The 57671-nt window shown below is 60.6% G+C and carries 53 protein-coding genes and 2 pseudogenes (2 of these 55 running past the window's edge); 34 read left to right on the top strand and 21 right to left on the bottom strand.

Annotated elements, in window-relative coordinates; genetic code table 11:
* Positions 1-541, bottom strand: the beginning of a protein-coding gene (gene lptF / locus AB4O36_RS01940) for an LPS export ABC transporter permease LptF (protein WP_460121189.1). It extends 578 nt beyond the left edge of the window; 541 of the gene's 1119 nt are visible here — the first part of the coding sequence; it begins with the start codon at positions 539-541; its stop codon lies beyond the left edge, outside the window.
* 400 nt (positions 542-941) lie between these two features.
* Between lptF and AB4O36_RS01935 the strand changes: the two genes are divergently transcribed.
* From AB4O36_RS01935 to rlmF, 5 genes are all read left to right on the top strand, one after another.
* Positions 942-2432: a leucyl aminopeptidase gene (locus AB4O36_RS01935; RefSeq protein ID WP_460140953.1), complete on the top strand. Its 1491-nt coding sequence runs from the start codon at positions 942-944 to the stop codon at positions 2430-2432.
* Positions 2433-2492: 60 nt separating this feature from the next.
* Entirely contained in the window at positions 2493-2921 is a 429-nt protein-coding gene (locus tag AB4O36_RS01930) for a DNA polymerase III subunit chi (RefSeq protein WP_460121185.1), read from the top strand.
* 8 nt (positions 2922-2929) lie between these two features.
* On the top strand, positions 2930-3310 hold the full coding sequence (locus AB4O36_RS01925; RefSeq protein ID WP_460121183.1) for a DNA polymerase III subunit chi: 381 nt from the start codon (positions 2930-2932) through the stop codon (positions 3308-3310).
* A gap of 144 nt (positions 3311-3454) precedes the next feature.
* Positions 3455-6301: a valine--tRNA ligase gene (locus tag AB4O36_RS01920; RefSeq protein WP_460121181.1), complete on the top strand. Its 2847-nt coding sequence runs from the start codon at positions 3455-3457 to the stop codon at positions 6299-6301.
* Positions 6302-6442: 141 nt separating this feature from the next.
* Positions 6443-7465 (top strand): 23S rRNA (adenine(1618)-N(6))-methyltransferase RlmF, encoded by a 1023-nt coding sequence (gene rlmF, locus AB4O36_RS01915; protein ID WP_460121179.1) that lies wholly within the window; start codon positions 6443-6445, stop codon positions 7463-7465.
* A 106-nt stretch (positions 7466-7571) separates the two neighbouring features.
* On the opposite strand, the gene AB4O36_RS01910 is transcribed toward rlmF, so the two are convergent.
* Positions 7572-7853 carry an HU family DNA-binding protein gene (locus AB4O36_RS01910; protein ID WP_192305202.1) on the bottom strand — a complete coding sequence of 94 codons (282 nt, stop codon included), beginning with the start codon at positions 7851-7853 and terminating at the stop codon, positions 7572-7574.
* Between the two features lie 394 nt (positions 7854-8247).
* Between AB4O36_RS01910 and yejK the strand changes: the two genes are divergently transcribed.
* The gene (gene yejK / locus AB4O36_RS01905) at positions 8248-9252 is read left to right on the top strand and encodes a nucleoid-associated protein YejK (RefSeq protein WP_460121176.1); all 1005 of its coding nucleotides are present in this window, start codon (positions 8248-8250) and stop codon (positions 9250-9252) included.
* A complete protein-coding gene (locus AB4O36_RS01900; protein WP_460140952.1) occupies positions 9252-9602 on the top strand; it encodes a glutaredoxin family protein in 351 nt (116 codons plus the stop codon). The genes yejK and AB4O36_RS01900 overlap by 1 nt, the downstream gene beginning before the upstream one ends.
* A 74-nt stretch (positions 9603-9676) precedes the next feature.
* Here the strand turns inward: AB4O36_RS01900 and AB4O36_RS01895 are convergent, their stop codons facing one another.
* The 5 genes from AB4O36_RS01895 to AB4O36_RS01875 all read right to left on the bottom strand — a co-directional run bounded on the left by AB4O36_RS01895 (position 9677) and on the right by AB4O36_RS01875 (position 13011).
* Positions 9677-10612 carry a glutathione S-transferase family protein gene (locus tag AB4O36_RS01895; protein ID WP_460121172.1) on the bottom strand — a complete coding sequence of 312 codons (936 nt, stop codon included), beginning with the start codon at positions 10610-10612 and terminating at the stop codon, positions 9677-9679.
* Positions 10613-10699: 87 nt separating this feature from the next.
* A complete protein-coding gene (locus AB4O36_RS01890) occupies positions 10700-11017 on the bottom strand; it encodes a GIY-YIG nuclease family protein (protein WP_460121170.1) in 318 nt (105 codons plus the stop codon).
* 39 nt (positions 11018-11056) lie between these two features.
* Entirely contained in the window at positions 11057-11527 is a 471-nt protein-coding gene (locus AB4O36_RS01885; protein ID WP_460121169.1) for a nuclear transport factor 2 family protein, read from the bottom strand.
* A gap of 104 nt (positions 11528-11631) precedes the next feature.
* A complete protein-coding gene (locus tag AB4O36_RS01880; protein ID WP_460121167.1) occupies positions 11632-12252 on the bottom strand; it encodes a DUF1120 domain-containing protein in 621 nt (206 codons plus the stop codon).
* 114 nt (positions 12253-12366) lie between these two features.
* Positions 12367-13011, bottom strand: coding sequence for a response regulator (locus AB4O36_RS01875; protein WP_460140951.1), 645 nt, complete (start codon positions 13009-13011; stop codon positions 12367-12369).
* A gap of 679 nt (positions 13012-13690) precedes the next feature.
* Here AB4O36_RS01875 and AB4O36_RS01870 point away from each other — a divergent pair.
* The 8 genes and pseudogenes from AB4O36_RS01870 (at position 13691) to AB4O36_RS01835 (ending at position 21588) form a co-directional block, all read left to right on the top strand.
* Positions 13691-14311: a DUF1120 domain-containing protein gene (locus tag AB4O36_RS01870; protein WP_460121163.1), complete on the top strand. Its 621-nt coding sequence runs from the start codon at positions 13691-13693 to the stop codon at positions 14309-14311.
* Positions 14312-14329: 18 nt separating this feature from the next.
* Complete coding sequence (locus AB4O36_RS01865) at positions 14330-14956, top strand: DUF1120 domain-containing protein (protein WP_460121161.1); 627 nt, start codon at positions 14330-14332, stop codon at positions 14954-14956.
* A 77-nt stretch (positions 14957-15033) separates the two neighbouring features.
* Positions 15034-15663 (top strand): DUF1120 domain-containing protein, encoded by a 630-nt coding sequence (locus tag AB4O36_RS01860; RefSeq protein ID WP_460121159.1) that lies wholly within the window; start codon positions 15034-15036, stop codon positions 15661-15663.
* 47 nt (positions 15664-15710) lie between these two features.
* Positions 15711-16421 (top strand): fimbria/pilus chaperone family protein, encoded by a 711-nt coding sequence (locus AB4O36_RS01855; RefSeq protein ID WP_460121157.1) that lies wholly within the window; start codon positions 15711-15713, stop codon positions 16419-16421.
* Between the two features lie 126 nt (positions 16422-16547).
* Positions 16548-19012: pseudogene (locus tag AB4O36_RS01850) on the top strand (fimbria/pilus outer membrane usher protein).
* 10 nt (positions 19013-19022) lie between these two features.
* Positions 19023-20165, top strand: coding sequence for a DUF1120 domain-containing protein (locus AB4O36_RS01845; RefSeq protein WP_460140950.1), 1143 nt, complete (start codon positions 19023-19025; stop codon positions 20163-20165).
* 80 nt (positions 20166-20245) lie between these two features.
* Positions 20246-20866: a DUF1120 domain-containing protein gene (locus tag AB4O36_RS01840; protein WP_460121154.1), complete on the top strand. Its 621-nt coding sequence runs from the start codon at positions 20246-20248 to the stop codon at positions 20864-20866.
* Positions 20867-20937: 71 nt separating this feature from the next.
* Positions 20938-21588: a DUF1120 domain-containing protein gene (locus AB4O36_RS01835; protein ID WP_460121152.1), complete on the top strand. Its 651-nt coding sequence runs from the start codon at positions 20938-20940 to the stop codon at positions 21586-21588.
* A gap of 1 nt (position 21589) precedes the next feature.
* Here the strand turns inward: AB4O36_RS01835 and AB4O36_RS01830 are convergent, their stop codons facing one another.
* Positions 21590-22897: a CynX/NimT family MFS transporter gene (locus AB4O36_RS01830; RefSeq protein WP_460140949.1), complete on the bottom strand. Its 1308-nt coding sequence runs from the start codon at positions 22895-22897 to the stop codon at positions 21590-21592.
* A complete protein-coding gene (locus AB4O36_RS01825) occupies positions 22887-23546 on the bottom strand; it encodes a FadR/GntR family transcriptional regulator (protein ID WP_460121149.1) in 660 nt (219 codons plus the stop codon). The genes AB4O36_RS01830 and AB4O36_RS01825 overlap by 11 nt, the downstream gene beginning before the upstream one ends.
* A 213-nt stretch (positions 23547-23759) precedes the next feature.
* On the opposite strand from AB4O36_RS01825, the gene AB4O36_RS01820 reads away from it, so the two are divergent.
* From AB4O36_RS01820 to AB4O36_RS01810, 3 genes are all read left to right on the top strand, one after another.
* On the top strand, positions 23760-25388 hold the full coding sequence (locus AB4O36_RS01820) for a S8 family peptidase (RefSeq protein WP_460140948.1): 1629 nt from the start codon (positions 23760-23762) through the stop codon (positions 25386-25388).
* A 179-nt stretch (positions 25389-25567) separates the two neighbouring features.
* Complete coding sequence (locus AB4O36_RS01815; protein WP_460140947.1) at positions 25568-25879, top strand: type II toxin-antitoxin system MqsR family toxin; 312 nt, start codon at positions 25568-25570, stop codon at positions 25877-25879.
* The gene (locus AB4O36_RS01810) at positions 25876-26358 is read left to right on the top strand and encodes a type II toxin-antitoxin system MqsA family antitoxin (protein WP_460121141.1); all 483 of its coding nucleotides are present in this window, start codon (positions 25876-25878) and stop codon (positions 26356-26358) included. The genes AB4O36_RS01815 and AB4O36_RS01810 overlap by 4 nt, the downstream gene beginning before the upstream one ends.
* A 185-nt stretch (positions 26359-26543) precedes the next feature.
* Here AB4O36_RS01810 and AB4O36_RS01805 read toward each other — a convergent pair whose 3' ends face one another.
* The 4 genes from AB4O36_RS01805 to AB4O36_RS01790 all read right to left on the bottom strand — a co-directional run bounded on the left by AB4O36_RS01805 (position 26544) and on the right by AB4O36_RS01790 (position 30722).
* The gene (locus AB4O36_RS01805; protein WP_003178331.1) at positions 26544-27308 is read right to left on the bottom strand and encodes an amino acid ABC transporter ATP-binding protein; all 765 of its coding nucleotides are present in this window, start codon (positions 27306-27308) and stop codon (positions 26544-26546) included.
* 27 nt (positions 27309-27335) lie between these two features.
* Positions 27336-28433: an amino acid ABC transporter permease gene (locus tag AB4O36_RS01800; protein WP_460121138.1), complete on the bottom strand. Its 1098-nt coding sequence runs from the start codon at positions 28431-28433 to the stop codon at positions 27336-27338.
* 10 nt (positions 28434-28443) lie between these two features.
* Positions 28444-29625 (bottom strand): amino acid ABC transporter permease, encoded by a 1182-nt coding sequence (locus AB4O36_RS01795; RefSeq protein ID WP_460121136.1) that lies wholly within the window; start codon positions 29623-29625, stop codon positions 28444-28446.
* Positions 29626-29690: 65 nt separating this feature from the next.
* On the bottom strand, positions 29691-30722 hold the full coding sequence (locus AB4O36_RS01790) for an amino acid ABC transporter substrate-binding protein (RefSeq protein WP_460121133.1): 1032 nt from the start codon (positions 30720-30722) through the stop codon (positions 29691-29693).
* Between the two features lie 468 nt (positions 30723-31190).
* On the opposite strand from AB4O36_RS01790, the gene AB4O36_RS01785 reads away from it, so the two are divergent.
* The 5 genes from AB4O36_RS01785 to AB4O36_RS01765 all read left to right on the top strand — a co-directional run bounded on the left by AB4O36_RS01785 (position 31191) and on the right by AB4O36_RS01765 (position 36496).
* Positions 31191-31847 (top strand): alpha/beta hydrolase, encoded by a 657-nt coding sequence (locus AB4O36_RS01785; RefSeq protein WP_460121131.1) that lies wholly within the window; start codon positions 31191-31193, stop codon positions 31845-31847.
* A gap of 88 nt (positions 31848-31935) precedes the next feature.
* Positions 31936-33423: an ATP-dependent RNA helicase RhlB gene (gene rhlB / locus AB4O36_RS01780; RefSeq protein WP_460140946.1), complete on the top strand. Its 1488-nt coding sequence runs from the start codon at positions 31936-31938 to the stop codon at positions 33421-33423.
* A gap of 123 nt (positions 33424-33546) precedes the next feature.
* Positions 33547-34500: an ornithine cyclodeaminase family protein gene (locus AB4O36_RS01775; protein WP_460140945.1), complete on the top strand. Its 954-nt coding sequence runs from the start codon at positions 33547-33549 to the stop codon at positions 34498-34500.
* 150 nt (positions 34501-34650) lie between these two features.
* Positions 34651-35778 (top strand): NAD(P)/FAD-dependent oxidoreductase, encoded by a 1128-nt coding sequence (locus tag AB4O36_RS01770; RefSeq protein WP_460140944.1) that lies wholly within the window; start codon positions 34651-34653, stop codon positions 35776-35778.
* 91 nt (positions 35779-35869) lie between these two features.
* Positions 35870-36496, top strand: coding sequence for a helix-turn-helix transcriptional regulator (locus AB4O36_RS01765; protein WP_460121122.1), 627 nt, complete (start codon positions 35870-35872; stop codon positions 36494-36496).
* Between the two features lie 124 nt (positions 36497-36620).
* Here AB4O36_RS01765 and hmpA read toward each other — a convergent pair whose 3' ends face one another.
* The gene (gene hmpA / locus AB4O36_RS01760; protein ID WP_460140943.1) at positions 36621-37802 is read right to left on the bottom strand and encodes an NO-inducible flavohemoprotein; all 1182 of its coding nucleotides are present in this window, start codon (positions 37800-37802) and stop codon (positions 36621-36623) included.
* A gap of 157 nt (positions 37803-37959) precedes the next feature.
* Between hmpA and norR the strand changes: the two genes are divergently transcribed.
* From norR to AB4O36_RS01735, 5 genes are all read left to right on the top strand, one after another.
* The gene (norR, locus tag AB4O36_RS01755; RefSeq protein ID WP_460140942.1) at positions 37960-39510 is read left to right on the top strand and encodes a nitric oxide reductase transcriptional regulator NorR; all 1551 of its coding nucleotides are present in this window, start codon (positions 37960-37962) and stop codon (positions 39508-39510) included.
* A 227-nt stretch (positions 39511-39737) separates the two neighbouring features.
* Positions 39738-40640, top strand: coding sequence for a chemotaxis protein CheW (locus AB4O36_RS01750; protein WP_460121115.1), 903 nt, complete (start codon positions 39738-39740; stop codon positions 40638-40640).
* 25 nt (positions 40641-40665) lie between these two features.
* The gene (locus tag AB4O36_RS01745; protein WP_460142101.1) at positions 40666-41124 is read left to right on the top strand and encodes a GNAT family N-acetyltransferase; all 459 of its coding nucleotides are present in this window, start codon (positions 40666-40668) and stop codon (positions 41122-41124) included.
* 229 nt (positions 41125-41353) lie between these two features.
* Positions 41354-41680, top strand: a complete 327-nt coding sequence (locus tag AB4O36_RS01740) for a hypothetical protein (protein WP_460121109.1) — start codon at positions 41354-41356, stop codon at positions 41678-41680.
* An 83-nt stretch (positions 41681-41763) separates the two neighbouring features.
* Complete coding sequence (locus tag AB4O36_RS01735; RefSeq protein ID WP_460140941.1) at positions 41764-42513, top strand: YkgJ family cysteine cluster protein; 750 nt, start codon at positions 41764-41766, stop codon at positions 42511-42513.
* On the opposite strand, the gene AB4O36_RS01730 is transcribed toward AB4O36_RS01735, so the two are convergent.
* The 3 genes and pseudogenes from AB4O36_RS01730 to AB4O36_RS01720 form a co-directional block, all read right to left on the bottom strand.
* Complete coding sequence (locus AB4O36_RS01730) at positions 42510-43565, bottom strand: methyl-accepting chemotaxis protein (protein ID WP_460126560.1); 1056 nt, start codon at positions 43563-43565, stop codon at positions 42510-42512. The two genes, AB4O36_RS01735 and AB4O36_RS01730, sit on opposite strands and share 4 nt — an antisense overlap.
* A 246-nt stretch (positions 43566-43811) precedes the next feature.
* A pseudogene (locus AB4O36_RS01725) lies at positions 43812-44093 on the bottom strand (PAS domain-containing protein); the annotation flags it as partial.
* Between the two features lie 120 nt (positions 44094-44213).
* Entirely contained in the window at positions 44214-44441 is a 228-nt protein-coding gene (locus tag AB4O36_RS01720) for a hypothetical protein (protein WP_460121104.1), read from the bottom strand.
* Between the two features lie 162 nt (positions 44442-44603).
* On the opposite strand from AB4O36_RS01720, the gene AB4O36_RS01715 reads away from it, so the two are divergent.
* The 6 genes from AB4O36_RS01715 to AB4O36_RS01690 all read left to right on the top strand — a co-directional run bounded on the left by AB4O36_RS01715 (position 44604) and on the right by AB4O36_RS01690 (position 53026).
* Positions 44604-45764 carry an efflux RND transporter periplasmic adaptor subunit gene (locus AB4O36_RS01715; RefSeq protein ID WP_460140940.1) on the top strand — a complete coding sequence of 387 codons (1161 nt, stop codon included), beginning with the start codon at positions 44604-44606 and terminating at the stop codon, positions 45762-45764.
* A complete protein-coding gene (locus tag AB4O36_RS01710; RefSeq protein WP_460140939.1) occupies positions 45761-48862 on the top strand; it encodes a multidrug efflux RND transporter permease subunit in 3102 nt (1033 codons plus the stop codon). The genes AB4O36_RS01715 and AB4O36_RS01710 overlap by 4 nt, the downstream gene beginning before the upstream one ends.
* A gap of 9 nt (positions 48863-48871) precedes the next feature.
* Entirely contained in the window at positions 48872-49555 is a 684-nt protein-coding gene (locus AB4O36_RS01705; protein WP_460121096.1) for a heavy metal response regulator transcription factor, read from the top strand.
* Positions 49539-50909 (top strand): heavy metal sensor histidine kinase, encoded by a 1371-nt coding sequence (locus AB4O36_RS01700; RefSeq protein ID WP_460121093.1) that lies wholly within the window; start codon positions 49539-49541, stop codon positions 50907-50909. Before AB4O36_RS01705 ends, AB4O36_RS01700 begins: the two co-directional genes overlap by 17 nt.
* A gap of 130 nt (positions 50910-51039) precedes the next feature.
* On the top strand, positions 51040-51264 hold the full coding sequence (locus AB4O36_RS01695; RefSeq protein ID WP_460142100.1) for a hypothetical protein: 225 nt from the start codon (positions 51040-51042) through the stop codon (positions 51262-51264).
* A gap of 277 nt (positions 51265-51541) precedes the next feature.
* The gene (locus AB4O36_RS01690; protein ID WP_460140938.1) at positions 51542-53026 is read left to right on the top strand and encodes a GGDEF domain-containing protein; all 1485 of its coding nucleotides are present in this window, start codon (positions 51542-51544) and stop codon (positions 53024-53026) included.
* Positions 53027-53241: 215 nt separating this feature from the next.
* On the opposite strand, the gene lpxC is transcribed toward AB4O36_RS01690, so the two are convergent.
* The 4 genes from lpxC to AB4O36_RS01670 all read right to left on the bottom strand — a co-directional run.
* Positions 53242-54153, bottom strand: coding sequence for a UDP-3-O-acyl-N-acetylglucosamine deacetylase (lpxC, locus tag AB4O36_RS01685; RefSeq protein ID WP_460121089.1), 912 nt, complete (start codon positions 54151-54153; stop codon positions 53242-53244).
* A gap of 112 nt (positions 54154-54265) precedes the next feature.
* Positions 54266-55459, bottom strand: coding sequence for a cell division protein FtsZ (gene ftsZ / locus AB4O36_RS01680; RefSeq protein ID WP_460121087.1), 1194 nt, complete (start codon positions 55457-55459; stop codon positions 54266-54268).
* 145 nt (positions 55460-55604) lie between these two features.
* On the bottom strand, positions 55605-56864 hold the full coding sequence (gene ftsA, locus AB4O36_RS01675) for a cell division protein FtsA (protein WP_460121085.1): 1260 nt from the start codon (positions 56862-56864) through the stop codon (positions 55605-55607).
* A gap of 14 nt (positions 56865-56878) precedes the next feature.
* Positions 56879-57671: the 3' portion of a cell division protein FtsQ/DivIB gene (locus AB4O36_RS01670; RefSeq protein WP_460121083.1), read on the bottom strand. 77 nt of this gene lie beyond the right edge of the window; only the last 793 of its 870 coding nucleotides appear in the window; the start codon falls outside the window, past its right edge — the gene reads right to left on this strand; its stop codon occupies positions 56879-56881.

Genomic DNA, 57671 nt, shown 5'->3' with positions numbered 1-57671 from the left:
GGTTCTTTTGCGAAATGAAAACACCGGCCAGGTTGACGCGATCGTCGGTCAGTTGCTCGGTGTAAGTCACTCGCGTGCCGTCACGCAGTGCCTGGAAACGGCCTGGCTCAAGGGTATCGAACTCGGTCAGTGCGTCCTGCTTGTTGAGCAGCAACTGGAATTGATTGGCACCCTGGGGCGCCAGGCTCAGGCTCAACCATGCAACGACCAGCGCCACGATGGCGGCCGGGAACAGGGTCATGCGCAGCAGGCGCTGCTGGCTCATGCCAGTGGCCGAAAGCACGGTCATTTCACTTTCGAGGTAAAGACGACCGTAGGACAGCAGGATCCCCAGAAACAGGCCCAGCGGCAGGATCAGTTGCAAGAAGCCCGGCAGTCGAAAGCCCATGATCAGGAACAACGAACTCGGGTCGAGCTGGCCAGAGGCTGCTTGTGCGAGATACTTGATGAAGCGTCCGCTCATGATGATGACCAGCAGCACCGCACTGACGGCACTCAAGGTCAACAGGACTTCGCGGGATAAATAACGGAAGACGATCAAACCAGACACTCCAGGGTTGTCAGGCTAAGGCGGCCAAACAGGCAAACGTATCGACAGCCCGCAAGACAGAGCCGTCGAAAAAAGTTGGCGCATTATCCTGTGATTGGGTGCGCCTGTCACTGCGCAATGCATCCCCTGGCCTGCCCTGCACGTGAATCTGTAGGAGCGAGCTTGTCGAGGCGTCGAACCGTCGCGATGGTCGTCAACGATGACGTGGGCTTCCTGAATGTCCGCACTGCCTGGACCTCCATCGCGAGCAAGCTCGCTCCTACACAGAATCACGGTCCAGGGTTGTCAGGCTGAGGTGGCGAGGTTCAAACTGCGGCTCTTCTTTATAAGCAGGCTCGATCGACCGTCATCGAGCCCTTGCGTGTTGACCCATCACTTCAGGGAACCGGACATGGAACTGGTTGTAAAAAGCGTCAACCCCGAAACGTTGAAAACCGCCACCCTGGTAGTCGCCGTCGGCGAAGGCCGCAAGCTCGGTGCCGCCGCTACTCAACTCGACGCCTTGAGCGGCGGTGCGATCAGCGCCGTGCTCAAGCGCGGTGACCTGGCCGGCAAGGTTGGGCAGAGCCTGTTGCTGCACAGCCTGCCGAACCTCAAGGCCGAGCGCGTTTTGCTGGTCGGGGTGGGCAAGGAGGCGGAGCTGGGTGATCGTCCGTTCCGCAAAATCGTCGCTGGCATCCTCAATACCCTCAAAGGCCTGGGTGGCAGCGACGCCACACTGGCCCTGGACGAAGTCGTGATCAAGGGTCGGGACAGCTATGGCAAGACCCGCCTGCTGGCCGAAACCCTGATGGATGGCGAATACGCTTTCGATCAGTTCAAGAGCCAGAAAGCCGAGCCGCGCGCCCTGAAGAAGATCACCCTGGTGACCATCAAGGCCGCGCAGGCCGAAGTCGAGCGCGCCGTGGCCCACGCCAGCGCCATCGCCAGCGGCATGGCGTTCACCCGCAACCTGGGTAACCTGCCGCCGAACATCTGCCACCCGACATTCCTTGGCGAACAGGCCAAGAGCCTCGGCAAGGAATTCAAGAGCCTGAAAGTCGAAGTCCTCGATGAAAAGAAAATCAAGGAACTGGGCATGGGTTCGTTCTACGCGGTCGGCCAGGGCAGCGCCCAGCCACCGCGCCTGATCGTCATGCAGTACAACGGCGGCAAGAAATCCGAGAAGCCGTACGCGCTGGTTGGCAAGGGCATCACGTTCGACACCGGCGGCATCAGCCTGAAGCCGGGTGCCGGCATGGATGAAATGAAGTACGACATGGGCGGTGCCGCCAGCGTCTTCGGCACCCTGCGCGCCGTGCTCGAACTGAAACTGCCGATCAACCTGGTGTGCATCCTGGCCTGCGCCGAGAACATGCCAAGCGGCAACGCCTCACGCCCGGGCGACATCGTCACCACCATGAGCGGCCAAACCGTGGAAATCCTCAACACCGACGCCGAAGGCCGCCTGGTGCTGTGCGACGCCCTGACCTACTCCGAGCGCTTCAAGCCGCAAGCGGTGATCGACATCGCCACCCTGACCGGCGCCTGCGTCGTGGCACTGGGGGCGCACACCTCGGGCCTTCTGGGCAACAACGACGAGTTGATCGAGCAATTGCTGAGCGCCGGCAAGGCGGCCGACGACCGCGCCTGGCAACTGCCGCTGTTCGACGAATACCAGGAGCAACTGGACAGCCCGTTCGCCGACATCGCCAACATCGGTGGCCCGAAAGCCGGCACCATCACCGCCGCCTGCTTCCTGTCGCGCTTCACCAAGAACCTGAACTGGGCGCACCTGGACATCGCGGGCACCGCCTGGACCAGCGGCGGCAAGGACAAGGGCGCCACTGGCCGTCCGGTGCCATTGCTGACCCAATACCTGCTGGACCGCGCCAAGGCCTGAAACCGATGACCCCGGGCGGCGCTACTTCCCGGTAGCGCCGTTCCGGGCTCAGGAACCGCAATGACCAAAGTCGACTTCTATATCCTGCCAAGCGCCGATCCCTCGGCACGCCTGGATTTTGCCTGCAAGCTCACCGAGAAAGCCTGGCGCATGGGACACCGCATCTACCTGCACTGCAGCGATGCTGCCCAGCGCGATGACCTGGATGCGCGCCTGTGGGCCTTCAAGGGCGAAAGCTTCGTGCCCCACGGCCCCGCTGACAGCGAGCCGGACGGTTTGATTGTGTTGGGATTGGGCAGCGACTGCGGGCAACACCAGGATCTGCTGGTCAATCTGGACCTGAAAGTCCCGACCTTTGCTCACCAATTTGCCCGTGTGGCGGAAGTGGTGGTGGAAGATCCGACGATTCGTGCCGCTGCGCGAGAGAGTTTCCGTTTCTACCGCGAACAGGGCTATCCTCTGCAAGATCACCGTTTACAGCGACTCTGAGCATGGCGATGGACACTTCAAAACCGCTGCAAAAATCCGCGCACCTGCTGGATGACCTCGAGTCGATCCGCGAGCTGCTCGGTGATGACAACCTGCAACCCCCGCTGCTGACCGACACGGTCGAGGCCGGTGAACAGGAACAGATTCCCATGTTGTTCGACACGGTCAGCGCCAGCCAGCCGACCGTCGAACCGGCCGCTCCAGCGCCCACCGAGAGCAAGGGCCCCGACGCGCTGCTTCATCTGGACAGCGAACTGCGCGCCGCCGCGCAATTGATCATGCAGGACGTGATCGACGATTTTGCCCCGCACATCGAGACCGAGATCAAACGCCGCCTCGATGCACGCATGGAGCGGCTGCTCGCCGCAGCTACGAGCTCCAAGCTGTAAGCTGCAAGAAAAAGCTGACCTCGTCCGCTTGTAGCTTGTGGCTTGTAGCTTGTAGCTTGTAGCTGCCATTGTGGCTTGTAGCTGCCCCCCTCCGCTATACTCGTCGGCTTTTCCTGAATTGATGCCAATAGGGTCCCGCCGCGCATGGATAAGACCTACCAGCCGCACGCCATTGAAACTTCCTGGTACAACACCTGGGAGTCCGAGAATTACTTCGCCCCGCAAGGCGCGGGCGAGTCCTACACCATCATGATCCCGCCGCCGAACGTCACCGGCAGCCTGCACATGGGTCACGGCTTCAACAACGCGATCATGGACGCCCTGATCCGTTTCCGCCGCATGCAAGGCCGCAACACCTTGTGGCAACCGGGCACCGACCACGCCGGTATCGCCACACAGATGCTGGTAGAGCGCCAACTCGAAGCCCAGGGCCAGAACCGCCACGACCTGGGCCGGGATAAATTCCTCGAAAAAGTCTGGGAGTGGAAGGATCAGTCCGGTGGCAACATCAGCCGCCAGATCCGCCGCCTTGGCTCGTCCGTGGACTGGAGCCGCGAGCGTTTCACCATGGACGACGGCCTGTCGGAAGCGGTCAAGGAAGCGTTCGTGCGCCTGCACGAAGACGGCCTGATCTACCGCGGCAAGCGCCTGGTCAACTGGGACACCAAGCTGCACACGGCTATTTCCGACCTCGAAGTGGAAAACCACGACGAGAAAGGCTTCCTGTGGAACCTCAAGTACCCGCTGGCCGATGGCGCCAAAACCGCTGAAGGCAAGGATTACCTGATCGTCGCGACCACGCGTCCGGAAACCATGCTCGGCGACTCCGCCGTCGCGGTGAACCCGAACGACGATCGCTACAAAGCCCTGATCGGCCAGTTCGTCGAGCTGCCACTGGTTGGCCGTCGCATCCCGATCATTGCCGACGATTACTGCGACCCTGAATTCGGCACCGGCTGCGTGAAAATCACCCCGGCCCACGATTTCAACGACTACGAAGTCGGCAAGCGCCACAACCTGCCGCTGCTGAACATCTTCGACAAGAACGCCCACGTTCTGCCGGCCGCCCAGGCATTCAACCTGGACGGCACCCTGAACGAAACCATTGATGGCAAGATCCCGGCCGAGTACGCCGGCCTTGACCGTTTCGAAGCGCGCAAGCAGATCGTGGCCGCCTTCGATGCGGCTGGCCTGCTGGTCAGCGTCGACGACCACAACCTGAAAGTGCCGAAAGGCGACCGTTCGGGCACCGTGATCGAGCCGTGGCTGACCGACCAGTGGTACGTGTCGACCAAGCCGCTGGCAGAGCCTGCGATTGCCGCCGTGGAAGACGGCCGCATCCAGTTCGTGCCCAAGCAGTACGAAAACATGTACTTCTCGTGGATGCGCGACATCCAGGACTGGTGCATCAGCCGTCAGCTGTGGTGGGGTCATCGGATTCCGGCCTGGTACGACGAGTCGGGCAAGGTCTACGTCGGTCGCGACGAAGCCGAAGTGCGCGCCAAGCACAACCTCGGTGCCGATGTTGCGCTGCAACAGGACAACGACGTACTCGACACCTGGTTCAGTTCCGGGCTGTGGACGTTCTCCACCCTGGGCTGGCCGGAGAAAACCGAGTTCCTGAAGAAATTCCACTCCACCGACGTGCTGGTGACGGGTTTCGACATCATTTTCTTCTGGGTCGCCCGGATGATCATGCTGACCATGCACCTGATCAAGAACGAGGACGGCACGCCGCAGGTTCCGTTCAAGACCGTCTACGTGCACGGCCTGGTGCGTGATGGCCAGGGCCAGAAGATGTCCAAGTCCAAGGGCAACGTCCTTGACCCGCTGGACATCATCGACGGCATCGAACTGGAGACCCTGGTGCAAAAACGCACCTCTGGCCTCATGCAGCCCAAACTGGCGAAGAAGATCGAGAAAGCCACCCGCGACGAGTTCGCCGACGGCATCGCCAGCTACGGCACCGACGCCCTGCGCTTCACCTTCTGCTCGCTGGCGTCCACCGGTCGTGACATCAAGTTCGACATGGGACGCGTGGAAGGCTACCGCAACTTCTGCAACAAGATCTGGAACGCCGCTCGCTACGTGCTGGACAAGGGCGAAGACTGCGGCCAGAACGGCGAAGCCTACGAGTTGTCGCTGGCCGATCGCTGGATCATCTCGCAGTTGCAGCGCACCGAAGCCGAAGTGACCCGCCAGCTTGACCAGTTCCGTTTTGACCTGGCGGCACAAGCGCTGTATGAGTTCATCTGGAACCAGTACTGCGACTGGTACCTGGAACTGTCCAAGCCGGTGCTGTGGGACGAGAACGCACCGGTTGAACGCCAGCGTGGCACCCGTCGCACGCTGGTTCGCGTACTGGAAGTGGCCCTGCGCCTGGCGCATCCGTTCATGCCGTTCATTACCGAGGAAATCTGGCAACGCATCGCGCCGCTGGCCGGTATCGAAGGCAAGACGATCATGCTGCAGCCCTGGCCGGTGGCCAACGAGGAACGCATCGACCCTGCCGCCGAAGACGACATCGAATGGCTCAAGGGCCTGATGCTCGGTGTGCGCAACATCCGTGGCGAAATGAACATCGGCCCGGGCAAACCGCTGCCGCTGTTCCTGAAAAACGTCGGCGCGCAAGACCAGCGTCGCCTCACCGAGAACGAAGCACTGCTCAAGAAGCTGGCTCGCCTGGAATCGATCACCGTCCTGGCCGCTGGCGAAGAAGCACCGCTGTCCGCCACCGCACTGGTGGGCGAGATGGAAGTGCTGGTGCCGATGGCAGGCTTGATCGACAAGGGCGCGGAACTGGCACGCCTGGACAAGGAAATCCAGCGTTTGCAGGGTGAAGTCCAGCGCGTGGGTGGCAAGCTGTCCAACGCGGGTTTCGTTGACAAGGCCCCCGCCGAAGTCATCGAGAAGGAACGCGCCAAATTGGCCGAAGCCGAACAGGCTCTGGGCAAACTGGCCGAGCAACACGCGCGGATTGCCAGCCTGTAACGGCAATCGCGATGAAAAAGGGAGGCCGGCAACGGCCTCCCTTTTTTGTACCTACTACACCGCTCCTACAGGTTCGGTGTATCGGCCATCAATGTGGGACAATGCCCGCCACTTTCAGCCATACCCGAATTGACCACTGCCATGACCGCCCCTCGTACACCCAAACCTGCGCGCAAGAAGCCTGCCCCGGCGAACCTGGCCAAAACCGTGGAGCCCCGGGAAAAGGCCAGCCTGCATCCGCGCAATCGCCACCAGGGTCGCTACGACTTTCCGGCGCTGATCAAAAGCACCCCGGAACTGGCCAAATTCGTGATCATCAATCCGTATGGCAAGGAAAGCATCGATTTCGCCAGCCCGGACGCCGTGCGGGTGTTCAACCGGGCGCTGCTCAAGGCGTTCTATGGCATTACCCATTGGGACATTCCCGCCGACTACCTGTGCCCGCCGGTCCCTGGGCGCGCCGACTACGTGCACTTTCTCGCCGACCTCCTGGCCAAAGGCAACAACGGCGAGGTCCCCCGTGGCGCTGCGGTGAAGGTGCTGGACGTGGGCACTGGCGCCAACTGCGTGTATCCGTTGATTGGCCACAGTGACTACCGCTGGCAATTTGTCGGCTCGGACATCGATGCCATCGCCATCGCCTCGGCGAAAACCATTGTGGCGGCCAATGGACTGAACAAAGCCATCCAGATTCGCCAACAAGCCGACCGCAAGCACATTCTGCTGGGTCTGCTAGAGAATGACGAACGGTTCGATCTGACCATGTGCAATCCCCCGTTCCACGCCTCCCTGGAAGAAGCCACTCGTGGCAGCAGCCGAAAATGGCGGGCGCTGGGCAAGGCTGATCCGAAACGCAAACTGCCAGTGCTGAACTTCGGCGGGCAGGCAGCGGAGTTGTGGTGCGAAGGTGGCGAGGCGCGTTTTGTCACGCAGTTGATCAGCGAGAGCGCGCAGGCAGGCCAGCAGGTGTTGTGGTTCAGCACCCTGGTGTCGAAAGCCTCGAACCTGCCGGTGATCCAGACGGCGCTGAAAAAGGCCGGCGCACTGGAGAGCCAGGTGGTGGAGATGTCCCAGGGGCAGAAGCAGAGCCGCTTCGTCGCGTGGACCTTCCAGACCCCGGCGCAGCAGCAGGCCTGGCGGCAGCGGTGGGCGTCCGAGACGTAATCACCGACCCTGTAGGAGCGAGCATGCTCGCTCCTACAGGGTAAAAATCCCAGACACAAAAAAGCCGTGCCCGGATCGCTCCGGTGCACGGCTTTTTTACTGCTTCTTACTTGTTGATCGCGTCGGTCAGGCCTTTGGCCACAACCAGCTTGATCACTTTCTTGGCAGCGATTTCGATGGCAGCGCCAGTCGAAGGGTTACGGCCGGTACGGGCAGGACGCTCGGTCACTTTCAGTTTGCCGATACCTGGCAGAGTGATTTCGCCGCCGTTTTCCAGCTGATCAGCAACGATTTGGCCCAGTTGGTCCAGAGCGTTACGCGCGGTGGTTTTTGGCGCGTCGATAGCTTCAGCGATGTCGGCGATCAGTTGGTCTTTAGTAAGAGCCATGTAGTGTTCCTTCCCTATCAAATTCATATGGATTGCAGAGTGCAGTGTCAGCCATCGAGCCCGATCTTCTGGATCTGGCACCCTCGGCCAATAACCGCGGGATCGGGGTTATAGATACCGAAATCAGGGTTTGGTTCGACCTGACATTTGCTGACTGCACGCTTAACGCAGTGACTTCGCGTAAGACCGGGCAAAACTAGCACAGAGACAAGGAAATATCCGCCTCTGCCTACCCATTTGGTCAGCTTTATTGCTCTAAATTGATAAAAAACTGCATAAGGGCCGTCGATGACCCGCGAATTGCCCTTCGCACCGCGCCAAAACCAGTGGTTGCGGTACACTTGGCAACTTTTGGGGGAGCACGCCCTCCTCTCTTCAATCAGCCGAGAAGCCCATGCCGATCCGTCATTGCATCGTCCACCTGATCGAGAAAAAACCCGACGGTACGCCCGCTGTTCTCCACGCTCGCGACTCCGAATTGGCCGAGTCCGCCGCCATCGAGAACATGCTCGCCGACCTCAACGAGAGCTATAACGCCAAACAAGGCAAAGCGTGGGGGTTCTTCCATGCCGAGTCGGGGGCGCATCCATTCAGCGGCTGGCTGAAGGAGTATTTCGAGGGGGGCAAGGACTTCACTGCGTTCAGCCGAGTGGCGGTAGAGCATCTGCAAAAGCTGATGGAAGAATCGAACCTGTCCACCGGTGGCCATGTGCTGTTTGCCCACTATCAACAGGGCATGACCGATTATCTGGCCATCGCGCTGCTGCACCATAGTGAAGGCGTGGCGGTGACCGAAGAGCTGGACGTCACGCCGTCGCGCCATCTCGACCTGGGCCAATTGCACCTGGCCGCACGGATCAACGTCTCCGAGTGGCAGAACAACAAACAGTCCAAGCAGTACATTTCCTTCATCAAGGGCAAGAATGGCAAGAAGGTCTCGGAGTATTTCCGTGACTTCATCGGCTGCCAGGAAGGTGTCGATGGCCCGGGCGAAACCCGCACGCTTCTCAAGGCGTTCAGCGACTTCGTCGAGAGCGAAGACTTGCCCGAAGACTCCGCCCGGGAGAAAACCAAGGCCCTGGTGGATTACGCCAGCAGCCAGGCGAAAATGGGCGAGCCCATGGGCCTGGAAGAGCTTTCGGAACTGATCGACGAAGAGCGTCCGAAAGCGTTCTACGATCACATTCGCAACAAGGACTACGGCCTGTCGCCAGAGATCCCGGCGGACAAACGCACCCTCAACCAATTCCGCCGCTTCACCGGCCGTGCCGAAGGCCTGTCGATCAGTTTCGAGGCCCACCTGCTGGGCTCCAAGATCGAGTACGACGAAGAAGCCGGCACGTTGATCATCAAGGGGCTGCCGACCTCACTCACCGACCAGCTCAAGCGCCGTAACTGATGCTGGGCAGCGTGCTGAAAAAATGCCTGCTGATCCTGCTGGTGGTCGTGGTCTATCAGAACTGGGGCAAAATCGAGCGGGTGTTCAATCCTTCGCAGGTGTTTTCGCAACAGATTCAGGCCAGCGCCAATGTCGTGCTTTACAGCACCGAATGGTGTGGCTACTGCAAACTGAGTCGGCGTTTCCTCGATCAGAAGGGCATTCCCTACAAGGAATTCGACATCGAGAAAGACGCGCACGCCCGCAAGGCCTATGAAGCGTTGGGGGGTGGCGGCATTCCGTTCATCGAGGTGAACGGGACTCAGATTCGCGGCTATGACCCGGATGCGATCATGGCGGCGTTGAAATAGCCCTGGTGGACACTGATTACCCCTGTGGGAGCGGCGGTGCGACGATTCGACTTGCTCGCTCCCACAGTTGTTTGTCAGCGTTTTTCAATACGAAAACCAAAGCGCGGAAAGTGCACATGCACCACCCCGGCACGCTCGTCTTCGCGGCGCAAAATCAGCTCCTCGCGCCCGGCAAACAGCAGCTCCCCGGCCACCGGGTCAACGCCGTAGTCGGTCGCGGCGATGATCACCTGCTGACCCGCCTCAAACCCATTCGGCTCATCGAACATTTCATCCGGCAACGCCGCTGGCTTGGCATTGCGCGCCACTTCCAGCGCTTGTTCCGACGTCATCTCGCTGGACGCACCATGACCGAAACCCAAAACCCTTGCATGCCACGCGGCCACCGCCGGATATGCATCCACCAGCGGCGCGGTCACCGGCGTCGCCTTCAGGAACCACAGGCAATGAGCCAGAGCGAAGTCGGCAATCGACGGTGCACCGAACAGGAAATCACCCTGCTCGCGTCGCAACTGCTGCTCCAGCCTCGCCATGATCGTCGGCCATTGATGCCGTGCCTGCTCCGATGACAACTTGCTGGCACTGCCACCACTGAACAGCGCCGCGCGATCAGCGAGAAAGCCTTTGATCGCTTCCGGCGACAAGCTGCCAAAACGTACAGCGATTGATTCCGGCTGAAACACCAGGCTGACCGCATGCTGGAACACCACAGAATCGGCCCACGCCGCGAAGGTCGCTGCGATCATTTCCTGACCTTCCGGGAAGAATGCCGGCAAGGCTTTCTCCTGCTCCAGTCGCCGGGCAATCAACGAAGTGTCGCAGTAAACGTCCGCGCCGACTTGCAGCACCGGGGTTTTGCGATAGCCGCCGGTCAGTGCGATCAGATCAGGTTTGGGCATCACTGGCGATATCTTGACCGAGCGCCAGGACAAGCCTTTGAAGCCCAGCAGCAGGCGGGCCTTTTCGGCGAATGGGGACGTCGGGTAATGATGAAGAATCAACTCGGACATGCTCGGCTCCGCCGCTCGAATAGGAATCCGCAGCTTAGCGCGCAATCCGTGAGCGGCCTACCGATCTGCCTGATGGGAACCCATCAGTCAGATTGATAAGCCTGCAGCAAAGGTCGCCACCAGGCATTCCTTGGCGCTTTTCCTGAGCTTCTTGATCAGCCGTTCCTGACGCAACGCTTCGCTTTTGTCACGGCAGGCTTCGGTGTACACCAGTGCCATGGCGGGGCTCGATAGAAAGAAGCGTGCACCTTTGCCGCTCTGGTGCTTGGCGAATCGGCGAATGGGATCGTCGCTGATCCCACAATACAGCGACCCATTGGCCGCCCGTACAAGGTAGACAAACCAGGGTTTGCTGGCCGGCACCTGTTCGGCGGCGACAACAGAGAATTCGCTGGGAGCGTTCACGTGACGGTCAAGGCTTCAAGGAAACAGGCCGCAATCTTATCAGCGACTGGCCTGAAATGCCCTCAGCCCCTTGAGCGCCTGGGCACGAACGGCGTTGCGCACCAGAGGCGTCCAGCCCAGCAGCAGGCCCTTGAAGCCCAGGGCCTGACGCGACCAGGCCCACAGGTCAAAGTTGTCGTGGTGCTCGCAAATCCTGCCATCGCGAAACACGAAGCGTGCCTGAATGTCGTTGACCACGGTGTTGCCCGTCTGGCTGAACAGGTAGGTCGCCACCCAGTGGGCACCGCCGCTGCGTTCGTCGCTGCGCACACCGTCGAAGGTCAGGGAAAAGTCCTTGGCCCGGGTGGTGAGCATCCGCCACATGTCACCCGCATCGCGGCCGCGCAGTTCGCCGAACGCGGGGTCGCTGAACACCACGTCGTCGGTGTAACAGGCGCACATGGCGTCGGCATCCAGACGCTGGAAGGCCTGATAGAACCGGGTGATCAAGGCGTTGTGGTCATCACTCATGGTCGGCGTCCTTCGAAAATGGTCAATTGGCCAGCACGATAATCCGTGAGGGCGGGAAAAACCATGGTCATTCACCATGAAAATGGTGGCACCTGCCGCGTCGCCTAGAGGTAGACGATGTCCAGGGTTGCGCTGCCGTCCAACGAGACCTCAGCTGCCAGGTTCCTCAACTGGGCGATGGTCGTTGCGACGACCATATCGGCTTCAAAGGTCTGCATGGCGACAGGAGCATAATCCGGACCTGATGCGTTGGCGGTCCTCATCCATGTGGGCTGCCACGCCTGACCTTCGGAAACCGGGAACCAGGTGGTGCTGTCGACCGATTCAACCAGACGCGCCACCGCACCGTCAGCCAAGGCATTTTCCATTGTGAGGTTGTACATGCCCAGCTTGTGATCGTTCACACCCAGCCCCAGGCCGAAAGCCGAAGAACTGTTGTTGTGTGCAGTGCCTGACCGGTTATCGGTGCTTTTTATCGCAAAAAAAGTGGCCGCGTCACAGTTCACGGACAACTGCAGCCGTTGCACCGGCATGACCTTGTCCCACCTCAAGTCCTTGACTGAAACTTTCCCGTAATCAATCAAACCGCTACTTGAAAGCTGTGGCACGCAGGCACTTGGGGTAATGCTCCCCGTCACTCTAAGGTCGACACTGGACGCCGCATAGACATTGGACGACGCGATAAGGAAGAGCCCTATCGCCATACAACCGAAACGCTTGTTCATACTTATCAACTCCAGGAATAGACTTTATTTACTTGCACTTACAGCGCATAAAAATATAAGCGAAGGCCTGGCGTCAAAAAATACAATTAATACGATTCTTAAATGTAAAATAACTTACAGCCGCATCTGATGCACCATGCCACTGTCACGCGCATAGGCAAATAGATCCACATCCGTGGAGATACCCAACCTTTGCATGGCCATGTTTTTTTGTTTGCTGATGGTCGACACGCTGCGTTTGAAATGCTCGGCAATTTCACTGACGGTCATGCCGCTGGCGAGCATCCTGACCACCTCGTGCTCTTTGGCTGACAGAGAGGGACTACTCGACTGGGCTTCCGCATCGGCTTGCAGCAGTACCGCATGAAGGGCCTGACTGATGAATCGCCGGCCTTCGCTCACTGCACGGATTGCCATCGGCAGCTCCTTGGCCGAAGCATCCTTGGCGACGATCGCCACGACGCCTTGACCCAGCGCAGCTCTCAGAGTCGTAACGTTGGCGAACATGGTCACCAGGATGATCGAGGTCGTCGGATGGCGACGACGCACCCTGCTGAGCATCCGCAAGCCATCGGCCTGCACATTGCCAGGCATGCAGAAATCGGTGATCAACAGCTCGCAGGAAGTGGTTGAAAGCAGACTGAACAGGCTGTCCGGCCCCTCGGCTTCTCCCACAATCACACAAGTGCCGCTCAGGTCGGTGAGCATTCGCATGCCGATCCGAACGACAGGATGGTCGTCAGCAATGATTACGCGCATTGTCAGATTTATCCTGTTAGATGACTGGAATATCTGAAAAATAGCGCCGTCCCGTTCTCATCACAACGATCAAAATTCAACCAAATCTCGCCTGACCCAGCATAGGCGGGCGACAGGACTTTGTCCTATGGAAGATAAGGAACCGCCCTACAATTCCTGGCTATTTGGACCACACACAAAGCCTACAGACAGCTCCCCGAGACAATACAAATTGTAAATTGCAGATCATTTTGCACCTCCACTGCTCTGAACTTTCACTAAACATTCTCAATTCCTCTCTCGCATTAGTTTCAATTCACCCGCCAAACCAGGCCGATAAATTACTCCCGCGCACAGGGAAACCCCGTCACTTCCAAGAAAACAACAATCGTTTAGTGCTCATGGTCGCCCATTAAGGCAACAAATATCTTCCAATCACTGAGGCACCGCCAAGGAACCTTTCAGTCCGCGAACCGTAACTTTTCGTATTAGTTGCATTTCACCTTGTTTCCGCGACCGTTAGATTGCGCGCTGCCCACACTGGGCACTCACAACGTCGAACTTCAAGGAGAACTGAACACATGTACAAGCGTTTATCCCGGCTGACAGCTGCGTTGCGAAACAGACCTCTGTAAATCCGTCTCCTCCAACCGGTCATGCCCATAAACGGCATGCCCCTTACACACAAGGAAGACCCATCATGGACAGATGTTCTTTTGCAATCTCCACGACCCTGTTGCTGGCGTTCGCCCCCGCCGTACTGGCGGCCGGCACCACGGAGCTGAGTGTCAGCGGCACCATCACACCCAGTTCCTGCACACCCTCGCTGTCGGGCGGCGGCATCATCGATCACGGCAAACTGACCTCGAAAAACCTCGATCAGCAGCTTCCGACCCGTTTGCCCCCCGGGGATCTACAACTCCAGGTCGACTGTGAAGGCCCCACGCTCTTCACCCTGACAACGATCGACAACCGCGCCGGTACTTCGGCCGTCATTGCGGCTTACCACGGTCTGGGAACGGTCAACGATGATCAAAACCTCGGCAGCGTCGGCTTCGGCATATTCGAACCGCAGGCCGACAGCAACCCGGTGGTGACCATCATGTCGCGTAACAACGGCGCCAGTTGGGGGCCCTCCTCCTATCTGGGCCACGCCGCCCTGACCGCGTTTGCCACCCCGGGCGATCCGCACACGCCCATTGCCTTGCAACATCTGAGTGCTCGCCTGCGGGCCAACACCATTATCGCGCCTGCGACTGACCTGACCCTGCTCGATGAACTGCCCATCGACGGTCACGTCACGATGCAAATCACTTACTGATATTCCTGGAGGCTCACAATGAAAAAGACACTCAATACCCTGCTCGTCGCCATGTTGCTCACCGCCAGCGCCAGCACTTTCGCCGCCTCGAGCGTCGACCTGACCGTAACCGGCATCATTACCCCGAGTGCCTGCGAGCCGACCTTGTCCCAAGGGGGGCTGGTGGATTACGGCAAGATTTCGGCGAAGGATTTGAATGCGGATAAGGCGACATACCTCGATACCAAAACATTACAGCTGGCTCTGACTTGCGACGCCGCTACCCTGGCAGCAGTTGAAGCCAAGGACAACCGCGCCGGCTCGTCCTACATCCCTAATGATTCGTTGGAGTTCGGCCTGGGACTCATCAACGGCAACGAAAAGCTGGGAGCCATGAGCATGAGATTGGTGGCGCCGATTGCCGATGGTGCAACAGTGAGAACGATCGAGTCCTACGATAGCGGCTCGACCTGGGGTCTTGCTCGTGATCTTGCCACTGACAACATCCTGACGGTGACCGACACCGCTACCGTGGCGCCGATTCCTTTCCAGACGTGGACTTCCGACCTCTACATCTCGCCGCGAATCGCCCCCACCAACTCACTCACCCTGACCAACGAAGTCGCCATCGATGGCTCCGTCACCCTGACCGTGCGCTACCTGTAACCCACCGACGGATCGAGAGCGGCTCAGTCCCCTGGCCGCTCTTCTCTGCATCGAGCTGACAAGGATTTCAGACCGTTATGAAACATGCGATTTCACACCTGTTCGCCGTCTTCTGCCTGCTGGGTTTCAGGCCAGAGGCGATTGCCGCGTCCGAGGTTGAACTGAACGTCGTGGGCCACATCACGCCCAATGCCTGCGACGTCCTGTTGTCGGACGGCGGTATTGTCGACCACGGCATGGTGCCGGCGCGCAGCCTGAATCAATACGAGCTGAGCCCCTTGCCCAGCCGCCAGCTGGAGCTTCACGTGAGTTGCAACGAAGCCCTGCTGTTTGTGCTGGTGGGCCGCGATAACCGCGAAGACTCATCACTGGGACCGGGGTTTTATTACGGCCTGGGATGGAACGTCCATGCCCCCGACGAACGTCTGGGCGCGGTGAGTCTGGCGCTGCGCAATGCGGTGGCTGACGGAGGTCCGGCACTGGTGCTCGCGTCGAGCAATCAGGGCTTGACCTGGTTCCCGGAAACCAATGTCTACCCAAACAACTACATGGGCTTCGCCAGGCCCGGCACGCTGGTACCGGAACCCCATCGCCTACTGACGGCCACGCTGCACATCAACACTTCCATCAACGCCGCGAGCTTCCTGACCCTGAATCAGGAGGTGCCGCTGGACGGCGCCATCGTGCTCGACCTCAGGTACCTCTAGCCATGCCAACTCTTGTTTTGCGTCCCTCTCTCATACAGGGTTTGACCATGAAATTATCCAAGGGCATTTCGAGCCTTAAACGGTGTATCAGCACCCTCGCCTTCCTGTTCTGCGGCCATGTTCTGGCGGATGGCATGGTGCCCGACACGTCTGTGGTCATCGTGAACGAAGCCGATGGCGAAGCCTCCGTCTCGGTGACCAATACCGACGCAACGCTGGCCTTGTTGCATGTCACACTCGAAGACATCCCCGAGGATAAGGAGTCGCTGCTGTTCGTCACGCCGCCATTGGCCCGGGTCGAGCCAGCCAAGAGTCAACTGGTGCGATTCATCCTGCAATCGTCGGCGCCATTGACGACCCAACGCCTCAAGCGGGTGATTTTCGAAGGCATGCCCCAGGACCGCCCCCCTGCCGAGGCGGGACACGCGCGGGTGGGTGTGACCGTGCGACAGAACCTGCCAGTGATCTTGCACCCAAAGGGCCTGGCCCCCAATCGCACACCTTGGACGGGGCTGGCCTGGCGCCTGAAAAACGATCAGCTCAGCGTGCATAACCCAACACCCTACGTCGTGCGCCTGGCTCAGGAGCTGACGCTGCTGCCCGGCAATGGATCAGCGCTGCTCCCGCGCACTTATGTGCTGCCGGGTGAAACGCTGAGTGTGGCCATCGATGGTGCCGGTGGAAACCGCGTGCGGATACAGCCGGCCACGGTCTACGGTTTTGCCGTACCGCACTTCGAGGCCCCACTCGAATCCTGAAACCCACTGACTGCGCGAAGAAGGAACGAAGAGCGCCGAAGTGTCCTGGCGACGGTCCTGAGCCGTTGCCACTCGCGTGCCTGACCTCAGCGTAAGAGGCAGGCCGGCATAACCCAAGTGAATCCCATGAACACAGTATCTGTATGCCGTGATGGCGAAGCCGTGCCCGTCGTTCGCCACACTCGCCCTATTTTGTCCGCGCTCAGGGCTGCCGCGGCCGTGCTGGTGGTCAATGCGCTGATGATGCTCGACGCCCGCGGTGATGACCTGTTGCTGGCATCGTTCGACACCAACACCTTGCGCCAACGCGGCATCGATCCAGCCTTGGCGACCTTGCTGATGCAGGCGCCCCGTTTCGCCGCAGGTCAGCATTCGGTGACCCTCAGCGTCAATGGGCAGCGCCAGGGGCGGGTTGACATTACGTTCGACCGCCAGGGCGCACTGTGCTTCGATCGCCCCCTGCTCGACAAGGCCAACCTGAATGTGCCCGAGCGCAGCCTCGACGACGGCCGCTGCTATGACTTTCTAGGCACCTCACCGCAGACTGCCATCGAACAGGACCCGGCTAATCTGGCGTTGGCCCTGATCGTTCCCACCGACGCCATTCGCCCTGTCGTCCTTGACGTATCCGGCTACCAGACCGGTGGCTTCGCGGCCTTGCTCAACTATGACGTGACCGGCCAACACAGCCGCTATGGCGACGACTCCAGTCGCTACGCCTCGGCCAATACCGAAGTGGGTTTCAATGCCGGCGACTGGATCGTACGCAGCCGTCAGGTACAAACCTGGCAGGACAATGTGTCGCGCACCACCCACATCGCCGCCTACGCACAACGAACTTTCGCCAGCCATCAGGCGGTGTTTCAGGCAGGCCAGATCAATCTCTACAACCCGATCCTGACGGGCGCGCAGATCACCGGCCTGCAAGTGCTTAACGAGCAAGCCTTGCAAGTCGAGGGGCAAGGCGGGGTAATCCAGGGGATAGCCAATAGTCAGGCCCAGGTCGAAGTGCGGCAGAACGGTGCGCTGATCTACTCCACCGTGGTGCCCGCCGGCCCGTTTGCACTGGACAACGTCCGGCGGCTCAACAGCCGCTCCGACGTGGAAGTCACCGTCAAGGAGATCGACGGCAGCGAACGAAGTTTTATCGTGCCAGCGGCGATGCTCGGTGTTGGATTACCTGCGCCCGGATTTTCGCTGGCGGCGGGACAGGTGCGCCGAGTGGGGAACGAAAAAGGCGAGGAACCCTGGGTCATCAGCGGTGGCTGGAGCGGTGCGTTGCATTCGCAGGTGCAGATCAGCGGTGGCCTGACCGGTGCAGCCGACTACCGCGCGGCGGGTGCCGGCCTGGGGCTGCTGGTCTCCCCGCAAACCCACGTCCAAGCCACGCTGGTCAGTGCCGACGCAACCGGCAAGGATTCCGGCCAAGGCGTCCAGGCCGACTTGATGGCCTCGCACCGTCTAAGTGATCGCTGGTCGCTCAACGCGGGCAGTTCTTATCGCACCTTGGGTTATCGGGAACTGGAAGAGGCGGTGTTCGATACCACCCCCGACGACCGGAACTCGCGCTATCGCGACCGGCAGAACATTTCTCTTTCGTGGGCGCACCCCTGGCTGGGCGCATTCAGTGGCGGCTTCAGCCAGTCGAACTCGTTCGACGGCCAGGGCACCAGTCGCGCCCTCGCGTCCTGGGGCACCACCCTCGCTGGCGTCTCGGTCTCGGCGACCGCCGAATGGCAAGTCAGCGGCGCTGACCGCAACGACGACAGCGTCTACGTGAACCTCAGCATCCCCCTGGGTGAAAACCGGCGAGCACGGACCTGGGTGCGAAGTTCGGGGGTGAATACCGCAGCGGCGTCGGTTTGAGTGAACAAGTCAACGATCAACTGGCCTATCGCGTCGGCGTCGAACACGACTCCCGTGACAGGCAAGTCCAGTCCACTGCCGGAGTCTCGCTCCTGCCGCGCTATACCCAACTGGACGTCAACTACACGCGCAGCGATGCCGAGCGTACCAGCTATCAGGCCAGTGCTCGCGGCGGCGCCGTGGTCCATGGCGGCGGCGTGACACTGTCGCCCTATTCGATCAGCGACACCTTTGCGCTGCTCTCGGTCGCCGACATGGGCGCCATCAAAGTGTCGACCCCCAGCGGGCCGGTGTGGACCGACTGGCAGGGCCAGGCCGTGATCCCGCAAGTCTCGGCCTATGGCAAGAGCCCGGTAGAAGTCGACACCAAGACGCTGCCGCGCAACGCCGACATCAACAACGGTTTGGCGGTGATTTCCGCCGGGCGCGGCGCTGTCGACAGGGTCGAGTTCGGCGTAACCCTCACCCGCCGTGCCCTGCTCAAGGTCACCACCGTCAACGGTGCCCCCTTGCCTCGCGGCGCCTCCGTGAACAACCAGGAGGGAGAATTCGTGACGCTGGTGCAGGAGGGTGGCCTGGTGTTCCTGCCCAACGTCCTCGACACCCGCACGCTGTTTATCAAGGCGCCGGGGCTGGAACCGTGCGAGTTGCAGTTCGAGCTTCCAGAGCACGCCGACACCAATGCGTACTACGAAACCGCCCCTGCCAAGTGCCGAGCACTTTGAGGATGACTGCATGAACCTGTCCCGCTCCCTACTCGTCCTGCTTGCCCCCTTGGCATTGAGCGGGTTCACGCCTCTGGCCTCGGCGTCGGCCGAGAACTGTCAACTCACCCTCAGCCAGCCGGTGCTCGATTACGGCCTGATGAACCGAGCGATTCGCCCTGGCATCGCACAGGAGCGCCACCTGGGCGACCGTCGATTGAGCCTGACCCTCAATTGTCCAGCGCCCGTCGACATGAGCCTGTTTTACCGGGCCATGGCGGCCACCAACAAGCGTTTCCATTTCGCCGACCGGGGCAGTTATCAGATCCGGATTCGCGATGGGGTGTTGGACGGTCAGTCAGTTGAACTCGGATTGATTGCCGGTGCCGGCCAACCACCCGCGCAAACCGCCTCGCAACTGATCTGGCGACCCGATCATGGGGTTGTTCCGCTGCTGTCTGGCGTACCGGCGCGGGGGAGCACCTTCTCGGCCCAACTCGAGCTATCCGCCTGGGTGCAGGAACACGGTATGCAGGTCCGTGATGCACTGGCCTGGGAGACGACCGGCGTGTTTGACGCGATCGCCGCCGGGACCAGCCGCGAGGCGACATTGCGTGCGCGCTTCGCGCCGGCCGCGTGCGAGCCGGCGCTGTCCAATGGTGGCGTGGTCGACTTCGGCAACCTGACCATCAATGACCTGAATGCCACCCAGCCCACGCTCCTGGCACCTCGCTCGTTACTGTTGCGCGTGGGTTGCGATGCGCCCACGGCCTTTGCCTTGATCATGCACGACAACCGTGCCGGTTCGGCAACCGTCGACGGCGACGCGTCCTACGGCCTCGGCCTTGATACGCGCAACAACAGGATCGGCCATTACTCAGTCAACATCGACCCGGCCAACGCCGCCGCCGACAGCTTCGCTCGTCTGTATCGCACCGACTCCAACAGTGCCGGTGTGGCATGGAGCAGCGCCAGTGCAAACCCGATTGCCCTGGCCAAAAACACTTACCTGAGCTTCTCCGACACCGCCGGTCGCAGCACGGGGCCGGCGATGATCCAGAACCTGAGCACCCGCGTGACCGTCAACGCCGTGATCGCGCCTACCGACAGCCTGGACCTGAGCCACGTCATCGATCTGGATGGCGCGGGAACGATCGAGATCATTTACCTGTAGCACCAGCCCCCAACCTGCCAAACCCAGGGTAAAAGGCCTTGGGCACGTCGGGAAAACAACCTGAAAAGAGAGAGATAAAGATGAAGAAATACCTTGCAGCCCTGTCCGCTTTCGCCTTTGCCAGTATCGTGCCCCTTGCCCTGGCAGTCTCAAGCACCGACCTGGCGGTCACTGGCACCATCACACCCAATGCCTGCTCGCCGAGCCTGTCCGGGAGCGGCAATGTCGACTACGGCAAGATTTCGGCCAAAGACCTGAACCCGACCACCAGCACGAACCTTGAGCCACGCACTGTAAACCTGAGTGTCAATTGCGACGCCGCTACCCGTTTCGCTCTCCAAGGCATCGACAACCGCGCAGGCTCCAGCGATCTGAGCACGGCATTCGGCCTCGGGAAAATCAACGACACCCAGAACATTGGACGGTACTTGCTGGGCATGTCCAGCGCGGTCGCTGACGGCCAGTCGGTACAGGCGATCAAATCAGAGGATGGCCAGGCGGGCTGGGTCGGTCATTTGTTCTGGACCCCAGGTTATTACGTATCGGTCGCCGACAAAGCAGATTTAAGCCAACCGATCCTCGTTAAAGACCTGGACATGGAATTGGTCATCGGTGCGTCCATCTCGCCTGCGAACAACCTCGACCTGAGCAATGAAGTCAGCATCGACGGGGCGGCCACGCTGGAAATGAAATACCTCTGACCCAACCGAGTTGGCCCAGGGCGCCATGCCCTGGGCACTGACACCCGGCCAACGAAAAGGACAACATGAACATGACACGCCATCTCGCCGCACTCTGGGCCACATTGCTCCTGATTAACATCCCTGAGGCCCTCGCCGCCTCCACCGTAGACCTGAGCGTCAAGGGCCGGATAACGCCCATCGCGTGCACGCCAGGCCTTTCAAACAACGGCCTCGTTGATTACGGAAAGATTTCATACAAGGACCTGAGCGTCGACAAGCGAACGCAGCTGCGCGACAAGACCCTCGAATTCACCCTCCAGTGCAATGGTCCGGCACGCTTTGCCCTGGTGATGCGCGACAATCGCGACGGCTCCGCCATCGTCAACAGCGAGATTTACTATGGGCTGAGTCACGACATCAGCGGCAACAAGATTGGCCTGTACTCGCTGAACTTCGATCCAACCCAGACCGTAGCAGATGAACTGGCGCAGGTCTTTCGCACCGACTCCACCACCGGCGGCATGGCCTGGAGCACGTCGAGCAGCCGACCAATACCGGTGGGCGCCAGAAGTTACCTCGGGTTCACAGACGTGGCCGGTAGCAGCGCCGGACCGATTGCGATTCAGAACCTGAGCAGCCGGGTGACCGTCGAAACCGTCATTTCCCCGACGTCCGAACTGGACGTGAGCGCCGACATCCAGCTCGACGGTTCGGCGACGCTGGATGTGGTCTACCTGTGAGTCAGACTTTTTCGCTGGTCACCTGGACGTACAGCGAACGCCCGGCCCCGAGGCCCGCGACGATTGCACCAAGGCCGATCACGCCAAAGATCCAACCGACGGCGCTCCAGCCGCCGGTCCAGTCGTGGACGATGCCGACCGCGAACGGGCCCAGGGACGCCAGGGTATAACCGAAGCCCTGGGCCATGCTCGACAGGTTCGCCGCCACATGGGAATCACGCGAGCGCAGCACGATCAGCGTCAGCGCCAGGCTGAAGGTCGCACCCTGCCCCAGACCCAGCAGAATCGCCCAACCCCACAGGCCTTCGATCGGCGCGTAAAGGCAACCGAACAAACCGCCGAGCGTCATCAGCATGACGATCACGATAGCCGGGCGTTGATCCCTGCCACGAGTGGCCAACCAAGGGGCCGTCAGGGAGCTGATCAGCTGAATGATGACCGAGCCCGACAGCACCAGGCCCGCCTGGGTCGGGGTCAGGCCGCGACCCATCAGGATCGACGGCAGCCACCCGAACACAATGTACGCCAGGGACGATTGCAGCCCCATGTAAGCCGTAACCTGCCAGGCCAGTCGATCGCGCAACAAACCGCGCACTCGATAAGCAACGTTGTGGGCGCCCTGTCTCTGACCGACTTGCGGCAACCAGAACAAACCGGCCACCAGCGCCGGGACCACCCAGAAGCCCAGGCCAAGGGCCCAGCTTTTATCGAAGTGCTCGCTCAACGGGACGGTCGCGCCCGCCGCCATGGCCGCGCCCAGGCACAGGGCCATGGTGTAGACGCCGGTCATGGTCCCGGCCTGCTTCGGGAAGTCGCGCTTGACGATGCCCGGCAGCAGCACACCAATGATGCCGATACTGGCACCGGCCAGCACGCTGCCGCTGAACAGGCCGATGGCCCCGAAGGAACTGCGCAGCACGATCCCGCCCGCCAGCGTCAGGAGAATGCCCAGCACGACACGCTCCGCACCAACGCGGCGCGCCAGCACCGGTGCCAGCGGCGCGAACAAACCCAGGCAGAGAACCGGCAACGTGGTCAGCAGACCGGCCTGCGCCGCGGACAACCCCAGGGACTTCGACACGTCGCTGAGCATCGGCGCCATGCTCGACAGCGCCGGACGCAAGTTCAACGCCACCAGAATCAGGCCCAGCAGCAACAGCCACGGACGACGCAGCAGCGGATGGCTCTGTTGGACCTGCTCATCATCGGCCTCGGCGTCGATCAGTAATTCATCGAGCTCGGCCGAGCGTTTGGCTTCGGTGCCTTGGGTGTTGCGGCTGGACATGGTTTTCTCGGTTTCAAGGTTCATTGATCAACTGCCTCGACAGCGCTTTTGCCCGTTCCGGGTCACGTTGTTCCACGGCATCGAGCAGTTCGATGTGCAGGTCGAACACTTCCTGGCGGCGCGGGGAGATGTTCAGGCAGTGGCGCAATTGCGCGCCGACGACACTGGAAAAATAACGGTACAACTCGCTAAGGGTCGGGTTATGCGCGGCGTCCACCAGGAGGCGATGGAACACCAGGTCACAGGCGATGTAGGTGTCGAGATCGCCGTGGTAGTGACTGCCGCTCACGCCCAGCGCCTCGCGCAACGCCAACAGGTCTGCGTCGGTGCGACGCAAGGCCGCCAGGCCGATCGCTTCCACTTCAAGGATGTGCCGGGTCTCGCGTGCCTGCTCCTGGGAGCAGCGCGACAAGGCTTTCACGGTGTCCAATGGATCGACCACTGCCCGCAGGTAGCTGCCGTCACCCTGGCGAATCTCGATCAACCCAGAAAACGCGAGCACCCGCATGGCTTCGCGCACGGTGTTACGGCTGACGCCCAGTTCGGCGGACAGCTCAGGCTCGGTAGGCAGGCGCTGGCCCACGGTCCACACGCCCTCGGTTATGCGCAGCCGCAGTCGCTCCAGGGCTTGGTCGACGAGGGAGCGTTTGATTATCGGAAGAATTTCAGACATGGAAAGTTTGCTTTCGTCCAATCATAGGATGAATTATTTGACATGCTAGTCAGCTTCTGACATCGCGGCAACTCCTTTTCGCCTCGCTCAGAGGCCGTTTCCCACCCACCCGAGGAGCGACGACCTACATCCCCCCCGGTAGAGCGGCGGCAGACTTCGGACTTCGGAACGGGTGACATGGCTCGCTCCCCCGACAACGGATGGAAGAAACCGATGGAAGAAGTCAATTTCGGCACAAAGAACAGCCGTTCGTTTTTTCTCGAAAAGGACCGGCAACTGCTGGCTGTGCGCGCTGAGGCTGGGGTTACTCTGGCTTCAACACTGTGCCGTGAAGCCGCCCACCATGCGTTGGCAGGCAGTGAGCTGCTGTTCGACGTGGAAGATGCGCAGGTGCAGGTTTACAAATTACCGGATCAGGCCGATGCCACCCTGCGCAAAGCCATGCTGCGCGAGTTGCCCGACGTACGTTTCGCCGGCAGCGTACTGGTGGACCCTCTCACCCGGGAACCGATTCTCTACACCGAAAACATGTTCCTGAAGTTCATCGATGAGCTGGCGCCCGCGCGATGCCTGGAAATCCTCGCGGCACTGAATCTGCAGATCAAACACGTGGCGCCCTACGCGACAAACGCTTTCTTCGTTCATCATCAGGACAATCATGGCACGCAAGTGTGCTCGTTCTCTCGGCAATTGCTCGAGCGCCGGGACGTCGAGTATTGCCACCCGGAAATGCTGCGTCAGGGCCAACGACGGGCGATCCATCACAACCAGTGGCATTTGAAAAAAACCGTCGTCAGTTACCAATTCGAGATCGATGCCAGCGCCAATGTCGAGGCTGCCCATGTATTGGCTCAAGGTGAAGGCGTCGTCATCGCGATCATTGACGATGCCTTCGACATCGACCATCCCGAGTTCGCCGGCACAGCCAAGATCGTCGGCGCACGAAACTTCGACCGACGTAATGCCGCGTCAGGCCCGAGGCCGAAAAACGCCCTCGAACGCCACGGCACTGCGGCAGCGAGTGTTGCCTGTGCCAATGGCGATGGCGGTGCCAGCGGCGTGGCTCCCCGCGCCAGCCTCATGCCGTTGAAGCTGACCAGGCCCTTGGGCGCTCGGGCCGAAGCGGACGCGTTTTATTGGGCTGCGCAACAAGGGGCTGACATTATTTCCTGCAGCTGGGGACCGCTTGAAGGACATTGGGCTGACCCGTCCGATCCCCCGCATACACAGGTATTTCCATTGGCCGCAAGCACGCGCCTGGCCATTGAATACGCGGCCACCAAGGGTCGCGCCGGCAAAGGCTGCGTGATTTTTTTCGGTGCGGGCAACGGCAACGAGAGCCTGGACAATGATGGTTATTCCAGCCATCCCATGGTGATCGCCGTGGGCGCATGCAACGACCAGAGTCGCCGCAGCGCTTACAGTGACTTCGGCAAGGCATTGTGGTGCTGCTTTCCCAGCGGTGATCAGGCGCACCCGGACCCCAAGTACAAACCCGCAACTTCGACCCCGCAGACCCGTGGCATTCGCACCACGGATCTGTCCGGCAAATTCGCCGATACCACCCACCCAGCCTTCATCGAAACGTTCAGTGGCACCTCCAGTGCCTGCCCAGGCGCGGCCGGTGTGGCGGCCCTGATACTGAGCGCCAACCCGGCGCTGGATCGCGAGTCGGTTCGTCGGATTCTCGCCGAATGCTGCGACAAAATCGGCCACGCCGACGATGGCCCCCTGGGTCAATACGATCAGGACGGTCACAGCCACTACTACGGCCATGGCCGTCTTAATGCCTTGCGCGCCGTGCAGATCACGATGAAGCGCAAGCAGGAACAGGTTGGCTGAACATTTCCGACAGGGGTCTGGGCGTCGCGCCCTATCAGTCGAGGAATCGCCTGACGGGGTAATCAGCTTCGCGTAGGAAGGCAAACACCTAGGGTCACAAGGAGGCAAAACGAGCGGTATTTTCGATTAGTCAAAATTACCCTTTGAGGGTAGTTTCAAGGACAGGGTTTACGTTTCTTATGGAAAAGAACACACCCCATTACGACTTGGCTGTGATCAAGGCGGATGTCAGGCGGCTTGGAAGGAACGGGTTTACCAGGGCAGCGCATGAGAGCGCTGAGGACCTGGGCTTTACGCTCAGCGAGATGCAGCAAACCGTTTTCGATCTGGACCGCAGCATGTTGTACAAGTCGATGACTACCTATGCAGATCACCGAACCTGGCAGGACGTCTATCACACCCATTCTGGTGAAATGGAGATCTACGTAAAGGTTACCTATCGTTCAAACGGTAAGGCTCCGGTGATCTCCTTCAAGGAGAAAAACACATGAAAACAGAGCAATGCTATTCCTGCGGAGCGCCTGAGGGGATGACACGCTTCGAGGGCCGCACAATCATCAAGAGCGTCAAAGGCATGGAGCGTCGGCTCGACAACCTTTGTGGTTGGGAATGCCAGAAATGCGGGGATGCCATCTTCGATAGCGACTCCGCTGAGCGCTATTCGATTGCAGGTGATGAACTGATCATCGCCGGCCGCCAGATGATCGGCGAGGAGATGAAGCGTATCCGCCGCAAACTCAACCTGACGCAAAAGCAAGCGGTGGAACTGCTTTCCGGGGGCGGGCACAACGCGTTTTCCCGCTATGAGCGCGGCGAGATCACCGCCCCCAGGACGTTGATACTGCTGATGCGGCTGCTCGATCGCTACCCGCATTTGCTCAGCGATGCGAAAGTGTTGGCCGAGGGTGCGGACTTTCGCGGTTTCAAACGTGTTACGCATGAAGCGCACGAAATCCTGGCGGATTCCTGAAACCCCGTATCTGTACTGTAGGAGCGAGCATGCTCGCGATGGTAGCCCGGCCACCGCTGGAATACAGACAGCCCACGTTATCGTTGACGAACATCGCGACGGTTCGACGCCTCGACATGCTCGCTCCTACAGGGGGAACAAAAAACCCGGAACAAGTCCGGGTTCATTTCAGTGCCTGAAGCCAATCAATGCAGGATCTGGCTCAGGAACAGTTTGGTGCGGTCGTTCTGCGGGTTGTCGAAGAAGTCGTTCGGCGCGGCCTGTTCGACGATTTCGCCCTTGTCCATGAAGATCACGCGGTTGGCCACGGTGCGGGCAAAGCCCATTTCGTGGGTCACGCAGAGCATGGTCATGCCGTCTTCAGCCAGGCCGATCATGGTGTCCAGTACTTCTTTCACCATTTCCGGGTCGAGGGCCGAGGTCGGTTCGTCGAACAGCATGATTTTCGGCTTCATGCACAGCGCACGAGCAATCGCCACACGCTGCTGCTGACCACCGGACAGTTGCCCCGGATACTTGTGCGCCTGCTCCGGAATGCGTACGCGCTCCAGGTAGTGCATGGCGATTTCCTCGGCTTTGCGCTTGGGCATCTTGCGGACCCACATCGGCGCCAGGGTGCAGTTCTGCAAAATGGTCAGGTGCGGGAACAGGTTGAAGTGCTGGAACACCATGCCGACTTCACGGCGGATCGCTTCGATCTGCTTGAGGTCATTGGTCAATTCCACGCCATCAACGACGATGCGGCCCTGCTGGTGCTCTTCCAGACGGTTGAGGCAGCGGATGGTGGTGGACTTGCCCGAACCCGAAGGGCCACACAGGACGATACGCTCGCCCTGCTTGACGTTCAGGTTGATGTCTTTCAACACGTGGAACTGACCGTACCACTTGTTGACGCCCTGCATCTGAATAATGCCTTCAGGGCTCACAGGCTGTTTGATTGCTTCGCTCATCAGAAAACTTCCTAAATAGGTAGCGACTTAGCGCTTGTGGCCTGTGTCGAGCTTGCGTTCCAGATGCATGGAATAGCGCGACATACCAAAACAGAAAATCCAGAACACCAGAGCGGCGAACACGTAGCCTTCAGTGGCCATGCCCAGCCATTTCGGATCGGCGGCGGCTTGCTTGACACTGTTGAGCAGGTCGAACAGGCCGATGATGATCACCAGGCTTGTGTCCTTGAACAGTGCAATGAAGGTGTTGACGATGCCGGGGATCACCAGCTTCAGGGCTTGCGGCAGAATCACCAGGCCCATGCTGCGCCAGTAACCCAGGCCCATCGCCGCAGCCGCTTCGTACTGCCCCTTGGGAATCGCTTGCAGGCCCCCGCGCACCACTTCGGCCACATAGGCCGACTGGAACAGGATCACGCCGATCAATGCCCGCAGCAGTTTGTCGAAGTTCATGCCTTCGGGCAGGAACAACGGCAGCATCACCGAGGACATGAACAGCACCGTGATCAACGGCACGCCACGCCAGAACTCGATGAAGGTCACGCAGACCACACGAATGGCCGGCATGTTGGAACGTCGCCCCAGCGCCAGGACAATCCCCAGCGGCAACGCACCGGCGATACCCACCGTGGCGATGACCAGGGTCAGCATCAGGCCGCCCCACTGGCTCGTTGCCACTTGTTGCAGGCCAAACACGCCACCATGCAGCAGGCACCAGGCGATGATCGGGTACAGCACCAGGAAGCACAGGCCGTACACCGCTTTGCGCGGGAAGCGCGAGATGAACAGCGGTGCTGCGCCGAGGACCGCCAACCATACGGTCAGGTCCACGCGCCAGCGCAGTTCCGGCGGGTAGTAGCCGTACATGAACTGGCCAATACGCTGCTGGATGAACACCCAGCAGGCGCCCTCCTTGGTGCAGTCCGCACGAGTGGTGCCGACCCAGTTGGCGTCGATGATCGCCCACTGCAGGATCGGTGGAACCACAAGGTATATGAGGTAGAACGCGAACAGGGTCAGCAGGGTATTGAGCCAACTGGAGAACATGTTCGCGCGCATCCACGCCACGATACCGATGCTACTGCTCGGTGGTGGCATGTCAGGTTTGAAAGTATGAGTACTCATGCGCTTTTCCTTACCGCTCGATCAGCGCAATGCGCTTGTTGTACCAGTTCATCAGCAGGGAAATGCTGATGCTGATCGCCAGGTAGACGCTCATGGTGATGGCAATCACTTCGATCGCCTGACCGGTCTGGTTCAGCACGGTGCCGGCGAACAGCGACACCATTTCCGGATAACCGATACCGGCGGCCAACGACGAGTTCTTCACCAGGTTCAAGTACTGGCTGGTCAGCGGTGGAATGATCACGCGCAGGGCTTGCGGGATGATCACCTTGCGCAGGGTCGGGCCGTTGCGCAGGCCGAGCGAGTGAGCCGCTTCGGTCTGGCCATGGCTGACCGACTTGATACCCGAGCGCACGATTTCGGCGATGAACGCCGCGGTGTACACGGTCAGTGCAAGGGTCAGTGCCAGCAGTTCCGGGATCAACACCCACCCGCCGACGAAGTTGAAGCCCTTGAGTACAGGCATCTCCCAATGCACAGGTGCGCCAAAAACCAGGGTGCACAAGGCCGGGATCACCAGGAACAACGCCAGGCCGACCCAGAACTTGTGGAATGGCTCACCGGTTTCATTGAACCGTTTGTTCGCCCAGCGACTCATCAGCACGATGGCGACGATCGCGACCACGATGCTTGCCAGGAACGGCCATAAACCGTCAGCGACCACAGCGCCCGGCATGTTCAGGCCACGGCTGCTGACAAAGAAGGTGTCGCCGAAATTGTGGCTGTTACGCGGGCCTGGCATGGTCAGGAAAACCGCGAAATACCAAAACAGGATTTGCAACAGCGGCGGGATGTTACGGAAGATCTCGACGTAGACGGTCGCCAGCTTGGCGATGATCCAGTTCTTGGAAAGGCGCGCCACGCCGATGATGAAGCCGAGAATAGTGGCCAGCACCACGCCGATGAAGCTCACCAGCAAGGTATTGAGCAGGCCGATGACAAACACCCGGGCATAGCTGTCCGCTTCGGTGTAGTCGATCAGGTGCTGGGCGATGCCGAAACCGGCACTGCGCTCCAGAAAGTCAAAACCGGAGGTGATGCCCCGGTGCTGAAGGTTGGTCTGGGTGTTGTCGAACAGGTACCAGCCCATCGAGACCACCGCGACAATGGTGATGATCTGGAAGAGCCACGCACGCACTTTTGGATCGCTGAGGCTGAGCCTCTGCTTTGGTGCGCCGATTGAATTTTGCATGAAGTGCCCCGCAAAGAATGGAACAGAACATCACCCGGCAGTTGGCCTGCCGGGTGATAGAACCATTAGCGCACTGGTGGTGCGTACTGAATGCCGCCAGCGTTCCACAAGGCGTTCAGCCCGCGGTCGATTTCCAGCGGAGTGCTCTTGCCGAGGTTTTTCTCGAACACTTCACCGTAGTTACCGACTTGCTTGACGATCTGCACGACCCAGTCTTTCTTCACTTTCAGGTCTTTGCCGTATTCACCGTCAGCACCCAGCAGACGAGCGACGTCCGGGTTCTTGGTGGACTTGGCTTCAGCTTCAACGTTTTTCGAGGTGACGCCTGCCTCTTCAGCGTTGAGCATGGCGTAGCCAACCCAGCGCACGATGGCCAGCCACTCGTCGTCGCCATTACGCACGACCGGGCCCAGCGGCTCCTTGGAAATGGTTTCCGGCAGAACCACGTAGTCCTTCGGCGCAGCCAGCTTGCTGCGTTGAGCGAACAGCTGGGACTTGTCGGAGGTCAGCACGTCGCAACGACCGGATTCCAGCGACTTGGCGCTTTCATCGGAGGTGTCGAAAGTGATCGGGGTGTACTTCAGGCCGTTGGCGCGGAAGTAGTCGGAAACGTTCAGCTCGGTCGTGGTACCGGCCTGGATGCAGACGGTCGCGCCGTCCAGTTCCTTGGCACTTTTCACGCCCAGTTTCTGGTTGGCCAGGAAGCCGATGCCATCGTAGTAGGTAATGAAGCCCGGGAATTTCAGGCCCATGCCCGCGTCGCGGGAGCTGGTCATGGTGGTGTTGCGCGACAGGATGTCGATTTCGCCCGATTGCAGCGCGGTGAAGCGCTCCTTGGCGTTCAACTGGCTGAACTTGACCTTGGTCGCATCGCCAAATACAGCTGCGGCCACGGCGCGGCAGACGTCAGCGTCGATACCAACGATCTTGCCGGTGGAATCAGGAACCGAGAAGCCTGGCAGACCATCGCTGACGCCACACTGCACGAAACCTTTCTTCTGCACTGCATCCAGGGTTGCACCCGCCTGAGCGAACCCGCTGACGCCAAGCACTGCGGCTGCAGTCACGACGGCCAGGGTGGATTTCAACATCTTCATTCAAACCTCCAGTTTTGCTCTTGTTGTGTCGGAGCGTGATTCCTGTCGCACCCTTTTGAGGCGTTGTTGACCCGTGTTGGCTTCTTTTGGGATCAACCGACGTAGAGACCGCGCTATGAGTCTAGTAGGAGAAAATCCACCGAATGGATCACTCACTTCTCACCAGTCGGCCGAACGGGCTGTAGCCCTTTCACGTTCGCTAAGCCCGAGTCGGCCACTGGCGAACATCCATCACCGGATTTATTGCTATCCCACCAGGAACAATGGCCTGATAGTGTTACCGACAGGCGTGGGATTAATCTTACGAACAACCTCTTAGCAAACGCCGTACCAGACCGCTCGTCGGGGCACTTCACCGACAGGTCAATAGCGAAACTTTCAGCCTTGCGACATCTTCGTAACTGATCAACCCGGTACGCACTCAGATCACGCACTCATTAAGAGCGCACGCACACAATTGGAGCAGCCATGAGCGAGCCGTTGATACTTGAACCCGTCAGGACCCCGGACGCCTGCGTCATCTGGCTGCACGGCCTGGGGGCCGACCGCTTCGACTTCCTGCCGGTGGCCGAAGCCTTGCAGGAAAGCCTGCTGAGCACACGTTTCGTTCTGCCACAGGCCCCCACCCGCGCTGTCACCATCAACGGTGGCTACGAGATGCCGAGCTGGTACGACATCCTGGCCATGAGCCCGGCGCGAGCCATCAGCCGTGAGCAACTGGAAGCCTCGGCGGATCGGGTTATCGAGCTGATCGAGACACAGCGTGCCAGCGGAATAGACGCCTCTCGGATCTTCCTGGCAGGTTTTTCCCAGGGTGGCGCCGTGGTGTTACACACCGCGTTTCTGAAATGGCAGGGCCCCTTGGGGGGCGTACTTGCCCTCTCCACCTATGCACCCACGTTCAGTGACGAACTGCAGCTCTGCGCGAGCCAACAGCGTATCCCGGTGATCTGCCTGCACGGCCAGTACGATGACGTGGTGCAAAACGCCATGGGGCGCAGCGCCTACGAATATTTGAAGCAGCATGGTGTCACCGTGACATGGCAGGAATACCCAATGGGGCACGAAGTGTTACCCGAGGAGATTCGCGACGTCGGTGTCTGGCTGGCCGAGCGCCTGCGTTAACGGCGGCCTCACACGGCCCATTGATCCCTCCCACTACGCCGCGCCCGTTTCTTGCATTACACTGGCCGGCACTTAACCTATTGATGAGATGACCGTGCTCAAAGCACTCAAGAAAATGTTCGGTAAAAGCGAGGCTGAGCAGCTCGCCCCCACCTCCAGCGCCGCGCCCCAAGCCATTGCACAGCGCAGCGAAGGTCAGCAGCCTGAACGGGACGTCGCCGAAGCGACCGCAAAACGCGCACCAAAGTCCGCGCCGGCCATCGCCACCGCCGAAGCCACTCACGCCAAGGCACCGCACAGCGAACCCGCGAAGCCTGCAAAACCACGCCGCGAGCCCAAGCCCAAGGCGCCGGTCATTCCCTGGAAGCTCGAGGACTTCGTCGTCGAGCCTCAGGAAGGCAAAACCCGCTTCCACGATTTCAAGCTCGCGCCGGAGCTGATGCACGCCATCCAGGATCTCGGTTTCCCCTACTGCACGCCTATCCAGGCGCAGGTCCTGGGTTTCACCCTGGCAGGTAAAGACGCCATCGGCCGCGCCCAGACGGGTACAGGTAAAACGGCAGCGTTCCTGATTTCGATCATCACCCAGTTGCTGCAAACCCCGCCGCCGAAAGAGCGCTACATGGGCGAGCCGCGGGCACTGATCATCGCGCCCACCCGCGAACTGGTGGTGCAGATTGCCAAGGACGCCGCGGACCTGACCAAGTACACCGGCCTCAACGTCATGACGTTCGTGGGCGGCATGGATTTCGACAAGCAACTCAAGCACCTCGAAGCCCGCCACTGCGACATCCTCGTGGCCACCCCGGGCCGCCTGCTGGACTTCAACCAGCGCGGCGATGTGCACCTGGACATGGTCGAAGTCATGGTGCTGGACGAAGCCGACCGCATGCTCGACATGGGTTTCATTCCGCAAGTGCGCCAGATCATTCGCCAGACGCCTCCGAAATCCGAACGCCAGACCCTGCTGTTCTCGGCGACCTTCACCGATGACGTGATGAACCTGGCCAAGCAATGGACCACCGACCCGGCGATCGTCGAAATCGAAGTCACCAACGTGGCCAATGAAAACGTCGAACAGCACATCTATGCGGTGGCGGGTGCCGATAAATACAAACTGCTTTACAACCTGGTCAACGACAACGGTTGGGAACGGGTCATCGTGTTTGCCAACCGCAAGGACGAAGTCCGTCGCATTGAAGAACGCCTGGTACGCGATGGCATCAACGCGGCGCAACTGTCCGGCGATGTGCCGCAGCACAAGCGCATCAAAACCCTGGAAGGCTTTCGCGAAGGCAAGATTCGCGTATTGGTCGCAACCGATGTTGCCGGTCGCGGCATTCACATCGATGGCATCAGCCACGTGATCAACTTCACCCTGCCGGAAGTCCCGGACGATTACGTGCACCGCATCGGCCGTACGGGTCGCGCCGGCGCTGACGGCGTGTCGATCAGCTTTGCCGGCGAAGACGATTCGTACCAGCTACCGTCCATCGAAGCGCTGCTGGGTAAAAAGATCAGCTGTGAAACACCGCCGACCCATCTGTTACGTGCGGTCGAGCGCAAACGTCCTTAACGGATGATGTGCAAGAGAAGGCGCAGCCGGAGACGGACTGCGCTTTTTTTTCGCCCGGACATTGCGAGAGATATTTAAAAGTCCATAATAGACAAATTAGTTTATTCGCACCCGGAGCCGCCCATGTCCAGCACCCCCTACGTGATCAACCAACCTCAGGCTCGCGAACTGTTGGCGCAAATCGATGTGCCACAGATCCTGCGCAAACTGTTCCGTGACCTGGCTGCCGGGCAGGCTGTGCAACCAGCGCAGCAACTGGTGGAGTTTCCAAAGGGTGCCGGCGACTTCATCAACTATTTAGGCGTGCTGGCCGAGGATGGCGTCTATGGGGTGAAAACCTCGCCCTACATCGTGCGTGAGCAGGGCGCACTGGTAACGGCCTGGACGTTGCTGATGTCGATGCGGACCGGCCAACCGCTGTTGCTGTGCGATGCTGGCGAACTGACCACAGCACGCACCGCCGCGACCACGGCCGTGGCCGTCGATGCGCTTGCCGCGTCGAATGCGCAACGCCTGGCGATCATCGGCAGCGGCAAGGTGGCCCAGGCTCACGTGCACTATGTCAAACGCCTGCGCGACTGGAGGGAAATCCGCATCTATTCGCCGGGCTTGAACGACTGCACCAGAGAGGAGCTGGCGCTTATAAAGGGTCTTGACCCACGCCTGACCCTGGCCGACAGCCGCGAAGCGGCCATCGACGACGCCGACGTGATCCTGTTGTGCACCTCATCAGCGGGTCCTGTCATCGACCCGTCAACCTTGAGCAAGCCGGCGCTGATCACCTCCATCAGCACCAACGCACCGCGCGCCCATGAAGTACCGCCGCAAAGCCTGAATGACATGCAGGTGTTCTGTGACTATCGCCTGACCACGCCGGGTTCAGCCGGGGAGATGTTGATTGCGGGCGAACGACATGGCTGGGATTCGGCGCGGATCGTGGGTGATCTGCCGGACTTGCTCAGCGGCAAGGTCCCGCGCCCCGATTACCAGCGCCCTGTGTTTTTCCGCTCGATCGGGTTGGGCCTGGAAGACATTGCGCTGGCCAATGCCCTGTACCAACTCCAGCAACAACACTGATCCCCAACTGTGGGAGCGGGTTTGCTCGCGATGGCGGTGTTTCAGCCACCAATGGGGGTATCTGACACACCGCCATCGCGAGCAAGCTCGCTCCTACAGAGGTTCGGTTCACAGACATTCATGGCATTGCGGCCCATTCAGGAGACCCACATGAGCCACGCAGACTTCATCATCATCGGCGGCGGGATTGCCGGTGCTTCCACCGGTTTCTGGCTGTCGCAGCACGGACGCGTGATTGTGCTCGAACGCGAATCCCATCCGGCCTATCACTCCACCGGACGTTCCGCCGCGTTGTTCACCGCAGCCTATGGCACCCCGCAGGTGCGGGCGTTGACCCTGGCCAGTCGTGATTTCTTCGACGCCCCACCTGCCGGCTTCTGCGAGCACCCGCTATTGACCCCGCGCGGCGAGATGACCGTGGACTTCACCGGCGATCCGGCCGAGCTGAACAATCAGTACCTGAGCGCCAGGGCCACCGTGCCTGAGATGCAGTTGCTCAGCGCCGAAGAAGCCTGCGCCCGCCTGCCCATCCTGCGCCGGGAGAAAGTCCACGGCGCAATCTACGACCCAACCGCCAGCGACATCGACACCGATGCCCTGCATCAGGGCTATCTGCGCGGTATTCGGCGCAACCAGGGCCAAGTGCATACCGACATGGAAGTCCTGGCCCTGGCCCGCGATGCCGAAGGCATGTGGCAGGTACACACCGGCAACCAGACCTTCAGCGCGCCCATCATCATCAATGCCGCCGGTGCCTGGGCCGACAGGATCGGTAAACTGGCGGGCGCCCACCCCCTGGGCCTCCAACCCAAGCGCCGCGCGGCCTTCATCTTTGCCGGCCCCGAAGGCGTGGACAGCCACCATTGGCCGATGCTGGTCAGCCTCGACGAATCGTTCTACATGAAGCCCGATGCCGGGATGTTCCTCGGCTCCCCAGCCAACGCCGACCCGGTGGAGCCGCACGACGTGCAGCCCGAAGAGCTGGACATCGCCATGGGCATCTACCAGATCGAAGAAGCCACCACCCTGACCATTCGCCGCCCGACCCGCACCTGGGCCGGCCTGCGCAGCTTCGTCGCCGACGGCGATCTGGTCTCGGGTTTTGACCCCGAGGTGCCAGGGCTGTTCTGGGTCGCAGCGCAAGGTGGTTACGGCATCCAGACTTCACCCGCCATGGGCCAGGCCAGCGCGGCCCTGGTGCGCGGCGAGGCGTTACCGCAGACGCTCACGCGGTTCGGCCTGGAGGCCGGGATGCTCTCGCCCGCTCGCCTGGGCTGATCGGCGTTCGCCGTGACGTGCCGACCTGATTGCGGCAAACTTCCAGCGTCCTGTGTTGCAGGGCGCTGACCGCTGCCTGGAGCTCCCTCGTATGAATGCACCTGTTAAAGACCCGGCCCTGGATAACTTTCGCGCGATTGCCGATGCCATCGCCACGTTGTTCTTTCCCCATGCCGAGGTGGTGCTGCACGACCTGCGCACGCAAAAGATCGATTACATCGCCAACAACCTGTCCAAGCGTGAAGTCGGCGACGATGCGGCGCTGGAAGACATGCTCGGCGATGACATCAGCGAGCGAAACATCGGGCCGTACGAAAAATTGAACTGGGACGGTCAGAAGATCCGCAGCTTGAGCAGCGTTCTGCGCGACAGCAACGGTCATCCGCTGGCCGTGCTGTGCATCAACCTGAATATTTCGTTGTTTGAAAACGCCAAGGCGGCGCTGGACCTGTTCCTGTCGCCAAGCAAGCTGATTCCGCAACCGGACTCCCTGTTCCGTGATGACTGGCAGGAGCGAATCAACACCTTCCTGCACGGCTGGCTGCGCGAACGCCAGCTCAGCCTGAACCTGCTGACACGCGACCACAAACGCGAATTGGTGCTGGCGCTGCATGCCGAAGGCGCCTTCAAGGGCAAAAGCGCCTCCAACTACGTCGCCAACGTCCTGAACATGGGGCGGGCGACGGTGTACAAGCACCTCAAGGAACTCAAGGGCTGATTAAAAAATGTGGGAGCGGGCTTGCCCGCGATAGCGGATTAACACCCAACAGATGTGCTGAATGTTAAATCCTCATCGCGGGCAAGCCCGCTCCCACCGTGGATCTTTGTCTAACCCGTAAGGGTTATTCCAACGCCGAAGCCGGGCCAAAGAACTCGTAGCGGCTCTGTTCCTCCGGCACGCCCAATGCCTTCAGGTGACGCTTGACCACCGCCATGAAGCTTTTGGGCCCAAGGAAGTAGGCATCCACATCACGATGCTCCGGCATCCACTCAGCCAGTTGCTCCTGGCTCAACAAACCCACCTTGTGCGCTGCCGGGCTGACGCCGTCATCTTCGGCGTAGCAGTAGAAGCGCTGCAACTGCGGATGACGCTCGGCCAGGTCATCGATCCAGTCGCGGAAGGCGTGAACCGTGCCATTGCGCGCGCAGTGGATGAAGTGCACCGGCCGCTCGGTTTGCAGGGCCGCTTCAAGCATGGCCAGGGTCGGGGTAATCCCGACGCCGCCACTGATCAGTACCAGCGGTTTGTCGCTGTCGGTGAGGGTAAATTCGCCCGATGGCGGAAACAGTTGAATGCTGTCGCCCACATGCAGCTCATCGTGCAGGTGATTGGACGCGCGACCACCGGCCTCGCGCTTGACGCTGATGCGGTAATGCTTGTCGTTGCTCAGGGACGACAGCGAGTAGTTACGACGGATTTCTTCGCCATCGAGGAACAGTTGCATGCCGATGTACTGGCCAGGTTCGGAAGCGAGGATCGGCCCCTTGTCTGCCGGCTCGAAGTAGAACGAGATGATCTCCGAGCTTTCCTCGACCTTGGCCGCGACGATGAACTCACGCGCGCCGCGCCAGCCGCCCCTTGCCTGTTCTTTCTGGTCGTAGATGCTGGTTTCGGCGCCGATCAGGATGTCGGCCAACTGGCCATAAGCCGCCGCCCAGGCGCTCATGACCTGCGCGGTGGCAATCTCCTCACCCAGCACTTCGGAAATCGCACGCAGCAGGCAAGTGCCAACGATCGGGTAGTGTTCCGGCAGGATTTGCAGGGCCACGTGCTTGTTGATGATCTTGGCCACCAGATCACCCAGTTGATCGAGCTGATCAATGTGACGGGCGTACATCAGCACGCCGTTCGCCAGGGCGCGGGGTTGGTCGCCGCTGGCCTGGTGAGCCTGGTTGAACAGAGGGCGCACCTCGGGATACTCGGAAAGCATCATGCGGTAGAAATGAGTGATCAACGCCTCGCCGCCACTTTCCAGCAACGGCACGGTGGATTTGACGATTGCACGGTCTTGAACGCTAAGCATAAGGTGACTCCTGCGCCACTTGGGTTTCTAATGTGTTTGCCCTAGCTTTATCAGTTTCCGTGCCAGTTAATTATTCCTTATAAATCAATACGTTGATAACTTTATAGTCATATCGACAGCGCCTGGCTTATAGTCATCCGGACTACATGGAGTCACTATGACTGCAAAATCTCTGCTCACCACCTTGCTTCCGCTGGTCGCCGATCTGTCCCGCGAACTGCCCGAGGGCGAGCGTTATCGGCGCCTGCTCGAAGCCATGCGCGCGCTGCTTCCGTGCGATGCTGCCGCGTTGCTGCGCCTGGATGGCGAATGGCTGGTGCCGCTGGCGGTCGATGGTTTGAGCACCGACACCCTGGGGCGACGCTTCAAGGTCAGCGAACACCCACGCTTCGAAGCGCTGCTCAGCAGCCACGGGCCGACCCGCTTCGCCGCGAACAGTGAGTTGCCCGACCCCTACGACGGGTTGGTCGACGGCCTGGACGACCATCTGGAGGTCCACGACTGCATGGGCTGCCCGCTGTTTATCGATGAACGTCCATGGGGGCTGCTGACCCTCGATGCCCTGGACCCGCAAAGTCGCGAACCGGTCGAACTGGACGCCCTGGAGGCCTTCGCCAGCCTGGCTGCTGCCACGGTCAACGCCGCCGAACGTATCGAGCGCCTGGCTAATCGCGCCGAAGACGAGCATCAGCGCGCCGAGTTGTACCGCCAGGCCAGCGGTCAGCAGAATCGCGAACTGATCGGCCAAAGCAAGGCGCACAAACGGCTGGTGGAAGAAATCAATCTGGTCGGCGGTAGCGACCTGACCGTGTTGATCACCGGCGAGACCGGGGTCGGCAAGGAACTGGTGGCCCAGGCGATTCACGCCGCCTCGCCCCGCGCCGACAAGCCGATCATCAGCCTAAACTGCGCGGCGCTGCCGGACACCCTGGTGGAAAGCGAACTGTTCGGCCACGTGCGCGGCGCTTTCACCGGCGCCACCAGCGACCGACGCGGAAAGTTCGAACTGGCCAACGGAGGTACGCTTTTTCTCGACGAAGTCGGTGAGCTGTCGCTGACCGTCCAGGCCAAATTGCTGCGTGTGCTGCAAAGCGGCCAGTTGCAGCGCCTGGGCTCCGACAAGGAGCATCAGGTCGATGTACGCCTCATCGCCGCCACCAACCGTGACCTTGCCGAAGAAGTGCGCAGCGGCCGCTATCGCGCCGACTTCTACCATCGCCTGAGCGTCTACCCGCTGCTGGTGCCGGCGCTGCGCGATCGCGGTCGCGACGTGTTGCTGCTCAGCGGTTTCTTCCTAGAACAGAACCGTTCGCGCATGGGCCTCAACAGCCTGCGCCTGACCAGCGAAGCACAGGCCGCATTGCTGGCCTATGATTGGCCAGGCAACGTGCGGGAACTCGAGCACTTGATTGGTCGCAGTGCGCTCAAGGCCCTGGGCAACTGCCGGGAGCGACCGAAGATCCTCAGCCTGGGGGTGGAGAATCTGGACTTGCCCAGCGCCAGCGTCGAAGTGGCGGACGAGCCGGCCGCCGTCATTCCGGCCGCGGTGGTGACCGGTGATTTGCGCGAGGCGACTGAACGCTATCAGCGCCAGTTGATCAACGCCTGCCTGGAGCGCCACCACAACAACTGGGCGAGCGCGGCGCGAGAGTTGGGGCTGGACCGGGCAAACCTGGGCCGGATGGCGAAGCGGTTGGGGATCAAGTGAAACCGCTATCGTCGGAGCGCCGCCCGGAGCAAGCTCGCTCCTACAGGGTTCTGTGTTGCTCACAAATCCCCTGTAGGAGCGAGCTTGCTCCGGGCGGCGTTCCGACGATTGGGCCAGGCCATTCAGCCAATTTCCTAAAGCCTGCCCCCTTCAAGTCGATAACCCGGCATTGATAGCTGTCGGCGAACCTTGAAATCGCCCATCACCTTTTTCCACAGAAGGTTTTTATGTCCTCCATCAAAGCTCGCGCAGACTCACTTTCGCTTCTGCTGTTCACCTTGCGCAGCGGCAAGTTGATGGCGATCAACCTGCTCAAGGTCAGTGAGATCATTCCCTGCCCACCGCTGACCAAATTGCCGGAGTCGCACCCACATGTTCAGGGCATTGCCACCCTGCGCGGCGCGTCGCTGTCGGTGATCGACCTCAGTCGGGCAATTGGCGAGCGGCCGCTGGAAGACCCGAACGGCGGCTGCCTGATCGTCACCGACATCAGCCGCTCCAAACAGGGCCTGCACGTCCAGGCCGTGAGCAAGATCGTCCACTGCCTGACCACCGACATCCGTCCCCCGCCCTTCGGTTCCGGCGGTGTGCGTTCGTACATCACCGGCGTAACCTCGGTCGACGGCACGCTGGTGCAAGTCCTGGACATCGAAAAGGTCATCCATGGCATCGCCCCCGCACAGATCGAAGTAGCGCCGACCGAGCTGAGCATGGAAGACGCCGAACTGTTGGGCAATGCGCGCATTCTGGTGGTCGACGACAGCCAGGTGGCGCTGCAGCAATCGGTGCACACCCTGCGCAACCTCGGCCTGCAATGCCACACCGCGCGCAGCGCCAAGGAGGCCATCGACTGCCTGCTGGACTTGCAAGGCACGGCGCAGCAGATCAACCTGATCGTCTCTGACATTGAAATGTCGGAAATGGATGGTTACGCCCTCACCCGCACCCTGCGCGAGACCCCGGATTTTGCCCACCTTTACGTGCTGTTGCACACCTCGCTGGACAGCGCGATGAACAGCGAAAAAGCACGGCTGGCGGGCGCCAATGCGGTGCTGACCAAGTTCTCCTCGCCAGACCTGACCAAATGCCTGATCGAAGCGGCCAGGACGATCGCCGAACAAGGCCATTGATGTGACCGAGGCCTTTTGCTTGCTGATGCGGCGCAACCTTGCCGAGGTTGTGCCGGCGAGCAACTGGCCCTCTGGCATTGAAGTCCAGGTCTACCGCCCCGAACTCGCGCCCGCCGTGCATCGACTGATGCAACTGGGCTACCAGCACGGCGGCGGCCGCGTGCCGGCACTGGAGATCTGGCAGCAGCGGTTCGAGACCGATGCCGAATACGATCGCGATCTGTGCTTCGTTGCCCTTGAGGCCGATGCGATCGTTGGCGTCTGCCAGTGCTGGACCAGTGCCTACATCAAGAATCTGGTGGTGCACCCCGATGCCCAGGGCCGGGGATTGGGCCGTGCCCTGCTGTTGCATGCCTTCCAGGCATTCGCGCAACGTCGCGAAGGCTTTGTGGATTTGAAGGTGCTGGAAGACAACCGGCGGGCGCAGCGGTTGTATCAAGGTGTCGGGATGGTCGTGGTTCGGCGGGAATGGGTGCCGGACTGATAGCCCGCTCCTGCAAGAGGCATCGAAGATCAACTGTAGGAGCGGGCTTGCCCGCGATGCGGTGTGCCCGTCACCACGGCAGTGTCTGGCCGGTTGCTATCGCGAGCAAGCTCGCTCCTACTGGTCCAGAGTTAACGCAAAATCGTTGTAGGAGCGGGCTTGCCCGCGATGGGGTCGACTCCACAACATCAGGCATACTCAGTCCAAATTCCCAAAAGGATGCCTGCCCATGAAAGCCACCACCCTGACCCTCCTTTGCCTCACCGCCCTGGCCAGCCAGGCCCACGCCTCCAGCGATGAAGCCTGGGCCGCTTATGACAAAACAGTGCTCGCCAGTTGCACCAAGGCCAGCGGCCTGAAAAATGTGGCGCCGGTGGGCAATATCGCCCAGTTTGACGACCGAGTCGGTTACACCGCCGTACTGCTGCAAGGTCGCTACCCGCAAAAACACATGAAGAACCAGCAGGGTACCGAGTTGTGCCTGTACAGCAAGAAAGACAAAACCGCCTACGTCACCGAATGGGACTCCATCCGCGCGCCCGCCAAGTCAAAGTGAATGGCGCATAACTTGCTTCAGCACAGTTTTTTGCGGCGGCATTCTGTCGCTGCTTCAAGCCGATGATAGCGACTGATCTTTCGATGAACACGACGTTTTCCTGCGTAGGCTGCGGCAAATGCTGCACTGACCATCACGTGCCTCTCACCCTGTCCGAAGCCCGCATGTGGGCGGACGATGGCGGTCAGGTAATCGTGCTGGTGGAGGCTTTCCTGGCCAATGGCCTTGGCCTGCCGACGCAGCAACGCGAACATGCTCAGCGGCGTTCGGTGTTAGTCAGCAGCGGCTCGGCGCAGGCCCACGTGGCAATCACCTTCGCCGCTTACAATGCCGGCCGTTGCCGGAATCTTGACGACGATAACCTCTGCCGCATCTACGAACGCCGTCCGTTGGTGTGCCGTATCTATCCGATGGAAATCAATCCGCACATTTCCCTCAACCCAGCCATCAAGGAATGCCCGCCCGAATCGTGGGAAAAAGGCCCGGACCTGATCCTCGGCGGTGAGTTGGTCGACCGTGAACTGGCAGCGCTGATCCAGCGTTCGCGTCAGGCCGATCGCGAAGAAATTCGCACCAAGGATGCGATTTGCGCCTCGCTGGGGATTCGCACGACGGCGCTCAAGGGTGACGGGTTCACGGCTTACCTGCCGGACATGACGGCGTTTGCCACAGTCGTCGACCGGATGACTGATCAATCGCCGGCGGGCTCGGGCAGTGCGTGGCAGTTCCACGTATCAGGCGACGATATCGCCAGCCAGCTCCGGGCGAGCGGTGCGCAGGTGACCACTGAAACCCCGCTCAATTACGCGTTCATTTCACTGCGCGCGGCTTAACGGCGCACTCGCCAGAATTCCTGTGCCAATCGCCGCAAGTCGCCCGCCAGCCCGGCAACATCCGCAGAATTCGCCTGGCTGCGCTGCCCTTCGCTGACCGTGACTTCGCAGGCGCGGCGGATGCTGCTGATGTTGCGGTTGATGTCTTCGCTGACGGTACTCTGCTCCTCCACCGCCGAGGCGATCTGCAGGTTCATCTCGCTGATCTGGTTGACCCGCCGACTGATACCGTCCAGCGCCTCGGCAGCACGTCGAGCCTGCTCGACGCTGCATTGCACTTGCTCACCACTGTGTTGCATCGCCAGCACCGCATCGCGCGTGCCGTTTTGCAACGTGTTGATCATGCGCTCGATCTCGTTGGTCGACTGCTGGGTGCGCTGGGCCAGGCCGCGGACTTCATCGGCAACCACCGCAAACCCGCGTCCGGCGTCTCCGGCGCGCGCCGCCTCGATGGCAGCATTGAGTGCCAGCAGATTGGTCTGCTCGGCGATGCTGCGAATCACCTCCAGCACCCCGGTGATCTCGCTGCTGTGCCCTTCCAGTTGATGAATGACCGCAGTGGCGTGCGTCAGCTCATCGGCCAGGCGCAACACAACCTGACGGCTTTCACTGACCAACTGATGGCCCTCGAACGTCTCGCTGCCCGCCATATCGGCGGCCACGGCGGCCTGCTGCGCATGACTGGCGACCTGGGCGACGCTGGAGGACATCTGGTTGATCGCCGCAGCCACGTGATCGGTTTCCGCCTGCTGGTCCAGTGTGCTGCTGTGACTGCCCTGCAAATGGTCCACCAGCTCCGCCGCATGCCCCGCCAAGCGCTGCGAGGCATCGCCGATGCGCCCCACCACCGCACCGATCTGAGCTTCGAGCATCTGCAAGGCGAACTCGATCTGCCCAAACTCATCCCTGCGACCGGTGTAAATGCCTTGGCTCAACGGGTTATCGACAATCTGCCGGGCGCGCTCGCTCAGGGCCATCAGCGGACGCAACATCCGCCAGGTGCCGGCGGCCACCAGCGTGCTGCCGCCGATCAGGGCCACTAAACCGTACATCAACGACGAAGGATTGAGCCAAACCTGCAACCCAATGACACTGGCCAGGATCGCGCTGAACAGCAATGTCAGCTTCAGGCCTGGCCCGATCACAGGCAGGCGTTGCATCAATGGCGTGCGCTCATTGCGAAGTTGCGTGTAGGCCTTTTCTGCAGCCTCGATCTGCTGTTCCGTCGGGCGGGTGCGCACCGATTGGTACTCCACCGCCTGCCCGTTTTGCGTCATCGGCGTGGCGAAGGCACTCACCCAATAGTGGTCGCCATTCTGGCAGCGATTTTTCACCATCCCCATCCACGAGCGGCCACTCTTGAGGGTCTGCCACATGTGGGCGAACGCGGCCTGGGGCATGTCCGGATGACGCAGCAGGTTGTGCTTGGCGCCGAGCAATTGCTCGCGACTGTAACCGCAGATCTTGATGAAATCGTCGTTGGCGTAGGTGATTGCGCTCGTCAGATCGGTGGTCGAAAGGATGTTCGCATCAGCCGCAACATCGACTTGACGGCCCGTCACCGGGAGGTTGATCTTCATGGAAAGCGCGCTCGCTGGTGGGTAAGAGTCGGCGAAGTTGCTGACTCTAAGCGCACTGATTACACAAACCTTGATCTGGCTCAGGATATGAGCACATAGCCACTAGCGCGACAAAAGAACTCAGCGCTTGCCCATCGAACGACGCGTGCCGGGAGGCGCGGCACCTGGAACCTTGGTGTGACCGTTCTTGGCGCCGTTCTTGTACCACGGCTGATTGGAGGTTTTCGCAGCGGCCAGTTCGCCCGGCTTGAACGGGAACTTGAATGGCGCAATCGCAGGCGTGGTTTCGCTGTCTGCCAGTTCGTCGCCAGGGGCGTCGGCAACCGGTGGTTGAGTCGGGGAAGTCATGAGTGCTCCGGGTGGTGCAATAAAGTCGGCAGTATACCCAAACTGACAGCGCCGTCAGTTAGCAGTCACCTTCCTGACCGGCGAACGGGTTTATAAAGGTATTGATCCTGCGAACGATATCTTTATCTGAACCCGTCCCACCCCACCCGGCGCCCCACTTGCATGCAAATTTCGAAAAAAACCGCCTTGATTGCAGGCCTGTTGATTGTCCTGGCCGCGCTGGGCACCTGGTATCTGACCAAACCTGCCAAGACCCGACTCGCCGCCTCCAGCGCGATCCCGGTGCGAGTGGTAAATGTTGCCGAAAAGGATGTGCCGCGCTACGTCAGCGGCATCGGCTCGGTCCTGTCTCTGCACAGCGTGGTGGTTCGTCCGCAAATCGACGGCATTCTGACCAAAATCCTGGTCAAGGAAGGCCAACTGGTCAGCAAGGGCGATTTACTCGCCAGCATCGATGACCGCTCGATCCGCGCCAGCCTCGACCAGGCCCGCGCGCAACTCGGCGAAAGCCAGGCGCAACTGCAAGTGGCGCTGGTCAATCTCAAACGCTACAAACTGCTGAGCGTCGACGACGGCGTGTCCAAGCAGACTTACGACCAGCAACAAGCGCTGGTCAACCAACTCAAGGCCACCGCCCAGGGCAACCAGGCTTCGATTGATGCGGCTCAGGTACAACTTTCCTACACGCAGATTCGCTCGCCAGTCAGCGGCCGCGTTGGGATTCGCACGGTGGACGAAGGCAACTTCCTGCGTATGAGCGACACCCAAGGTCTGTTCACCGTGACCCAAATCGACCCGATCGCCGTGGAGTTCTCCCTGCCGCAACAGATGCTGCCCACCTTGCAAGGTCTGATCAACGATCCGCAACACGCCCGGGTCAAGGCCTACATCGGCGCCGACACCGACGGCGAGACCGGAAACCTGCTGGGTGAAGGCCACTTGACCCTGATCGACAATCAAATCAACGCCAACACCGGGACCATCCGCGCCAAGGCCGAATTCGACAACGCCGCACAGAAGCTCTGGCCGGGCCTGCTGGTGACCGTAAAAATTCAGACAGCGCTCGACAAGGATGCGCTCGTTGTGCCGCCCACTGTCGTACAACGCGGCCTGGATCAGCCCTTCGTCTACCGCGTCCAGGGCGACAAGGTCGAAACCGTGCCGGTGCAGATCGTGTATCAGGGCAGCGGCCAGAACATCATCAAGGGCGTAAAGCCGGGTGACGTGCTGGTCAGCGACGGGCAATCACGGCTCAAACCCGGATCGACCGTGCAGGTGCTCACCGAACCTGCACAAGTGGTGCAATCGCAGGCCGCCCAATGAAAGGCCAGGGCGGAGTGTCCGCCTGGTGCATCGATCACCCGGTGGCGACGGTCCTGCTGACCTTCGCCCTGGTGCTGCTGGGCGCCATCGCCTTCCCGCGCCTGCCGGTAGCCCCGTTGCCCGAAGCAGAATTCCCGACCATCCAGGTGGCCGCACAATTGCCCGGCGCCAGCCCTGAGACCATGGCGTCGTCGGTCGCCACGCCGCTTGAGGTGCAGTTCAGCGCCATCCCCGGCGTGACGCAGATGACGTCGAGCAGCGCCCTGGGCTCGACCAACCTGACGTTGCAATTCACCCTCGACAAGAGCATCGACACCGCCGCCCAGGAAGTGCAGGCGGCGATCAACACCGCCGCCGGCAAACTGCCAAAGGACATGCCCAACCTGCCGACCTGGCGCAAGGTCAACCCGGCCGACAGCCCGGTGTTGATCCTCAGCGTCAACTCATCGCTGATGCCCGGCCCCGAACTCAGCGACCTGACGGAAACGCTGTTGTCCCGCCAGATCAGCCAGATCGACGGTGTAGGCCAGGTCGCCATCACCGGTCAGCAACGTCCGGCGATTCGTGTACAGGTCTCGGCGGACAAACTGGCGGCCATTGGACTGACCCTGGCGGATATTCGCCTGGCGATCCAGCAGACCAGCCTCAACCTGGCCAAGGGTGCGCTGTACGGAGAGTCGAGCATTTCCACCCTGTCCACCAACGATCAACTGTTCCACCCCGAGGACTACAGCCAGTTGATCGTTTCCTACAAGGACGGTGCACCGGTTCACCTTCGGGACGTGGCCAAAGTCGTTAACGGTTCGGAAGATGCCTACGTCCAGGCCTGGGCGGGCACGCAACCGGGGGTCAACCTGGTGATCTTCCGCCAGCCGGGAGCCAACATCGTCGAGACGGTGGACCGCATCCAGGCCGCCCTGCCGGAATTGGAAGCGATGCTGCCGGCCTCGGTACAGGTCAAGACGCTCATCGACCGCACACAGACCATCCGCGCCTCGCTGCATGAAGTGGAAATCACCCTGCTGATCGCGATCCTGCTGGTGGTGGCGGTGATGGCCCTGTTCCTGCGCCAACTGTCGGCAACGCTGATCGTCTCGGCCGTGCTCGGTGTGTCGTTGATCGCCAGTTTCGCCCTGATGTACGTCATGGGCTTCAGCCTCAACAACCTGACGCTGGTGGCCATCGTGGTCGCCGTGGGGTTCGTGGTGGACGATGCGATCGTGGTGGTGGAGAACATTCACCGGCATCTGGAGGCCGGGGACGGCATGCGCGAGGCCGCCATCAAGGGTGCAGGGGAGATCGGCTTCACCGTGGTCTCGATCAGTTTCTCGCTGGTGGCGGCGTTCATTCCGCTGCTGTTCATGGGCGGCGTGGTCGGGCGCCTGTTCAAGGAATTCGCCCTGACCGCCACCTCCACCATTCTCATTTCGGTCGTCGTGTCACTGACCCTGGCGCCGACCCTCGCGGCGCTGTTCATGCGCGCCCCGGTGCATCATGCCGATGGTAAAAAGGGCTTCGGCGAGCGCCTGCTCGACCTGTACGAAAAAGGCCTGCGTCGCGCCCTCGCCCATCAGAAACTGATGATCGGCATCTTCGGCCTCTCGGTTGCACTGGCCGTCGGCGGCTATGTGTTCATTCCCAAGGGCTTCTTCCCGGTGCAGGACACTGGATTCGTTCTCGGCACCACCGAAGCGGCTGCGGATATATCCTACGGCGACATGGTGAAAAAACATCTGGCCATGGCCGAAATCGTCGCGGCTGACCCGGCGGTCGAAACCTTCTCGCATTCGGTCGGCGTCTCGGGCAGCAACCAGACCATCGCCAATGGCCGTTTCTGGATCACCCTGAAAAAACGCAGCGACCGCGATGTGTCCGCCAGTGAGTTCATTGACCGCATTCGCCCGCAGCTGATGAAAGTCCCGGGCATCGTCCTGTACCTGCGCGCCGGCCAGGACATCAACCTCAGTTCCGGCCCGAGTCGCGCCCAGTATCAATACGTACTCAAGAGCAACGACGGCGCGGTTCTAAGCACCTGGACCCAGCGCCTCACGGATAAACTGCGCAGCATCCCCGCCTTTCGCGATGTGTCCAACGACTTGCAATTGGGCGGCAGCATCACCCACATCAGCATCGATCGCAGCGCGGCTGCGCGCTTCGGCCTGACCGCCAGCGATGTGGACGAAGCGCTGTACGACGCCTTCGGTCAACGCCAGATCAATGAGTTCCAGACCCAGGTCAACCAGTACAACGTGATCCTGGAACTGGACACCCGACAACGCGGCAAGGCCGAAAGCCTGAATTACTTCTACCTGCGCTCCCCCTTGAGCGGTGAGATGGTGCCGCTGTCGGCCCTCGCCCGCTTCGATCCACCCACGGTGGGCCCGCTGTCGATTGCCCATGACGGGATGTTCCCGGCCGCCAACCTGTCATTCAACCTCGCCCCTGGCGTGGCACTGGGCGATGCGGTGATCCTGCTCAACCAGGCCAAGGCCGACATCGGCATGCCGGTGGCGATCAGCGGCAATTTCCAGGGCGCCGCCCAGGCGTTCCAGAGTTCGCTGGCCAGCCAACCCTGGCTGATCCTTGCGGCACTGGTGGCGGTGTACATCATTCTCGGCGTGCTCTATGAAAGTTTCGTGCACCCGCTGACCATCATCTCGACCTTGCCGGCGGCGGGCCTGGGGGCGGTGATCATGTTGTGGCTCTGCGGCCAGGACTTTTCGATCATGGCCCTGATCGGCCTGGTGCTGCTGATCGGTATCGTCAAGAAAAACGGCATCCTGATGATCGATTTCGCCCTCGAAGCCCAGCGCAAGGGTGGCCTGCCCCCTGAAGAGGCGATCTTCCAGGCCTGCATCACACGGTTCCGGCCGATCATCATGACCACCCTCGCCGCCCTGCTCGGTGCCCTGCCGCTGATGCTCGGCTACGGCACCGGTGCCGAGTTGCGCCAACCGTTGGGGATTGCCGTGGTGGGTGGTTTGCTGGTCAGCCAGGTGCTGACGCTGTTTACCACGCCGGTCATATACTTGTGGCTTGAGCGGATCTTTCATAGACCCAAACCCGTGCCGACGCCGGCACTGGCCACCACAGACTGAGGCGGGGTCATGCGTGTCCTGATTATCGAAGACGAAGAAAAAACCGCGGACTATCTACACCGCGGCTTGACGGAACAGGGCTACACCGTGGACCTGGCGCGCGATGGTGTGGAAGGCCTGCACCTGGCACTGGAAAGCGACTACGCCGTGATCGTCCTCGACGTGATGTTGCCGGGCCTCGATGGCTTTGGCGTGCTGCGCGCGTTGCGTGCGCGCAAGCAAACCCCGGTGATCATGCTCACCGCCCGCGAACGGGTGGAAGATCGCATCAAGGGCCTGCGCGACGGCGCCGACGACTACCTGGGCAAACCGTTTTCCTTCCTCGAACTGGTGGCGCGCCTGCAAGCACTGACCCGGCGCAGCGGTGGCCATGAACCGGTCCAGGTGAGCATTGCCGACCTGTGGATCGACCTCATCAGCCGCAAGGCGACCCGCGCCGGCACGCGCCTGGACCTGACTGCCAAGGAGTTCTCACTGCTCAGTGTGCTGGCCCGTCGCCAGGGTGAAATCCTCTCCAAAACGGCGATTGCCGAAATGGTCTGGGACATCAATTTCGACAGCGACGCCAACGTCGTCGAAGTGGCGATCAAACGCCTGCGCGCCAAGATCGACGGGCCGTTCGACGAAAAACTGCTACACACCATTCGGGGCATGGGTTATGTGCTGGAGAGCCGTGATGATCGCCCCTCGTAACTCCATCGCCCTGCGCCTGAGCGGCATGTTCACGCTGGTCGCGCTATTGGTGTTCCTGCTGATCGGCGGCGCGTTGTATCAGCAGGTCGACAAAGGCCTGGGCCTGCTGCCCGAAGCCGAGCTCGATGCGCGTTACAGCGTGCTCGAGTCAGCCATCGGTCGCTACGGCACGCCGGAACATTGGGTGAAGATCAACAACAAGCTCAAGTTGCTGAGCGAAGAAGACAAGCGCATCAGTTTTTGGGTCGTCAGTGGCGATCCGCACTACGAATATGGCAACCCGACGTCACAAATCCGGACCTTGGCCGAAGGGCCGTTGGGCATGCGCGACCTGCAATTGCCCGACCAGCCCTACCCGCTGAAAGTGCTGGTCAGCCAGTTCCCGGCCAAGGACCAGCGTCCGCCGCTTCGTTTCATGATCGCGGTCGATACCGAGACGTTTTCCCAGACCCAGCACCATCTGCTGGTAGCCCTGATCAGCCTGGCCATTATCGGTGTGCTGCTGGCGTCCGTGCTGGGTTACTGGGTCGCGCGGATCGGCCTCAAGCCTTTGATCGAATTGTCCCATGAAGCCCGACGCCTGGCACCGCCGCTACGCTCCGGGCGCTTGCGCCTGTCGTCGCTGCCGCCAGAGCTTGATCAGTTCGTCAGCTCCTTCAACGCCACCCTGGAGCGGGTCGAGCAGGCGTACTCGCGGCTTGAGTCGTTCAACGCCGATGTCGCCCACGAACTGCGCTCGCCGTTGACCAACCTGATTGGCCAAACCCAGGTGGCGCTGACCCGTGGCCGCTCGGCGGAACATTATTTCGAGGTACTGCAATCCAACCTCGAAGAGCTGGAGCGCCTGCGCTCGATCATCAACGACATGTTGTTCCTCGCCAGCGCCGATCAGGGCAGCAAGGCGACCAAATTGACCAGCACGTCGCTGGCGGACGAAGTGGCGACCACCCTGGAGTATCTGGATTTCATCCTTGAAGATGCACAGGTCCAGGTACAGGTTCGGGGGGATGCGCAGGTTCGGATCGAAATTGCACACCTTCGTCGGGCGCTGATCAACCTGCTGAGCAACGCGGTGCAACACACCGATCCCGGCCAGGTGATCGAGGTGCGCATCGACGTCGAAGAGCATCAAGTCAGCATTGGTGTGGCAAACCCTGGCTCGCCGATTGCCAGCGAACACTTGCCACGGCTGTTCGAGCGTTTTTACCGGGTCGATGCGTCCCGCAGTAACAGCGGCAACAACCACGGCCTGGGCCTGGCGATCGTCAAGGCGATTGCGCTGATGCACGGTGGTGATGTGTTTGTACGCAGCGATCACGGCATGAACACGTTCGGTATTCACCTCCCCGTCTGACCCCTTGTCATTGCGCGACTGTTGCTTATGGAGCAACAGTCCTTTCATGAATCCGCTCTTTTTCCCCGCCTCGATGCCCCTTATCTTTGCCCGCACCAAACAGCACTTGCCAAGCAAGAAGGTTTTAAAGATGTCCAACAGTATGGGTATTGCCAGCGCGTTCGTTTTGTCTTCCCTGTTCGTCTCTCCGTTCGCCATGGCTGAAGAGTCGCAGACCTTCGCCGCGCACAATGCCGCACGCACAGCGGCGTTCGAACAACACCAGAGCGAAATGACAGCCAAAGCAGCGGGCGCTACGCACACCCCTCAAGCATCGAGCGTCCAGGCCCAGCCACAGGTTGAGAAAGACAGCTGATCGCGACGTTTCCCTCGACACTTTTCCTCGGCTCTTCCCTGGGAAAAGTTGTCTTCAAAGCCGCTGCCTGTCAGCGGCTTTTTTGTGTTTGTTACACAAGGCGTAACGGTAACCCAAGCCACTGTAGGAGCGAGCACGCTCGCGATGGTCGTCAACGAAAACGCTGGCAGCTTGACACTCCGCGGTGGCCTTGTGTCCATCGCGAGCATGCTCGCTCCTACAGGTCATGCGGTTAGGGCTACGCTTAATCTGTCACTCCAGCAGACAAGCCAGCCCAATGACCACCAGTCGTACTCACATTCCATCACGCAGTACCGGACGCCCCGAGATCTTGGCAATACTAGGCAGTTCACTGACCGTCATCGCCATCATCGCCATCGTCACTTTTCTGCTGATCCGCGAACGCGCCGGTGCCCAGCAAGCAGCCACACGCAGCGCAACCACCATTGCCCAACTGATCGATGCCGACGTACTGCGCACCGTCGAACTCTATGACCTGAGCCTGCAAGGCCTGATTGCCGCCTCGCAAAGGGATGACCTGAAACAGGTGTCTGCGCAGATCCGTCATCTGGCGCTGTTCGACCGGTCCACCAGCGCTCGCTTCAAGGGTGTCATCCTGTTGCTGGCCCCCAACGGCGAGGTGCTGGCAGATTCGTCACGGATCGATCCCAAACCGGGTAACTTTTCCGATCGCGATTACTTCCTGGCGCATGCCGCCAGCCCTGACAGGGAAATGTTCATCAGCCGGCCGAGCGAGGACGATGACAGCTGGCGGATCCATTTCAGCCGGCGTATTTCCTCGACCACAGGGGAATTTCTCGGCGTCGCCGTCGCGTCGATGCGGCTGAGCTATTTCGATCAACTGTTCAAAAGTCTGGACATCGGCGAAGGCGGCATCCTGTCGATCATCAGCGACGACGGTATCCTGCTCGCACAAAAGCCCCATCTCGAGAATGATCCGATCGGCAGAAGTTTCGCCGACCGCCCCAACGTCCAGCGCATCCTGCGCGAGCGCAACGGCAGCTTCGATAGCGTGTCGAGCATCGACGGCCGGCAACGTCTGTACACCTTTTCCAGGGTCGGCAACCTGCCGTTGACCGTGATCGTTGCGCTCTCCGGCAACGATGTGTTCGCCGCCTGGCGACGCACCGCCCTGGTGATCAGCGGCGCCACGGGGGTGTTGTGCATTGGCCTGCTGTGGCTGACCGTCCTACTGTGCCGAGAGCTGCGCCTGCGCCACATGGCGGAGCAGGAACTGGCGCAGTTGGCTGCCACCGACGCGCTGACCGGCGTTGCCAACCGTAGGATGTTGGACCAGACGCTACGCCATGAGTGGTTTCGTGCACAGCGCTCAGGCAAGCCTCTGTCCTTATTGATGATCGATGCCGATCATTTCAAGGCGTTCAATGATCAACATGGCCATCAGGCCGGTGATGACGCGTTGCGCGCGCTGGCCAAGGTGATCGGTGACAATGTGCGACGACCGGCCGATTTGGTGGCGCGCTATGGTGGAGAAGAGTTTTCCGTGGTGCTGGCGGAAACGGACGGTGCGGGCGCGAAATTGATTGCCGAACACATTCGGCTGGCCGTGGAACAGCTGCCATTCGTGGCGGGGGTCGAGTCGCCGATTACGGTCAGTATCGGCATCAGCACCTGGACCACCGCCACCCATTACAGCCTGGAGCAACTGCTCATCGCGGCGGACAGAGCGTTGTATCAGGCCAAGGATGGAGGGCGGAATCGGGTGGTCAGTGCAACCTGAATACACGCCCCCTCCCTGTAGGAGCGAGCATGTCGAGGCGTCGAACCGTCGCGATGGTCGTTAACGATAAAGCTGGTGGCCTGACACCCCTCGGAGCCTGACCCTCCATCGCGAGCATGCTCGCTCCTACAGAGGATCGGGCCCATCCACAAAATCGCAGGCATAAAAAAAGGCCACCCGAAGGCAGCCTTTAAAAAACTAGAGAGGTTTTTTACTTACACAGCCGCAACAGGACGCATGTAAGAGATTGGTGCGGTGCTGGCGTCTTCAAAGGTCACGACTTCCCAGGCATCTGTCTGCTCAATCAACTTGCGCAGCAGCTGGTTGTTCAGTGCGTGGCCGGACTTGAAGCCCTTGAACTCACCAATCAGGCTATTGCCCAGCAGGTAGAGGTCACCAATTGCATCGAGAATCTTGTGCTTAACGAATTCGTCTTCATAACGAAGGCCGTCTTCGTTCAGTACACCATCGGAATCGACCACGATCGCGTTTTCAACGCTGCCGCCGAGTGCGAGGTTGTGCTTGCGCAGGTACTCGATGTCACTCATGAAACCAAAGGTACGGGCGCGGCTGACTTCTTTTACGAACGAAGTGCTGGAAAAATCCACGCTTGCACTCTGGGTGCGGTCACGGAAAACCGGATGATCGAAATCGATCTCGAAACTCACCTTGAAACCTTCGAAAGGGACGAAAGTGGCGCGCTTGTCGCCGTCTTCCACTGTCACTTCCCGCAAGATACGGATGAATTTCTTGGCAGCATCCTGTTCTTCCAGGCCTGCCGATTGAATCAGAAATACGAAGGGTCCAGCGCTGCCATCCATGATCGGGACTTCGGACGCGGAGAGCTCGACGTAGGCGTTATCGATGCCCAGGCCAGCCATGGCCGAAAGCAAGTGCTCAACCGTATCCACTTTCACGTCACCGTTGACCAGCGTCGTCGACATGGTTGTCTCGCCGACGTTGGCGGCACGAGCCGGGATCTCGACCACAGGATCGAGGTCGGCACGGCGAAAGACGATGCCGGTGTCAATCGGTGCAGGCTTGAGGGTCAGGTAGACCTTCTCGCCGGAGTGCAGACCAACACCTGTGGCACGGATAATATTTTTCAGTGTGCGTTGTTTAATCATGGCTTGGGCCGCTTCAGCGCAAATTGCGAACTGGTATCAACAAAGGCTGGCGATAATAGCAGACCATGCCTTTGCTGAACACCAATCACCTTCATAGCCCTGATACATTCCATCAATCGGCCTGACGACGCAGGAAAGCCGGGATGTCCAGGTAGTCCAGATCATCTTGCGGATTCATCTTCGCAGCAGTCGCAGCACCGGCCTGGGCCTGGTTGCGCATGACGGTCGGACGGTCCAGGTCACGGTAATTCACCGCTGGCGCTTCCTGACGAGCGGGCGCCGCAGTTTGCGGTTGTGCTGCCATGGAGGTGTGAACGGTGTTGTCGATGACCTTCACAGGCTTCTCGATTTTTGCACCCAGACCGGTGGCAACCACGGTTACGTGGAGTTCGTCGCGCATGTCCGGATCGATAACGGTACCGACCTTGACCATCGCATGCTCGGAAGCGAAGGCTTCGATGATGCTACCCACGTCGGAGTATTCACCCAGGGACAGGTCTGGACCTGCGGTGATATTCACCAGGATGCCGCGTGCACCTTGCAGGTTCACGTCTTCGAGCAACGGGTTGCGGATGGCCGCTTCGGTAGCTTCGCGTGCACGGTTCGGACCGCTGGCGCAGCCAGTGCCCATCATCGCCATGCCCATTTCGCTCATCACGGTACGTACGTCGGCAAAGTCGACGTTGATCATGCCCGGACGCTTGATGATGTCGGAGATACCGCGAACAGCACCGGCCAGTACATCGTCAGCCTTGGCGAAAGCCGACAGCAGGCTGGCGTCCTTACCGAGGATAGTCAGCAGCTTCTCGTTGGGAATGGTGATCAACGAGTCGACGCTTTCGGACAGCAGACGAATGCCTTCGTCGGCCAGTTGCATGCGCTTGCGGCCTTCGAACGGGAACGGACGGGTCACCACCGCAACGGTGAGGATACCCATTTCCTTGGCGACTTCGGCAATGATCGGCGCAGCACCCGTACCGGTACCACCGCCCATGCCAGTGGTGATGAACACCATGTTGGTGCCCTGCAGGACTTCGGCGATGCGCTCACGATCTTCGAGAGCGGCCTGACGGCCCACTTCAGGGTTGGCACCGGCGCCCAGACCCTTGGTCACGCCAGTACCCAGTTGCAGGATGGTCCGCGCGCTGATGCTTTTCAGCGCCTGGGCATCAGTGTTGGCGCAGATGAACTCAACGCCTTCAATGTTGCTCTTGACCATGTGATTGACGGCGTTGCCGCCGCCTCCGCCAACACCGATGACCTTGATGACCGGGCTTGCGGGGACGTTGTCTACGAGTTCGAACATTTTCCCTCTCCTTTACGTTCTCTAGTTTTTTTCGCCTACTGCGTTACTGCGTTACTGCGTTACTGCGTTACTGCGTTACTGCGTTACTGCGTGTTGCTGCTTGCTCTGTCTTGCAGCTTCAAGCTTGAAGCTTGCTGCTGCTTCTTTAAAAGTTGCCTTGTACCCAGCTCTTGATGCGATCGAGCAGGGCACCTTTGGGTTCTTCATTGCTGTAGCTGTCACGGCTGCCGATGCCCGAGAACGAAACCCCGTCGGACTGCTTTTGCAGGCCGTACATCAACAAACCAACGCCTGTGGAATAGATCGGGTTGCGCACCACGTCATCCAGGCCTTTCACGCCGTGGGGCACGCCCAGGCGTACCGGCATGTGGAAGATCTCTTCGGCCAGCTCGGTGGCGCCTTCCATTTTCGACGTACCACCGGTCAGCACGATGCCGGCCGGGATCAGGTCTTCGTACCCGCTGCGTCGCAGCTCGGCCTGGATCAGCGTGAACAGCTCGTCGTAACGAGGCTCGACCACTTCGGCCAGGGCCTGGCGGGACAACTCACGCGGTGGACGGTCGCCTACGCTTGGCACCTTGATGGTCTCACCGGCACCGGCCAGCTTGGCCAGCGCGCAGGCATAGCGGATCTTGATTTCTTCGGCGTACTGGGTCGGTGTGCGCAACGCCATTGCGATGTCGTTGGTCACCTGATCGCCAGCAATCGGGATCACGGCGGTGTGACGGATCGCGCCTTCGGTGAAGATCGCGATGTCAGTGGTGCCGCCACCGATGTCCACCAGGCAGACGCCCAGCTCTTTTTCGTCGTCGGTCAGTACCGAATACGCGGACGCCAGTTGCTCAAGGATGATGTCGTCGATTTCCAGGCCACAGCGGCGCACGCACTTCTCGATGTTCTGCGCGGCGTTGACGGCGCAGGTGACCACGTGGACCTTGGCCTCCAGGCGTACGCCGGACATGCCCAGCGGCTCGCGCACGCCTTCCTGGTTATCGATCACATAATCCTGCGGCAGGGTGTGCAGCACGCGCTGATCCGCCGGGATCGCCACGGCCTGGGCGGCGTCAAGCACGCGCTCCAGGTCGGCGGTGCTGACCTCACGATCGCGAATGGCGACGATGCCATGGGAGTTGAGGCTGCGGATGTGATTGCCCGCCACGCCGACGAACGCCGAGTGAATTCGGCAACCGGCCATCAGCTGCGCTTCTTCAATCGCGCGCTGGATCGACTGCACGGTGGATTCGATGTTCACCACCACGCCCTTCTTCAGGCCGCGGGACGGATGAGTGCCGATCCCGACGATATCCAGCGTGCCGTCGTCCCCGACCTCACCGACCAGCGCCACCACCTTGGAGGTGCCGATATCGAGACCGACGATCATTTTGCCGCTTTGCACGTTTGCCATGGGTCCTGCCTCTCTTAATTCTTCGCGACAGCGGGTTGGGCTGTCGTGGGCGCTACCGGTTCCCGCCAGCCAACAGCCAGGCCGTTGGCGTAACGCAGATCGATACTCGCAATGTTCGTAATCTGTTCTTTAAGCGTCTTGTCATAGATGGCAATGAAACGGCGCATCTTCTCTACCTGGTTGCCGCGGCCCAGCAGCAGCTCGATCCCCGGGCCCGAACTGCCGGCACCGGTGGTCAGGAACCAACTACCCCGTTCACGCAACTCCAGGCGCGCAATCGAGAAGCCCAGCGGCCGGAGCATCTGGCTCAGCACCTGGTATTGCTGCATCACTTGCTGCTGGGCCCGTTGTGGGCCGAACAACTGTGGCAGGTGTTCGTAGTTCGCCAGCTCACGCGGGGTGAACGCCTGGCCCTGGTTGTTCAACAGGGACTCATCGCCCCACCGGGCAACCGGCAGTTGTTCTTCCAGGCGGATCACGACCTGATCCGGCCACACCCGACGCACTTCGGCGTGGGCAATCCATGGCATCTGCTCAAGCTCGGTGCGCATGCTCGCCAGGTCGATGGTGAAGAAGCTCGACGCCACGTAGGGGGCGATCCGCTGCTGCACCGCTTGCTGGCTGATGTAGCTGAGGTCGCCCTGTACCGCGACCTTGGTGATCGGCCGGTCCGCATACGGCAGCAACCTTTGCGCGCCCTCGTAGGTGCCGAACCCCAGCCCGACCAGCAATACCGGCCAGGCCAAGGCTTTGAGAAAGCCAAAATTGGCTTTGGGCAGGCGTGCGGACATCGGCTCCTTGGCCACC

The organism is Pseudomonas sp. S2_E01, assembly GCF_054668365.1.
Note: the sequence above shows the minus strand (reverse complement) of the source record. Positions and strands in the feature narration are given on the sequence as shown.

Coding starts and splice junctions, on each gene's coding strand:
- AB4O36_RS01935 (WP_460140953.1), top strand. CDS start 942: ATGGAACTGGTTGTAAAAAGCGTCAACCCCGAAACGTTGAAAACCGCC.
- AB4O36_RS01930 (WP_460121185.1), top strand. CDS start 2,493: ATGACCAAAGTCGACTTCTATATCCTGCCAAGCGCCGATCCCTCGGCA.
- AB4O36_RS01925 (WP_460121183.1), top strand. CDS start 2,930: ATGGACACTTCAAAACCGCTGCAAAAATCCGCGCACCTGCTGGATGAC.
- AB4O36_RS01920 (WP_460121181.1), top strand. CDS start 3,455: ATGGATAAGACCTACCAGCCGCACGCCATTGAAACTTCCTGGTACAAC.
- rlmF (WP_460121179.1), top strand. CDS start 6,443: ATGACCGCCCCTCGTACACCCAAACCTGCGCGCAAGAAGCCTGCCCCG.
- AB4O36_RS01910 (WP_192305202.1), bottom strand. CDS start 7,853: ATGGCTCTTACTAAAGACCAACTGATCGCCGACATCGCTGAAGCTATC.
- yejK (WP_460121176.1), top strand. CDS start 8,248: ATGCCGATCCGTCATTGCATCGTCCACCTGATCGAGAAAAAACCCGAC.
- AB4O36_RS01900 (WP_460140952.1), top strand. CDS start 9,252: ATGCTGGGCAGCGTGCTGAAAAAATGCCTGCTGATCCTGCTGGTGGTC.
- AB4O36_RS01895 (WP_460121172.1), bottom strand. CDS start 10,612: ATGTCCGAGTTGATTCTTCATCATTACCCGACGTCCCCATTCGCCGAA.
- AB4O36_RS01885 (WP_460121169.1), bottom strand. CDS start 11,527: ATGAGTGATGACCACAACGCCTTGATCACCCGGTTCTATCAGGCCTTC.
- AB4O36_RS01880 (WP_460121167.1), bottom strand. CDS start 12,252: ATGAACAAGCGTTTCGGTTGTATGGCGATAGGGCTCTTCCTTATCGCG.
- AB4O36_RS01875 (WP_460140951.1), bottom strand. CDS start 13,011: ATGCGCGTAATCATTGCTGACGACCATCCTGTCGTTCGGATCGGCATG.
- AB4O36_RS01870 (WP_460121163.1), top strand. CDS start 13,691: ATGGACAGATGTTCTTTTGCAATCTCCACGACCCTGTTGCTGGCGTTC.
- AB4O36_RS01865 (WP_460121161.1), top strand. CDS start 14,330: ATGAAAAAGACACTCAATACCCTGCTCGTCGCCATGTTGCTCACCGCC.
- AB4O36_RS01860 (WP_460121159.1), top strand. CDS start 15,034: ATGAAACATGCGATTTCACACCTGTTCGCCGTCTTCTGCCTGCTGGGT.
- AB4O36_RS01855 (WP_460121157.1), top strand. CDS start 15,711: ATGAAATTATCCAAGGGCATTTCGAGCCTTAAACGGTGTATCAGCACC.
- AB4O36_RS01845 (WP_460140950.1), top strand. CDS start 19,023: ATGAACCTGTCCCGCTCCCTACTCGTCCTGCTTGCCCCCTTGGCATTG.
- AB4O36_RS01840 (WP_460121154.1), top strand. CDS start 20,246: ATGAAGAAATACCTTGCAGCCCTGTCCGCTTTCGCCTTTGCCAGTATC.
- AB4O36_RS01835 (WP_460121152.1), top strand. CDS start 20,938: ATGACACGCCATCTCGCCGCACTCTGGGCCACATTGCTCCTGATTAAC.
- AB4O36_RS01830 (WP_460140949.1), bottom strand. CDS start 22,897: ATGAACCTTGAAACCGAGAAAACCATGTCCAGCCGCAACACCCAAGGC.
- AB4O36_RS01825 (WP_460121149.1), bottom strand. CDS start 23,546: ATGTCTGAAATTCTTCCGATAATCAAACGCTCCCTCGTCGACCAAGCC.
- AB4O36_RS01820 (WP_460140948.1), top strand. CDS start 23,760: ATGGAAGAAGTCAATTTCGGCACAAAGAACAGCCGTTCGTTTTTTCTC.
- AB4O36_RS01815 (WP_460140947.1), top strand. CDS start 25,568: ATGGAAAAGAACACACCCCATTACGACTTGGCTGTGATCAAGGCGGAT.
- AB4O36_RS01810 (WP_460121141.1), top strand. CDS start 25,876: ATGAAAACAGAGCAATGCTATTCCTGCGGAGCGCCTGAGGGGATGACA.
- AB4O36_RS01805 (WP_003178331.1), bottom strand. CDS start 27,308: ATGAGCGAAGCAATCAAACAGCCTGTGAGCCCTGAAGGCATTATTCAG.
- AB4O36_RS01800 (WP_460121138.1), bottom strand. CDS start 28,433: ATGAGTACTCATACTTTCAAACCTGACATGCCACCACCGAGCAGTAGC.
- AB4O36_RS01795 (WP_460121136.1), bottom strand. CDS start 29,625: ATGCAAAATTCAATCGGCGCACCAAAGCAGAGGCTCAGCCTCAGCGAT.
- AB4O36_RS01790 (WP_460121133.1), bottom strand. CDS start 30,722: ATGAAGATGTTGAAATCCACCCTGGCCGTCGTGACTGCAGCCGCAGTG.
- AB4O36_RS01785 (WP_460121131.1), top strand. CDS start 31,191: ATGAGCGAGCCGTTGATACTTGAACCCGTCAGGACCCCGGACGCCTGC.
- rhlB (WP_460140946.1), top strand. CDS start 31,936: ATGACCGTGCTCAAAGCACTCAAGAAAATGTTCGGTAAAAGCGAGGCT.
- AB4O36_RS01775 (WP_460140945.1), top strand. CDS start 33,547: ATGTCCAGCACCCCCTACGTGATCAACCAACCTCAGGCTCGCGAACTG.
- AB4O36_RS01770 (WP_460140944.1), top strand. CDS start 34,651: ATGAGCCACGCAGACTTCATCATCATCGGCGGCGGGATTGCCGGTGCT.
- AB4O36_RS01765 (WP_460121122.1), top strand. CDS start 35,870: ATGAATGCACCTGTTAAAGACCCGGCCCTGGATAACTTTCGCGCGATT.
- hmpA (WP_460140943.1), bottom strand. CDS start 37,802: ATGCTTAGCGTTCAAGACCGTGCAATCGTCAAATCCACCGTGCCGTTG.
- norR (WP_460140942.1), top strand. CDS start 37,960: ATGACTGCAAAATCTCTGCTCACCACCTTGCTTCCGCTGGTCGCCGAT.
- AB4O36_RS01750 (WP_460121115.1), top strand. CDS start 39,738: ATGTCCTCCATCAAAGCTCGCGCAGACTCACTTTCGCTTCTGCTGTTC.
- AB4O36_RS01745 (WP_460142101.1), top strand. CDS start 40,666: ATGCGGCGCAACCTTGCCGAGGTTGTGCCGGCGAGCAACTGGCCCTCT.
- AB4O36_RS01740 (WP_460121109.1), top strand. CDS start 41,354: ATGAAAGCCACCACCCTGACCCTCCTTTGCCTCACCGCCCTGGCCAGC.
- AB4O36_RS01735 (WP_460140941.1), top strand. CDS start 41,764: ATGAACACGACGTTTTCCTGCGTAGGCTGCGGCAAATGCTGCACTGAC.
- AB4O36_RS01730 (WP_460126560.1), bottom strand. CDS start 43,565: ATGTACGGTTTAGTGGCCCTGATCGGCGGCAGCACGCTGGTGGCCGCC.
- AB4O36_RS01720 (WP_460121104.1), bottom strand. CDS start 44,441: ATGACTTCCCCGACTCAACCACCGGTTGCCGACGCCCCTGGCGACGAA.
- AB4O36_RS01715 (WP_460140940.1), top strand. CDS start 44,604: ATGCAAATTTCGAAAAAAACCGCCTTGATTGCAGGCCTGTTGATTGTC.
- AB4O36_RS01710 (WP_460140939.1), top strand. CDS start 45,761: ATGAAAGGCCAGGGCGGAGTGTCCGCCTGGTGCATCGATCACCCGGTG.
- AB4O36_RS01705 (WP_460121096.1), top strand. CDS start 48,872: ATGCGTGTCCTGATTATCGAAGACGAAGAAAAAACCGCGGACTATCTA.
- AB4O36_RS01700 (WP_460121093.1), top strand. CDS start 49,539: ATGATCGCCCCTCGTAACTCCATCGCCCTGCGCCTGAGCGGCATGTTC.
- AB4O36_RS01695 (WP_460142100.1), top strand. CDS start 51,040: ATGTCCAACAGTATGGGTATTGCCAGCGCGTTCGTTTTGTCTTCCCTG.
- AB4O36_RS01690 (WP_460140938.1), top strand. CDS start 51,542: ATGACCACCAGTCGTACTCACATTCCATCACGCAGTACCGGACGCCCC.
- lpxC (WP_460121089.1), bottom strand. CDS start 54,153: ATGATTAAACAACGCACACTGAAAAATATTATCCGTGCCACAGGTGTT.
- ftsZ (WP_460121087.1), bottom strand. CDS start 55,459: ATGTTCGAACTCGTAGACAACGTCCCCGCAAGCCCGGTCATCAAGGTC.
- ftsA (WP_460121085.1), bottom strand. CDS start 56,864: ATGGCAAACGTGCAAAGCGGCAAAATGATCGTCGGTCTCGATATCGGC.